Source organism: Pseudomonas sp. GLN_2, assembly GCF_043106005.1.
In the GTDB taxonomy this organism is placed as follows: domain Bacteria; phylum Pseudomonadota; class Gammaproteobacteria; order Pseudomonadales; family Pseudomonadaceae; genus Aquipseudomonas; species Aquipseudomonas alloputida.
The window spans coordinates 1-56,881 of sequence record NZ_JBICMC010000002.1 but is presented as its reverse complement, the minus strand read 5'-3'; the positions used below and the strand labels follow the sequence as shown (position 1 = coordinate 56,881).

General features: G+C 62.1%; 49 protein-coding genes, 2 pseudogenes and 1 riboswitch (1 of these 52 cut by a window edge). Of the genes and pseudogenes, 20 read left to right on the top strand and 31 right to left on the bottom strand.

The features are described from left to right. Window positions 1-967, top strand: partial view of a TerC family protein gene (locus tag ACF8Q6_RS00350; protein WP_392494469.1) — the 3' portion only. It extends 605 nt beyond the left edge of the window; the window shows 967 of its 1,572 coding nt (coding positions 606-1,572); its start codon lies beyond the left edge, outside the window; the stop codon is at window positions 965-967. Here the strand turns inward: ACF8Q6_RS00350 and rarD are convergent. Together rarD and ACF8Q6_RS00340 are read right to left on the bottom strand one after the other, a co-directional pair. After that, window positions 930-1,817 (bottom strand): EamA family transporter RarD, encoded by an 888-nt coding sequence (rarD, locus tag ACF8Q6_RS00345; RefSeq protein ID WP_392494468.1) that lies wholly within the window; start codon window positions 1,815-1,817, stop codon window positions 930-932. The genes ACF8Q6_RS00350 and rarD overlap by 38 nt on opposite strands. 33 nt (window positions 1,818-1,850) lie before the next feature. Further along, window positions 1,851-3,437 carry an EAL domain-containing protein gene (locus ACF8Q6_RS00340; protein ID WP_392494466.1) on the bottom strand — a complete coding sequence of 529 codons (1,587 nt, stop codon included), beginning with the start codon at window positions 3,435-3,437 and terminating at the stop codon, window positions 1,851-1,853. Window positions 3,438-3,735: 298 nt separating this feature from the next. Between ACF8Q6_RS00340 and hppD the strand changes: the two genes are divergently transcribed. After that, window positions 3,736-4,812 (top strand): 4-hydroxyphenylpyruvate dioxygenase, encoded by a 1,077-nt coding sequence (hppD, locus tag ACF8Q6_RS00335; protein WP_003253865.1) that lies wholly within the window; start codon window positions 3,736-3,738, stop codon window positions 4,810-4,812. Between the two features lie 20 nt (window positions 4,813-4,832). On the opposite strand, the gene ACF8Q6_RS00330 is transcribed toward hppD, so the two are convergent. Together ACF8Q6_RS00330 and ACF8Q6_RS00325 are read right to left on the bottom strand one after the other, a co-directional pair. Then, window positions 4,833-5,639 (bottom strand): CSS-motif domain-containing protein, encoded by an 807-nt coding sequence (locus tag ACF8Q6_RS00330; RefSeq protein WP_392494464.1) that lies wholly within the window; start codon window positions 5,637-5,639, stop codon window positions 4,833-4,835. Between the two features lie 129 nt (window positions 5,640-5,768). Then, window positions 5,769-6,455: a type 1 glutamine amidotransferase domain-containing protein gene (locus ACF8Q6_RS00325; protein ID WP_392494462.1), complete on the bottom strand. Its 687-nt coding sequence runs from the start codon at window positions 6,453-6,455 to the stop codon at window positions 5,769-5,771. 193 nt (window positions 6,456-6,648) lie between these two features. On the opposite strand from ACF8Q6_RS00325, the gene ACF8Q6_RS00320 reads away from it, so the two are divergent. Continuing rightward, a complete protein-coding gene (locus ACF8Q6_RS00320) occupies window positions 6,649-8,712 on the top strand; it encodes an ATP-binding protein (protein ID WP_392494460.1) in 2,064 nt (687 codons plus the stop codon). A gap of 6 nt (window positions 8,713-8,718) precedes the next feature. Here the strand turns inward: ACF8Q6_RS00320 and ACF8Q6_RS00315 are convergent, their stop codons facing one another. From ACF8Q6_RS00315 to gspG, 7 genes are all read right to left on the bottom strand, one after another. After that, window positions 8,719-10,335 carry an ATP-binding protein gene (locus tag ACF8Q6_RS00315; RefSeq protein WP_392494459.1) on the bottom strand — a complete coding sequence of 539 codons (1,617 nt, stop codon included), beginning with the start codon at window positions 10,333-10,335 and terminating at the stop codon, window positions 8,719-8,721. A 78-nt stretch (window positions 10,336-10,413) separates the two neighbouring features. Continuing rightward, window positions 10,414-11,469 (bottom strand): tetratricopeptide repeat protein, encoded by a 1,056-nt coding sequence (locus ACF8Q6_RS00310; protein ID WP_392494458.1) that lies wholly within the window; start codon window positions 11,467-11,469, stop codon window positions 10,414-10,416. Between the two features lie 224 nt (window positions 11,470-11,693). Next, window positions 11,694-13,109 (bottom strand): efflux transporter outer membrane subunit, encoded by a 1,416-nt coding sequence (locus ACF8Q6_RS00305; protein ID WP_003253851.1) that lies wholly within the window; start codon window positions 13,107-13,109, stop codon window positions 11,694-11,696. Next, window positions 13,106-16,285: an efflux RND transporter permease subunit gene (locus tag ACF8Q6_RS00300; protein WP_003253849.1), complete on the bottom strand. Its 3,180-nt coding sequence runs from the start codon at window positions 16,283-16,285 to the stop codon at window positions 13,106-13,108. The genes ACF8Q6_RS00305 and ACF8Q6_RS00300 overlap by 4 nt, the downstream gene beginning before the upstream one ends. A gap of 12 nt (window positions 16,286-16,297) precedes the next feature. Then, window positions 16,298-17,539, bottom strand: coding sequence for a multidrug efflux RND transporter periplasmic adaptor subunit MexE (gene mexE, locus ACF8Q6_RS00295; RefSeq protein ID WP_003253847.1), 1,242 nt, complete (start codon window positions 17,537-17,539; stop codon window positions 16,298-16,300). 191 nt (window positions 17,540-17,730) lie between these two features. Continuing rightward, complete coding sequence (locus ACF8Q6_RS00290; RefSeq protein ID WP_392494456.1) at window positions 17,731-18,921, bottom strand: type II secretion system F family protein; 1,191 nt, start codon at window positions 18,919-18,921, stop codon at window positions 17,731-17,733. Window positions 18,922-18,932: 11 nt separating this feature from the next. Further along, complete coding sequence (gene gspG / locus ACF8Q6_RS00285) at window positions 18,933-19,358, bottom strand: type II secretion system major pseudopilin GspG (RefSeq protein ID WP_392494454.1); 426 nt, start codon at window positions 19,356-19,358, stop codon at window positions 18,933-18,935. Window positions 19,359-19,543: 185 nt separating this feature from the next. Here gspG and ACF8Q6_RS00280 point away from each other — a divergent pair, with 185 nt between their 5' ends. The 4 genes from ACF8Q6_RS00280 to ACF8Q6_RS00265 all read left to right on the top strand — a co-directional run bounded on the left by ACF8Q6_RS00280 (window position 19,544) and on the right by ACF8Q6_RS00265 (window position 24,954). Further along, window positions 19,544-20,137, top strand: a complete 594-nt coding sequence (locus tag ACF8Q6_RS00280) for a lytic transglycosylase domain-containing protein (RefSeq protein WP_161774063.1) — start codon at window positions 19,544-19,546, stop codon at window positions 20,135-20,137. A 169-nt stretch (window positions 20,138-20,306) separates the two neighbouring features. Further along, entirely contained in the window at window positions 20,307-21,758 is a 1,452-nt protein-coding gene (locus ACF8Q6_RS00275) for a sensor histidine kinase (protein WP_392498076.1), read from the top strand. A 306-nt stretch (window positions 21,759-22,064) separates the two neighbouring features. Next, window positions 22,065-23,558: a sensor histidine kinase gene (locus ACF8Q6_RS00270; RefSeq protein WP_392491994.1), complete on the top strand. Its 1,494-nt coding sequence runs from the start codon at window positions 22,065-22,067 to the stop codon at window positions 23,556-23,558. Next, window positions 23,527-24,954 (top strand): sigma-54-dependent transcriptional regulator, encoded by a 1,428-nt coding sequence (locus ACF8Q6_RS00265; protein WP_392491993.1) that lies wholly within the window; start codon window positions 23,527-23,529, stop codon window positions 24,952-24,954. Before ACF8Q6_RS00270 ends, ACF8Q6_RS00265 begins: the two co-directional genes overlap by 32 nt. A gap of 14 nt (window positions 24,955-24,968) precedes the next feature. Here ACF8Q6_RS00265 and ACF8Q6_RS00260 read toward each other — a convergent pair whose 3' ends face one another. The 3 genes from ACF8Q6_RS00260 to ACF8Q6_RS00250 form a co-directional block, all read right to left on the bottom strand. Further along, a complete protein-coding gene (locus ACF8Q6_RS00260; RefSeq protein WP_392491992.1) occupies window positions 24,969-25,271 on the bottom strand; it encodes a hypothetical protein in 303 nt (100 codons plus the stop codon). An 86-nt stretch (window positions 25,272-25,357) separates the two neighbouring features. Beyond that, entirely contained in the window at window positions 25,358-26,710 is a 1,353-nt protein-coding gene (locus ACF8Q6_RS00255) for a GntP family permease (RefSeq protein ID WP_003253832.1), read from the bottom strand. 111 nt (window positions 26,711-26,821) lie between these two features. Beyond that, complete coding sequence (locus tag ACF8Q6_RS00250; protein WP_003253831.1) at window positions 26,822-27,361, bottom strand: gluconokinase; 540 nt, start codon at window positions 27,359-27,361, stop codon at window positions 26,822-26,824. 206 nt (window positions 27,362-27,567) lie between these two features. Here ACF8Q6_RS00250 and ACF8Q6_RS00245 point away from each other — a divergent pair, with 206 nt between their 5' ends. The 3 genes and pseudogenes from ACF8Q6_RS00245 to ACF8Q6_RS00235 all read left to right on the top strand — a co-directional run bounded on the left by ACF8Q6_RS00245 (window position 27,568) and on the right by ACF8Q6_RS00235 (window position 30,120). Further along, on the top strand, window positions 27,568-28,587 hold the full coding sequence (locus tag ACF8Q6_RS00245) for a LacI family DNA-binding transcriptional regulator (RefSeq protein WP_012052191.1): 1,020 nt from the start codon (window positions 27,568-27,570) through the stop codon (window positions 28,585-28,587). A gap of 213 nt (window positions 28,588-28,800) precedes the next feature. Continuing rightward, window positions 28,801-29,583 (top strand): annotated as a pseudogene (locus ACF8Q6_RS00240) (PAS domain-containing protein); the annotation flags it as partial. Between the two features lie 42 nt (window positions 29,584-29,625). Further along, on the top strand, window positions 29,626-30,120 hold the full coding sequence (locus ACF8Q6_RS00235) for a methyl-accepting chemotaxis protein (RefSeq protein WP_371923980.1): 495 nt from the start codon (window positions 29,626-29,628) through the stop codon (window positions 30,118-30,120). On the opposite strand, the gene ACF8Q6_RS00230 is transcribed toward ACF8Q6_RS00235, so the two are convergent. From ACF8Q6_RS00230 to ACF8Q6_RS00195, 8 genes are all read right to left on the bottom strand, one after another. Further along, the gene (locus tag ACF8Q6_RS00230; RefSeq protein WP_392492549.1) at window positions 30,086-33,367 is read right to left on the bottom strand and encodes a transporter substrate-binding domain-containing protein; all 3,282 of its coding nucleotides are present in this window, start codon (window positions 33,365-33,367) and stop codon (window positions 30,086-30,088) included. The genes ACF8Q6_RS00235 and ACF8Q6_RS00230 overlap by 35 nt on opposite strands. 13 nt (window positions 33,368-33,380) lie before the next feature. Further along, window positions 33,381-33,995, bottom strand: a complete 615-nt coding sequence (locus tag ACF8Q6_RS00225) for a response regulator transcription factor (protein WP_003253824.1) — start codon at window positions 33,993-33,995, stop codon at window positions 33,381-33,383. Window positions 33,996-34,216: 221 nt separating this feature from the next. Next, entirely contained in the window at window positions 34,217-34,459 is a 243-nt protein-coding gene (locus ACF8Q6_RS00220) for a DUF1272 domain-containing protein (RefSeq protein WP_003253822.1), read from the bottom strand. A 66-nt stretch (window positions 34,460-34,525) separates the two neighbouring features. Continuing rightward, window positions 34,526-35,278 carry a precorrin-4 C(11)-methyltransferase gene (gene cobM, locus ACF8Q6_RS00215; protein WP_392492551.1) on the bottom strand — a complete coding sequence of 251 codons (753 nt, stop codon included), beginning with the start codon at window positions 35,276-35,278 and terminating at the stop codon, window positions 34,526-34,528. 34 nt (window positions 35,279-35,312) lie between these two features. Beyond that, window positions 35,313-35,699, bottom strand: a complete 387-nt coding sequence (locus tag ACF8Q6_RS00210; RefSeq protein WP_392492552.1) for a cobalamin biosynthesis protein — start codon at window positions 35,697-35,699, stop codon at window positions 35,313-35,315. Then, window positions 35,699-36,385: a CbtA family protein gene (locus ACF8Q6_RS00205; RefSeq protein WP_392492554.1), complete on the bottom strand. Its 687-nt coding sequence runs from the start codon at window positions 36,383-36,385 to the stop codon at window positions 35,699-35,701. Before ACF8Q6_RS00205 ends, ACF8Q6_RS00210 begins: the two co-directional genes overlap by 1 nt. A 9-nt stretch (window positions 36,386-36,394) precedes the next feature. After that, on the bottom strand, window positions 36,395-36,583 hold the full coding sequence (locus tag ACF8Q6_RS00200) for a CbtB domain-containing protein (protein ID WP_003253813.1): 189 nt from the start codon (window positions 36,581-36,583) through the stop codon (window positions 36,395-36,397). A gap of 92 nt (window positions 36,584-36,675) precedes the next feature. Beyond that, window positions 36,676-36,899: riboswitch (cobalamin riboswitch) on the bottom strand. Between the two features lie 119 nt (window positions 36,900-37,018). Then, entirely contained in the window at window positions 37,019-37,498 is a 480-nt protein-coding gene (locus ACF8Q6_RS00195) for a GNAT family N-acetyltransferase (protein ID WP_012052197.1), read from the bottom strand. 123 nt (window positions 37,499-37,621) lie between these two features. On the opposite strand from ACF8Q6_RS00195, the gene ACF8Q6_RS00190 reads away from it, so the two are divergent. From ACF8Q6_RS00190 to ACF8Q6_RS00175, 4 genes are all read left to right on the top strand, one after another. Further along, window positions 37,622-38,251, top strand: coding sequence for a LysE family translocator (locus tag ACF8Q6_RS00190; RefSeq protein ID WP_012052198.1), 630 nt, complete (start codon window positions 37,622-37,624; stop codon window positions 38,249-38,251). Between the two features lie 21 nt (window positions 38,252-38,272). After that, complete coding sequence (locus ACF8Q6_RS00185) at window positions 38,273-39,145, top strand: alpha/beta fold hydrolase (RefSeq protein WP_392492555.1); 873 nt, start codon at window positions 38,273-38,275, stop codon at window positions 39,143-39,145. A gap of 96 nt (window positions 39,146-39,241) precedes the next feature. Next, a complete protein-coding gene (locus tag ACF8Q6_RS00180; protein ID WP_392492556.1) occupies window positions 39,242-40,129 on the top strand; it encodes a pirin family protein in 888 nt (295 codons plus the stop codon). A gap of 297 nt (window positions 40,130-40,426) precedes the next feature. Next, on the top strand, window positions 40,427-40,687 hold the full coding sequence (locus ACF8Q6_RS00175; RefSeq protein WP_012052201.1) for a DUF1652 domain-containing protein: 261 nt from the start codon (window positions 40,427-40,429) through the stop codon (window positions 40,685-40,687). A gap of 20 nt (window positions 40,688-40,707) precedes the next feature. On the opposite strand, the gene ACF8Q6_RS00170 is transcribed toward ACF8Q6_RS00175, so the two are convergent. The 7 genes from ACF8Q6_RS00170 to ACF8Q6_RS00140 form a co-directional block, all read right to left on the bottom strand. Beyond that, the gene (locus ACF8Q6_RS00170) at window positions 40,708-41,322 is read right to left on the bottom strand and encodes a Yip1 family protein (RefSeq protein ID WP_012052202.1); all 615 of its coding nucleotides are present in this window, start codon (window positions 41,320-41,322) and stop codon (window positions 40,708-40,710) included. A gap of 86 nt (window positions 41,323-41,408) precedes the next feature. Then, window positions 41,409-41,696: a hypothetical protein gene (locus tag ACF8Q6_RS00165; RefSeq protein ID WP_003253801.1), complete on the bottom strand. Its 288-nt coding sequence runs from the start codon at window positions 41,694-41,696 to the stop codon at window positions 41,409-41,411. 169 nt (window positions 41,697-41,865) lie between these two features. Next, entirely contained in the window at window positions 41,866-42,513 is a 648-nt protein-coding gene (gene alkB, locus ACF8Q6_RS00160) for a DNA oxidative demethylase AlkB (protein ID WP_104961582.1), read from the bottom strand. Between the two features lie 159 nt (window positions 42,514-42,672). Continuing rightward, window positions 42,673-44,118, bottom strand: a complete 1,446-nt coding sequence (locus ACF8Q6_RS00155; protein ID WP_392492558.1) for a curlin — start codon at window positions 44,116-44,118, stop codon at window positions 42,673-42,675. 16 nt (window positions 44,119-44,134) lie between these two features. Further along, complete coding sequence (locus tag ACF8Q6_RS00150; protein ID WP_014861749.1) at window positions 44,135-44,608, bottom strand: curlin; 474 nt, start codon at window positions 44,606-44,608, stop codon at window positions 44,135-44,137. A 15-nt stretch (window positions 44,609-44,623) separates the two neighbouring features. Further along, window positions 44,624-46,855 carry an Ig-like domain-containing protein gene (locus ACF8Q6_RS00145; RefSeq protein WP_392492559.1) on the bottom strand — a complete coding sequence of 744 codons (2,232 nt, stop codon included), beginning with the start codon at window positions 46,853-46,855 and terminating at the stop codon, window positions 44,624-44,626. Window positions 46,856-46,887: 32 nt separating this feature from the next. Beyond that, window positions 46,888-48,216, bottom strand: a complete 1,329-nt coding sequence (locus tag ACF8Q6_RS00140; protein ID WP_017148320.1) for a hypothetical protein — start codon at window positions 48,214-48,216, stop codon at window positions 46,888-46,890. A 268-nt stretch (window positions 48,217-48,484) separates the two neighbouring features. Between ACF8Q6_RS00140 and ACF8Q6_RS00135 the strand changes: the two genes are divergently transcribed. The 6 genes from ACF8Q6_RS00135 (at window position 48,485) to ACF8Q6_RS00110 (ending at window position 54,891) form a co-directional block, all read left to right on the top strand. Then, the gene (locus ACF8Q6_RS00135; protein WP_392492560.1) at window positions 48,485-49,396 is read left to right on the top strand and encodes a LysR family transcriptional regulator; all 912 of its coding nucleotides are present in this window, start codon (window positions 48,485-48,487) and stop codon (window positions 49,394-49,396) included. 98 nt (window positions 49,397-49,494) lie between these two features. Further along, the gene (locus ACF8Q6_RS00130) at window positions 49,495-50,424 is read left to right on the top strand and encodes a hydroxymethylglutaryl-CoA lyase (protein WP_392492561.1); all 930 of its coding nucleotides are present in this window, start codon (window positions 49,495-49,497) and stop codon (window positions 50,422-50,424) included. Between the two features lie 24 nt (window positions 50,425-50,448). Further along, a complete protein-coding gene (locus tag ACF8Q6_RS00125) occupies window positions 50,449-51,639 on the top strand; it encodes a CaiB/BaiF CoA transferase family protein (RefSeq protein ID WP_392492562.1) in 1,191 nt (396 codons plus the stop codon). A 12-nt stretch (window positions 51,640-51,651) separates the two neighbouring features. Further along, window positions 51,652-52,176, top strand: a complete 525-nt coding sequence (locus ACF8Q6_RS00120) for a gamma carbonic anhydrase family protein (protein ID WP_076403117.1) — start codon at window positions 51,652-51,654, stop codon at window positions 52,174-52,176. 68 nt (window positions 52,177-52,244) lie between these two features. Beyond that, entirely contained in the window at window positions 52,245-53,561 is a 1,317-nt protein-coding gene (locus tag ACF8Q6_RS00115) for an MFS transporter (protein ID WP_392492563.1), read from the top strand. 49 nt (window positions 53,562-53,610) lie between these two features. Beyond that, window positions 53,611-54,891 (top strand): OprD family porin, encoded by a 1,281-nt coding sequence (locus tag ACF8Q6_RS00110; RefSeq protein WP_392492565.1) that lies wholly within the window; start codon window positions 53,611-53,613, stop codon window positions 54,889-54,891. A gap of 2 nt (window positions 54,892-54,893) precedes the next feature. Here the strand turns inward: ACF8Q6_RS00110 and ACF8Q6_RS00105 are convergent, their stop codons facing one another. Then, complete coding sequence (locus tag ACF8Q6_RS00105) at window positions 54,894-56,051, bottom strand: DUF6708 domain-containing protein (protein WP_392498066.1); 1,158 nt, start codon at window positions 56,049-56,051, stop codon at window positions 54,894-54,896. After that, window positions 56,051-56,881: pseudogene (locus tag ACF8Q6_RS00100) on the bottom strand (hypothetical protein); the annotation flags it as partial. The pseudogene ACF8Q6_RS00100 and the gene ACF8Q6_RS00105, both read right to left, overlap by 1 nt.

The window sequence follows — 56,881 nt, the reverse complement described above, 5'->3', positions numbered from 1 at the left end:
CGAAGGCCTGGGCTTCCATATCCCGAAAGGCTACCTGTACGCGGCCATCGGCTTCTCGATCCTGATCGAGCTGTTCAACCAACTCGCCCGTGCCCGCCGCAAGCGCAGCTTGCAACAGCACAAGCCGTTGCGTGAACGCACTGCTCATGCCGTGCTGCGCCTGCTGGGCGGCCGCCGGGTCGAGGCTGACGAGGTCGGCGAGGAGATTGCCGACCTGGTCGAGGGCGGCGGGGAGCAGGTGCTGTTCGACCGCCGTGAGCGGGTCATGATCAGCGGCGTGCTGAACCTGGCCGAGCGGCCGATTCGTACGGTGATGACAGCCCGTGCCGAGGTTGATGTGATCGACCTGGCGCAACCGGCCGACGCCATTGCCCAGGCCCTGGCCAATTCGCCGTACTCGCGCCTGCCGCTGATCCGCGATGGTCGTGTGGACGAGCCCCTGGGCTTTGTGCACAAGAAGGAACTGCTGAAGGAACTGCTCTCGGGCAGCCAGCCCGACCTGGAAAACATGGCCCGGGCGCCGTTGAACCTGCTGGAGAGCTTCAGCATCCTCAATGCCCTGGAGCAAATGCGTGGTCAGTCGACCCACATTGCCTTCGTGGTCAACGAGTTCGGTGACTTCACCGGGCTGTTGACCATGACCGACATCCTTGAGTCGATTGCCGGTGAGCTGCCGGATGCCAGTGAAGTTGAAGGCCCGGGCATCGTTCAGGAGGGGGAAGGCTTTGTGGTCAGCGGTGCGCTGAACCTCAGCCAGGTGCAGGCGCGTACTGGCTTCAGTGCCCGTGCTACCGAGGATTACCAGACCCTTGCGGGCCTGGTGATGAGCTTGCTCGACCGCCTGCCGATGGTCGGTGACCGGCTAGCCTGGAATGGCTGGATGCTGACCGTGGAGGCGGTTGAAGAGCGACGGGTGCGTCAGGTTCGGCTTACACCGAACGGCGACGCTGACGTAGCAGGTGCTTGAAGCCCTCAAGCACCAGCACCAGTACTGCGGCCCAGATTGGCAGGTAGGTCAGCCACTGATCCGGGCCGATGGTTTCGCCCAGCATCAACGCCACGCCCACCAGCAGCACGGGTTCGACGTAGCTGAGCAGGCCGAACAGGCTGAATGGCAGCATGCGGCTGGCCAGCACGTAGGCGATAAGCGCCGAAGCGCTGATCGCGCCAAGGATCGGCACCAACACATACAGGCCGGGGTGTGCTTGCAGGTCAGCGCTGGAAAGTGGGCTCTGGATCACGAAGTACAGCGCCCATGGCAGCAGCAGGCACATGTCGCACCACAGGCCGCCCAGGTGGTCGGTGCGGCAGCGTCGGCGCAGCACGAAGTAGACCGGGTAGCCGATCGTTACCAGCAGGGTTTCCCAGGCAAAACTGCCATTTTGGTACAGCTCGTGGCCCACGCCCAGTGCGGCGCAGGCCACGGCTACCGTCTGCAGGCGTGACAGCCGCTCGCCATAGACCAGCCGCCCGGTCAGGACCATGGCCAGTGGCAGCAGGAAGTAACCCATCGACACTTCCAGGCTGCGCCCATGCAGGGGCGCCCAGAGAAACAGCCACAGTTGCACACCCATCAGCCAGGACGTGCCGACCATGCCGAGCAACAGCACCGGCGTGCGTTTTACCCGGCCCATCAGTTCGCCCACCCGCTTCCAGTCTTTCGAGACAAGCATGAACAAGGTGAGGCAGGGCAGTGTCAGCAGGGTGCGCCAGCCAAAGATTTCTTCGCCATCGAGTGGCTTGAGCAGGGAGGTATAGAAGTACATCACAGCGAACAGGCAGGACGCCATGACCGATGAAACAATGCCTTTTGACACGAATGCCTCGAATACGGGAATTGAGCGGGTTGATCAGCCGCGCATGATCTCAGGGGGCGCATCTTGCGGCAACTGCGTTACGCCCGGGCGAGTGGCCAAGGCTTCGAGGAACTGGGCGGCCGGCATGGGCCTGGCGAACAGGTAACCCTGCTGGAAGTCCACCCCATGCTTGGCCAGGTAGTCGCGCTGCAGGTCGGTTTCCACACCCTCGGCAACGATGCCCAGGTCCAGCTTTCCTGAAAGTTCGATGATGCTCTCGAGTATGTGCACTGACAGCGCATCGGCGCCGATCATGGCAACGAAGCTCTGGTCGATCTTCAGGTAGTCGACCTTGAATTGCCGCAGGTAGTTGAGGCTCGACTGGCCGGTGCCGAAGTCATCGAGGGCGATCATCACGCCCATGGCATGCAGCTTTTCGAACAACTCAAGGGTAACCGGCGTAGGCTCGATCAGCTTGCGCTCTGTCAGTTCCAGGGTCAGCACCACCCGGCCGGGCGGAAAGTGCTGCAGGAACGTGCGGCAGTCATCCAGCAGGCTGAGGTCGCGGCAGTGGTCAGCGGTGATGTTGACACCAATATGGAAGCCGTCTTCCAGCAGCCCGGCATAGGGCGCCAGACTTTGCGCGGTATGTGTCAGCAGGGCGCGGGTCATGGCGACAATCTGCCCGCTGTGTTCGGCATAGGGGATGAACAGGTCGGGACGAACCAGGCCTTCTCGTGGGTGGTGCCAGCGCATCAGCACTTCCGCACCGGCCCAGCGGTAATCGCCCTTGCGCACCACTGGCTGAAAATACGGCAGGAATTCATCGGCCTGCAGGGCACGGTCCAGTTCGGCACGCGGTGAGGTGGCGCGGCGAATCTGCCAGCGGCACACCAGTGCCGCCAGGGCACCCAGTACCAGCAACAGACTGAGCAGGCCAGGGTAGTGGCTGCGCAACAGTTGGCCTTGCTTGTCGGCACTGTAGCCGCCCTGCACGCTGAAAGGGTAACGCGTCGAGCCTATCAGCACGTTGGCACTGGGGGCGGCAGGGGAGACGCCTTTGTGGACCACGCCGTCCTTGCCCATCCAGGCGTCGCCCACGCGGATTTGCAGTTCTTCATCGGGCCCGATCAGGCGCAGTGCTGTCAGCAGGTGGTCGCCGTCCACCGTGGTGATTGCGCCGTGGTCGCCGTCGCTGGCACGGTAGACCAGCAGCGCGTGGCCCGGCGTAACCGAGTTGCCGTCCATCAGCCATAACTTGCCGTCGACGTAATCGCCAGGATTGACCGGTTCTTCGAACTCGCCGAACAGCGAGGTGCAATAAAGGGTGTTGTGCCTGAACAGGTTGGTCGAGCGCACGAAGGCATTGCGGGTAACCTGGGCCCGTAGCATGAGCTGGGCCTGCTCGCATGAACTGTCAGTCAGCGGAAGTAGCGAATTGGCGGCACGGGACAGGTTGTCGAGGATGTGTTCGACGTGTTCCAACGCCTGGCGGGTGGTGGCGTGGCTGCTGGCCTGCATTTCACGCTCGACCTGCCAGTTCATCACGGCCAGGCCGCACATGACCGGCAGCAGGCCGACGACCCAAGGCAAGAGCGTGCGCCAGCTGAGTGCGGCGCGGCGTTTGGCGGTAAGGGGCATGCTGACCTGGCTATCATGGCGTAAAACGAGAGGATAGCCGTTTGTCGCCGCGTACGAGCAACTAAAACGCGACAAACCATTTTACGCAATGTAGAATCGATTTACGAATACAACAATAAGGTCCTTCACGTCCGAAGGATCAAGCCCGCCGAGAATGGGTCCATATGACATACCATGGGTTCAAGCTGATCATAGGTGACTTCCTCGCCCGCAGCGTGCGCGGTATCCCGTGCTCACCGCCGTTTCTGTTCCACATCCTACGCAATCTATAATTTTCGCAGCAGATGAGGACACGAACATGGCTGATATCTTCGACAATCCAATGGGCCTGATGGGCTTCGAGTTCATCGAACTGGCTTCGCCGACCCCTGGCGTACTTGAGCCTGTATTCCAGATACTGGGTTTCACCAAAGTGGCCACCCACCGCTCCAAGGATGTGCACCTGTATCGCCAGGGTGGCATCAACCTGATCCTGAACAATGAACCCAAAAGCATCGCTTCGTACTTCGCCGCTGAACACGGCCCGTCGGTATGTGGCATGGCTTTTCGCGTGCGCAATGCCCATGAGGCTTATGCCCGCGCCCTGGAACTGGGCGCCCAGCCGGTAGAAATCGAAACCGGCCCGATGGAATTGCGCCTGCCGGCGATCAAGGGTATCGGGGGGGCACCGCTCTACCTGATCGACCGCTTCGAGGAAGGCAGTTCGATCTACGATATCGACTTCAACTTCATCGAAGGCGTGGATCGCAACCCGGTAGGTGCTGGCCTGAAAATCATCGACCACCTCACCCATAACGTCTACCGCGGGCGCATGGCCTACTGGGCCGGGTTCTACGAGAAACTGTTCAACTTCCGTGAAATCCGCTATTTCGACATCAAGGGCGAATACACCGGCCTCACGTCCAAGGCCATGACTGCGCCTGATGGCATGATCCGCATCCCGCTCAACGAAGAGTCGTCCAAGGGCGCGGGGCAGATCGAAGAATTCCTGATGCAGTTCAACGGTGAAGGTATCCAGCACGTGGCCTTCCTGACCGATGACCTGCTCAAGACCTGGGATGCCCTGAAGGGGCTGGGCATGCGCTTCATGACCGCGCCACCGCAAACCTACTACGAAATGCTGGAAGAGCGCCTGCCTGGCCATGGTGAGCCGGTCGACCAACTGCAAGCGCGTGGCATCCTACTCGATGGCGCCTCGCAGCCCGAAGACAAGCGCCTGCTGCTGCAGATTTTCTCGGAAACCCTGCTTGGCCCGGTCTTCTTCGAGTTCATCCAACGCAAAGGTGACGATGGCTTCGGTGAAGGCAACTTCAAGGCGCTGTTCGAATCCATCGAGCGTGACCAGGTACGCCGCGGCGTGCTGAGCACAGACTGACCGCCCCTGGAGTACCGTCGTCAGTTTCGTTCGACGGCGGTACCCCCCCTGTTGGCACGTGCCCTGAACAGGGCCAGGTAGACGATCGAGCCGGTCACGATCCCCACCAGCATCAGCGAGGGGGCGATCTGCAGCACTGACTGGCGGATTTCCTGAGCGGTGAAACCCTCCGGGTAGCCACCTTTGACCGTATATCCATATTTGGCCGACATTGCGCTTGTAAAGAATTCGGACTGTGAGGGGCGCTCAAGGTCACGGCTGTCACCATTGCTCCATATGTAGCGGTCGCCAAATTCGACCAACAGAATCAGCCCATCCAGAAAACCATCCAGCTCGTTGCGAATCTGCATGGCATAGGCTGTCACGATTACGCTATTGCTTTTGCCCTTCTGGTGAAAGTCGACCAGCAGCTTCTGACGCGTATCAGGAGGGCCGTAGGACAGTGCGACTCGCTGGCCGGACGACGCGAAGGATGAATAATGCTCCAGCGAACCTGAAGCCGTGCTGCAGTAAGGTTGATTGTCTTTGAGCAAGGTCAGTGACCTGACCATGGAGCGAATGGCAACCTGGTCCTGCAAGGCACTTTTGACGCTATCGCAAGATTCCCCTGCAAATGGCAGGGTGCGCAGGGCCGTCTCGTGCATTCTGTCCAGTGCATTGTCGACGCTGAAAACCGCCTCCTGAACGGAAATGTTGGCGTTTTCTGCAAGTTTTGCTTCCAGCTGAACAGCCATCACCAGCAAACCGGAAACCACAGGCACCAGCGCCACCGCAATGAGTAGCAGCAGCTCTACCATGCTGCGCCCCGCGTGCATGATTTTCGACATAGGCTAATAGTTCTCCGCTCTGAAACTGTTCGTGGTGAACAGCTGAGCCCTGAGCCTATGTATTTGCTGTCCGGGCTGCTGTAGTCCGGCTGCAGTTGAAGCGGTAGGAAATCGAGCGCCTTGATGTAGCTAAGTGCCCTTGAGCTTTTTCAACACTGTCTCGGCCAGCAAGGCAGTGGAAGCGGGGTTCTGCCCGGTGATCAGCCTATCATCGTCGACCACGTACGGCTTCCACGGCTCATCATGTTTGCTGTACTCACCGCCGCGAGCCCCAAGTTCGTTCTCCGTCAAGAACGGTACTACGCCGTCCAGTTCGGCCAGTTTTTCCTCTATGTTGGAAAAGCCGGTCACCTTGCGGTCTTTGAGGAGCAGGCAGTTGTTACTCAGCTTGATGCTCAGCAGGCCGACAACGCCGTGACAGACTGCTGCGACAATGCCACCTTTTTCGTAGATTTTGCGTGCCAGTTCCTGCAGAGCCTGGTTTTCTGCGAAGTCATACATTACCCCATGCCCACCGGTGTAATAGATGACGCTGTATTCGTCAGCCTTCACCTGCCCTGGGGCCAGGGTACTGCCAAGGCGCGTCATGAAACGCTTGTCGTCGTACCACTGCCAGTCGAGGTCAGGGGCCATCTGCAGGCTGTGCGGGTCGACGGGAACGTAACCGCCCTGTGGACTGACATAGTCGACCGTGTAGCCGGCCTTTTCGACTTTCTCGACAAAGTGAACGGCTTCACCCAGCCACAACCCGGTCGCCCGTTTGAGGGTTGGATACTTCGCTGTATTGGTCAGTACCACCAGAATTTTCTTGCTCATGACCCTGCTCCCGTCGCCAACCTGAATGGGCCGGTGCTCCCTGGCCCGAGGGAAAACCTAATTAGCATAGCTGTCACCTGCAAGTGCGCCATGGTGTGCGGGACATGCTGTGCTAATTTGAACAAATCCACGGGCGAGCCTGCCAGGCTTGGCGGCGCTGTGGTCAACCCTTAGCATTGCTGGAGTCACGGTATTGGTCGCAAACGGTACGCCACGCGAGCCTGCGTCGCAGGTCATCCTGCAGTCGCCTGTTTTGCCATTGATCGCGCCGATGGGGGAACGTATTGCCCAGTTCGACTGGTGGCGTACCTCGCTTGGGCCATTGTCGCGCTGGCCGGCTTCGTTGCGCATTGCCGTGGACATGATGCATTTGTCACCCTTCCCGTGTGCGGTGGTCTGGGGGCCCGACCTGTGTGTAGTGCATAACGATGGCTACCGGGCGTTGCGGGCATTACCGGATGCGCTGGGCATGGCGTTCGATACCCTGTGGAGTGATATCTGGCCTGCAGTGGGACCCTGGGTGTTCAAGGCACTGGAAGGCCAGTCGAGTTTTGTCGAGGACCTACCCTTGCGTATCGTCCGCAGTGAAGGCGCCGAACCGCTATGGTGCGCATTCGGTTATGCCCCCCTGCACGATGAACTCGGTAACGTGGCGGGGTTTCTGCATACGGTGATCGAGACCACGGCCAGCGTCGAAGCCCACCGCCATTGGCGTGAGCAGGTGCAGAGCTTTGAACGCCAGGTTGAGCAGCATGTGGCCGAGCGAGAGCAGTTCTGGTTGCTGTCGCGCGAAGCGATGATGACGCTCACCCCTGAATTGAAACTGCATGCTGCCAACCCGGCCTGGTACCGCATTCTGGGCTGGACAGAAGAACACGTGCAGGCGATGTCGGTGATGCAGCTGGTGCACCCGACAGAGCGTGCCGAAGTGCAATTGGCAGTGTCCGAGCTGCTGCAATGCAGCCACGCGGAGCAGTTGGAGATCCGCCTGCGACACCGCGATGGTCACTACCATTGGTTTCGCTGGAGTGCGCGGTTTGACGGCAGCCTGCTGACAGCGGTTGGCCGCGACATCACCGCAGACCGTGAAGAGGCTGCGCGTCAGGCAGAGATGCTGATGCACAACAGCGAGCGTATGGAGGTGGTTGGCCAGTTGGCGGGCGGCATGGGCCATGAAATGAACAACTTGCTGTCCGGTATTGGTGGCAGCCTCGAACTGCTGCAGCGGCGCCTGCAGGAGGGGCGGCTAGAGCGTGTGGAGGCCTACGTGGACGTAGCGCGCGACGCGGTGCAGCGGGCCATGGACCTGACCCATCGGTTGATCGCATTTTCCCGCCATCAGCCATTGGCCCCTCGGCCACTGGACTTCAAGCGGCAGTTACGTTTGAGCGAACCCCTGTTGCTGCGGGCGTTGGGGGCAGAGATGCGTTTGCACTGGCGACTGGACATTGCACCTTGGGCAGTGAGCCTGGACGTGCCCCAGCTCGAGAATGCCTTGATCAACTTGTGTGCCAATGCGCGTGAAGCGTGCCTGGAACAAGGGAATGTCACCATCAGCAGCGTGAACGAACGGCTGACTGCGTTTTTCCCGGATGAAAGTGGCTTGCCGCCAGGCGACTATGTGGCGTTGCATGTCGAAGATGATGGCCATGGCATGGCAGTGGTGGATATCGCCAGGGCTTTTGAGCCGTTTTACACAACCAAACCTCTCGGGCGTGGGGCCGGGCTTGGTCTGTCGATGGTATATGGCTTCGTCCGTCAGTCGGGCGGGTATGCCTGGATCGAGTCGGCGCCAGAGCAGGGCACCAAGGTGTCCATGCTTTTCCCCAGGTGCCATGAGCCGGTTCCGGATGAACCCGTGCCGGTACCGCTTTCGCAGCACATGGCACTGGGCAAGCGCCTGCTGCTGGTGGATGACGCGCTTGATCTGCGCGCGGTCATGCGCGAGTACCTGACTGAGCGTGGATTTGACGTCACGGATGTGGGCGATGCCAGTAGCGCACTGGAGCGCTTCCGCCATGGCGGCCCTTTCGACCTGGTCATCACCGATATCGGTTTGCCAGGTGGGTTCAGTGGCCGGCAAGTGGCGAAGGCCATGCGCATGCAGCTTGCACAGCAGAAAATACTGTTCATCACCGGTTATGCGGATCAGTCCATTGAAGCGCAATTGCTCGATCAGCCGGGCACGGCATTGTTGAACAAGCCGTTTTCGCTGGCGCTGCTTGCCGATGAGGCGCTACGCCTGCTTGACGTGTAAGGCGCTTCAAGGCTTGCCTAGAATCTGTGTCACTCGCGCCTGCAACTGCTGCAACTCGAAGGGCTTGCAGATCAGGTGCATGCCTGCGCCCAGGAAGCCTTCGCGGGCCATGGCCGTTTCCGCGTAACCGGTGATGAACAGCACCGGTAATCGAGGCCGCAGGTTGCGGGCAATTTCTGCCAGTTGCCGGCCGTTCATGCCGGGCAAGCCCACATCGGTGATCAGCAAATCCACCGGTTGTGCCGAGCTCAGCACCTTCAGTCCCTCGCTTGCGTCGCCTGCGCTTTGGCAGGGGAAGCCGTTTTCGCACAGCGCCTGGCACAGCAGTTGGCGCACATGAGGATCGTCCTCGACAATCAGCACCTGTCGGCTGCAGCCATCTTGTCTGGGCGGCACAGGCTCGCTGGATGGCAGGGCCTGGTCGACATGGCGTGGCAAATACAGTTCCACCTGGGTTCCCTGGCCAATCTCGCTGCTGAGGGTGATATGCCCATGGGACTGCTTGCTGAAGCCGTACACCATCGACAACCCCAGGCCAATGCCCTGGCCGGTCGCCTTGGTGCTGAAGAACGGTTCGAAGGCGTGCTCCAGCGTGCTTTGCGCCATCCCTTGGCCGTTGTCGGTGATTCGCAGTCGCACATAGTCGCCAGTGCGCAAAGCGCCGTCCGCAGTCTGCTCGGTGGCGATGTGATGATTGTTCGCCTCGATGCGTAGCAGGCCACCGTTGGGCATGGCCTCGCTGGCATTGAGCAGCAGGTTGCCGAGGGCTTCTTGCAACTGCTGGTCATCCGCCTCCACAGGCCACAGGTCTTTGGCCGCGTGCACTTGCAGGGTTATCGACGGGCTCAGGCAAGCTTCGAGGCGCTCTGTATTGAGCAAGGTAGGCAGGTCTATACGTTGGCTGTGCAGCGATTGGCGGGAAGAGAAGGCAAGCAGGCGATGGGTCAGACGGGCGGCGCGTGAAACGGCCTCGCGGCCCATGCACAGAACGCTATCCAGTCCCTCGCCGCGGCCTTTGCTCAGGCGCCGCTGGATAAGTTCAAAGCTGCCGCTGATGCTGGTGAGCAGGTTGTTGAAGTCATGCGCCACGCCGCCGGCCAGTTGGCCGATGGCCTCCATCTTGCGTGCCTGGCAGCGGGCGAACTCACCGCGGTCCTGCTCTTCTTCCGGCGTTGAAGGCTGGCTGTCCAGGCGCTGCTGCATGCCATGGAGTTGATCACGTGTAACGTACTGTCGCCGGCGGTTGCGCAGCGCGGATCGGGTGATGTGCAGTAACTGGGCATTTTCGTAGGGCGCGCCCAGCCATAGAAGATTGCCCACCGGATGATGACTCACGCCAGCGGCCGACCAGGCGCTCTGGCTCAGCAGCACGATGGGCAAATCCGACCAGCTCGGTTGCTGGTCGATGAATGCCTGCAGCAAGGCGCTTGGGCCTTGGCTGAACACCTGCTCGGCAATGATCGCCAAGCCTGCGCCTTCGGCCAGACGCGCCTGCAGGTTGGCCAAGTCGACCGCGCAGAGGCTGTTGATGCCGGCAGAAGTCAGCAGACGTGAGGTATCCGCCGCCAGTTGTGGCGGTGCGAGGATCAAGGCACGTTCATCCAGCGCCAACGAACTGGCCAAAACGACTCTCCTTTAGGGTGGCCTGATACCCACTGGACCCTGGCACAGGCTCAGGGTTCAACTGAATCCAGGCACTGCCTACAGGCCCTGTTGCAGCGCAGGGTCGTCCGGGTTCTGGCGCTCCAGCTCGGCGAGCGATACTTGCACGTTCTGCAGTTGACCGGACTCTTTCCAGTACTGGATCAGCAGCACCCGCGCCCGGCGATTGGCTGGCTGGCGATTGAGCACGGTTTCCAGTTGCTTCTGGGCGGCGTCGAGCTGGTCCAGCTCATGCAGGGTGACCGCCAGGGTATAACGGTAATCGGCGTTGTCCGGGTCCAGTTCGACGGCGCGGGACAGGGCCAGCAAGGCGTACTCGCGCTGTTCGTGGCGCTTCAGCCAAAGCCCAAGCTCATACTGCAGAAAGGCCGAGTCGGGGCTCAGCGCCAGGGCTTTGCCCAGCACCTGGCGGGAGGCGTCGTGGTGGCCCTGGCGCTCGAGCAGGCGTACCTGAGTCGCCAGGGCATCGAGGTTGTCGGGGGCAACCGCGAGCGCACGTTGCAAGGCCACAGCAGCGTGCGTGTAGTCGTTTTCGTGCAGGTACAGGCGCGCCAGGTGCACTTGGGCGTCGGCATCTTCAGGCTGTTGCTCGAGGGCTTGCTGGTATTGCTCCAGGGCTGACTGCAGGGGGCCGAAATAGAGGCCGATGGCGTCGGGATCGAGGCCCAGCAGCGCATCCACGGCGGCAAAACGCACGCTTTGCTCACGGTCGTCCAGCAGCGGGCCGAGTACCAGGCTGCGCTGTGCTGGCGGTAACAGGCGACGGATACTGGCAATGGCCGCTCGACGCACCAGCGGCTCGGCATTTTCCAGGTCCTGGCGGGCCAGTTTCAATGCCTGCGGCGAGGGGTAGTTGGGCAACTCGGCGTACAGCGCCGCACGGCGGATCGCAGGCAGGTCGGTTCGTTGCAATTGCTGGTACAGCACCCGTGCGGCACCGGGCTGGCCGTCGTGGGCCTGGCGCAGCGCCTTGGCGTAGCTGTGTGCTGGCAAGGTCGGCGGGGTTGGCGGGGCGTCGCGCCACAGGTAGCCGAACAGGGCCGATACCAGAATCGACAACAGCAGGGCGATCAGGTAGCGGTTGCGTCTGGGCATCGGACGATCCGTGGCGGCGGGAAGGGCAGAGCTTGGGCCAGCCGGGGGGTAAATGCAACCGAACCGGGCACGCCGCTCGCCAGGCGCCAGGCCTGAGGTGGCATTCCATGCACTGCGTATTGGGGTGAATACGATGGCAAACATAAAAAAGCCCCGCGGGCCAAGGCCTGCGGGGCAAACGGTTGGGGGAGGAGCCAACCAAAGGAGTCGTTGAGGCAGTGGAATCAGTGTGCGCTGGCCACCGTCTCCGGTTGCCAGCCGCCACCCAGGGCCTTGTAGATCGAGACGATGCCGCGATAAAGGTCGACTTCACCCTGAGCTTGTGCATCTTCAGCACTTAGCCGCTCACGTTCGGCATCGAGCAGTACCAGATAGTCCACGGTACCCTCGCGATAGCGAATCGAGGCCAGTTCTGCCGCCTTGCGGCTGGCGTCGCTCTGGCGCATCAGCGACAGCAGACGCTGCTGGGTCTTGTCGTAATCGCTGAAGGCGTTGGCCGACTCTTCCAGTGCCAGCAGCACCTGCTGTTCGTAGTTGGCCAGTGCCCCTTCGGCATCGGCCTTGGCGCCGCGCAGGCGGGCCCGCACGCTGCCCAGGTCGAAGGCCGCCCAGGTAATGCTCGGGCCCAGTGCCCAGGCGTTGGCCGCCGACGAGCCGATCTGCGAGCCGCGGGCGGCGGTAAAGCCGAGGAAGCCACTGAGGCTGACGCGCGGGAACAGGTCGGCGGTGGCCACGCCCACGTTGGCGGTGGCGGCCGCCAGCTGGCGCTCGGCGCTGCGGATGTCCGGGCGGCGGCGCAACAGCTCACCCGGGTCACCGACCGGCAGCGCCTTGGCGATGGCCGGCAGGGCCTTGGGCGACAGGTCTACACTGAGCGCGTCAGGGCGCTGGCCGAGCAGGGTGGCGATGCGATGCCGCGCCCGTGCCTGTTCGGCTTGCAGTTGCGGCACGGTGGCTTCGACCCCGGCCAGGCGCGCATCGGCGCGCACCACGTCGAGGTCATTGCCCACGCCCGCATCGCGCAGGGTTTCGGTGATGGTGCGCGATTCCTGCTGGGTCTTGAGGTTGGCCAGGGCGATCTTCTCGCGCAACTGGGCACCGCGCAGCTGCCCGTAGGCATCGACCAGCTCGGCGATCAGGCTGACCTGCAACTGTTGCAGGTCGGCGGCGGCCACCGCTTCCTGGGCTTCGCTGGCTTCGATCTGGCGCTGGATGCGCCCGAACAGGTCAAGTTCCCAGGCCATGTCCAGGCCCAGGTCGTAGCGCTCGCTATTGACCCGTTCGGTGGTCTGGCCGGGAATCTGACCTTTGCCGAGATCGCTGCTGGCACGGCTGGTGACCACCGGGAACGGGTCGTTCTCGGCATCTTCACGTATCGAGCGAGCGGACTTCAGGCGGGCGAACGCTACGCGCAAGTCACGGTTGCCGTCCAGCGAAGCCTGCACCAGCTGGTTCAGCACCGGGTCGTCGAACTGCTTCCACCATAGGCTCTCGAAGCGGCTACGGTCGTAGGCCTTGGCCTGCACATCGCTGCCCAGTTGTGCAGGTTCAGTGGCTGGCGCCTGGTAGTCCGGGCCTACCGCACAGGCCGCCAGGGCCAGTGCCAGCAAGCTTGGGGTCAAGGGTTTGAGCAGGTTCATGCATGGTTCTCCAGCACTTGCGCGTGTTCAGCCTTGCGGGCCTGGCGACGCTCGACGAAACGGCGGATCAGGAAGAAGAACACCGGGGTCAGGAACAGGCCGAACACGGTCACGCCGATCATCCCCGAGAACACCGCCACCCCCATGGCATGGCGCATTTCCGAACCTGCACCGGAGCTGAACACCAGGGGCACCACACCCATGATGAAGGCGATCGAGGTCATCAGGATCGGCCGCAGACGCAGGCGGCAGGCTTCCAGCACCGCAGCCAGCGGATCGAGGCCCTTGGCCTGTTCGTCCTTGGCGAACTCGACGATCAGGATCGCGTTCTTGCACGCCAGGCCCACCAGTACGATCAGGCCGATCTGGGTGAAGATGTTGTTGTCGCCACCCGATACGATCACACCGGTGATGGCCGACAGCAGGGTCATCGGCACGATCAGGATCACCGCCAGCGGCAGGCTCCAGCTTTCGTACTGGGCGGCCAGCACCAGGAACGCCAGCAGTACGCACAGCGGGAACACTAGCAATGCGGTATTGCCCGAGAGGATCTGCTGGTAGGTCAGGTCGGTCCACTCGAAGGTCATGCCGTTGGGCAGTTCCTCTTTCAGCAGCTTCTCGATCGCAGCTTCCGCCTGACCAGAGCTGTAGCCCGGGGCGGCAGCGCCGTTGATCTCGGCAGTGATGAAGCCGTTATAGTGCATGACCCGGTCCGGCCCGGAGGTGTCGCTGACCTTGAGGAAGGTCGCCAGCGGGATCATCTCGCCAAGGTTGTTGCGCACCTTCAGTTGGCCGATCTGCTCGGCATCAAGGCGGAACTGCTGCTCGGCCTGGACGTTGACCTGATAAGTGCGGCCAAAGCGGTTGAAGTCGTTGGTGTACAGCGAGCCCAGGTAAACCTGCAGGGTGTCGAAGATGTCGGTAATCGCCACACCGTGGGTCTTGGCCTTTTCCCGGTCGATGGCGGCATCGACTTGCGGCACGTTGACCTGGTAGCTGGTGAACAGGCCTGCCAGCTCTGGGACATTGTGGCTCTTGGCGATGATGTTCTGGGTTTCCTTGTACAGCGCTTCGTAACCTAGGTTGCCACGGTCTTCGATTTGCAGACGGAAGCCGCCAATCGTCCCCAGGCCCTGTACCGGCGGCGGTGGGAAGATGGCGATGTAGGCGTCCTGGATGTCGGCGAACTGGGCATTCAGCGCGGCTGCGATGGCTGCCGCCGACTGGCTCGGGTCCTTGCGCTCATCGAATGGCTTGAGCGGGGTGAACACGATGCCGCTGTTAGGGCTGTTGGTGAAACCGTTGATCGACAGGCCCGGGAAGGCTACCGAGTCGGCCACGCCAGGCTGCTTGAGGGCGATTTCGCTCATGCGCTTGATCACCGCTTCGGTACGGTCGAGGCTGGCCGCGTCCGGCAGTTGGGCGAAGGCCACCAGGTACTGCTTGTCCTGGGCCGGCACGAAACCGGTCGGCGTGGACGAGAAACCGAGGTAGGTCAGGCCCATCAGGCCGGCATACACGAACAGGGCGATGCCGCTGGAGCGGATGACGCGGCGCACGCCACCGACGTAGCTGTGGCTGGCCCGGTCGAAGAACCGGTTGAAAGGGGAGAACAGCCAGCTGCCCAGCAGCTTGTCGAGGAACCGCGAGAAACGGTCCTTGGGTGCGTGATGGTCCTTGAGCAGCACCGCGGCCAAGGCTGGCGACAGGGTCAGCGAGTTGAACGCCGAAATGACAGTCGAGATGGCGATGGTCAGGGCGAACTGCTTGTAGAACTGCCCGGTCAGGCCGGAAATGAACGCTGCAGGTACGAACACCGCGCACAGCACCAGGGCGGTGGCGATGATCGGCCCGGTCACTTCGCTCATGGCTTTTTGCGTGGCTTCCAGCGGCTTCAGGCCCAGCCCGATGTTACGTTCGACGTTCTCCACCACGACGATGGCATCGTCCACCACGATACCGATGGCGAGCACCAGCCCGAATAACGACAGTGCGTTGAGTGAGAAACCGAACAGGTGCATGACCGCGAAGGTACCGATCAGCGAGACTGGCACAGCCAGCAGTGGGATGATCGAGGCGCGCCAGGTCTGCAGGAACAGGATCACCACCAGTACCACCAGCACCAAGGCTTCGAACAGGGTGTGCACCACTGCTTCGATCGAGCCGCGCACGAAGATGGTCGGGTCATAGACGATGCTGTAGTCCATCCCTTCCGGGAAGTCCTTTTTAAGCTCGGCCATTTTCGCCCGCACTTCGTCGGAGATCTCGATGGCGTTGGAGCCTGGGCGCTGGAAAATCGGGATGGCCACCGCCGGCTGGTTGTTCAGCAGCGAGCGCAGGGCGTACTGGCTGGAGCCGAGTTCGACCCGGGCGATGTCTTTCAGGCGGGTGATCTCGCCATCGGCACCGGCGCGGATGATGATGTTCTCGAACTCTTCCTCGTTGACCAGACGGCCCTGGGTATTGATCGACAGCTGGAAGCTGGTCGAACCTGGGGCAGGTGGCGCGCCCAGCTGGCCGGCGGCCACCTGGCGGTTCTGCTCACGGATTGCCGCGACCACATCACTGGCTGTCAGGTTGCGCGAAGCGGTCTTGTTCGGGTCCAGCCAGACGCGCAGCGAGTAGTCGCCCATGCCAAACAGCTGCACGTCGCCTACGCCGCCCAGGCGCGCCAGCTCGTCCTTGATGTTGAGGATGGCGTAGTTGGACAGATAGAGCATGTCGTAGCGGTTGTCCGGCGAGGTCAGGTGCACGACCATGGTCAGGTCAGGCGAGGCCTTGTCGACGGTGATACCGATACGGGTCACTTCCTCGGGCAGCTTGGGCTGGGTACGGGTGACGCGGTTCTGCACCTGCACCTGGGCGTTGTCCAGGTCGGTACCCAGGGCGAAGGTGATGGTCAGCGTCAGCTTGCCGTCCGCAGTGGACTGGGAGGACATGTACAGCATGTTCTCCACACCGGTAATGGCCTGCTCCAGTGGCGCGGCAACGGTTTCGCCGATGACCTTGGGGTTGGCGCCGGGGAAGTTGGCGCGCACCACCACGGTGGGCGGCACCACTTCGGGGTATTCGCTGATCGGCAGCTGGAACAGCGAGATGGAACCCGCGATCAGCAGCACCAGCGACAGCACCGCGGCGAAGATCGGCCGGGTAATGAAGAATTTCGAGAAGTTCATCGGTAGGGTCCCTTAACCGCGTGGCGCCTGGGCGCTGGCGACTTTCACGTTGTTGCCCGCCACCTTCGGCGCCGGGTTGCTGGCCTCCAGGGCCTGACGCTGCTGGGCGAGGGCGGCGAGGGTTTGTTCGCTGGCCATCTGTGTTTCTTCCGGGGTTACCGGCGAACCAGGGCGCACGCGCTGCAGGCCCTTGACCACGATGCGGTCGTCCTTGCCCAGGCCGCTGCGCACGATGCGCAAGCCTTCCAGCTTTGGCCCCAGTTCCACGGCGCGATAGGTGGCTTTGTTGTCCTTGTCCATGACCAGCACAAACTTCTTGCCAAGGTCGGTGCCCACGGCTTCGTCGTTGATCAGCATGGCGTCGTACTGGGCGCTGCCGACCAGCTTCAGGCGCGCATACAGGCCCGGGGTGAACTGGCCGTTGCTGTTGTCGAATACCGCGCGCCCGCGGATGGTGCCGGTGCGCGGGTTGACCTGGTTGTCGACGAAGTTCATCTGGCCCAGGTGCGGGTTGCCGCTTTCGTTGGTCAGGCCCAGGTATACCGGGGTGCTCTGGCTACGCTGGCCTTCACGGGCCAGCTGGGTGTACTTGAGGTACACGCGCTCGTCGGCGTCGAAGTAGGCGTAGACCTTGTCGGTGGACACCACACTGGTCAGCGGGGTGACATCGGCGGTGACGATGTTGCCGGCGGTGAACTCGGCGCGGCTGACACGGCCGCTGATGGGCGCGGTGACGCGGGTGAAGCTGAGGTTCAGGCGTGCCAGGTCGAGCTGGGCCTGGATCGCATCGACGCCGGCACGGGCTTCGGCGGCGGCACTGCTGCGCGATTCGGCCAGTTCGGCGGAGATGGCGTTGCTGTCACGCAGGCGTTCACCACGGCGGGCTTCGTTGGCGCTGCGGATGGCGGTGGCCTTGGCCTGTTGCAGTTGGGCTTCGAGACGGCGGACTTCAGCCTGGAACGGGCGCGGGTCGATCTGGAACAGCAGGTCGCCTTTCTTGACCTGGGCGCCTTCGGTGAAGGCGACCTGGTCGATCTGGCCGGAGACCCGCGGGCGCACTTCGACGGTTTCCGGGGCTTCGAGGCGGCCGGTGAACTCGTCCCATTCGGTGATCGGTTGTTCGATCACCTTGGCCACACTTACCTTCGGCGCGGCGGGAGCCTGCACGGCGTCGGGGGTTCGACCGCAAGCGCTGATCACCACCACTGCCAGGGCAGCGAGGGGGAAGCGCAAAGGTTTGAGTGATTGTTCCATGGAGAACTCCGCCAAAGTATTAGTAGTGGGCGGAGTGTGAGTGTGTTGCGCGCGAGGCACGAATCGAACGGGACGAAGGTTAATATCACGCTGAATGATAAGTGGGGATCAACTATCGATGGCTGCCAGGGTTGCACGCAGGGCACCGCCTGCGCGGGCACTACGTTACGCGAAAGCCTGGGCCTGGCCATTCAATGAATACTTGAGGCCAGCTCGAAGATTGGCATGTACATGAGGATCACGATCAGGCCGATCAGCAGGCCGATGAAGGTCATCAACAGCGGCTCGAACAGTTTGACGAACCATTCCACCCAGCGGCCGATTTCCTGATCATGGAAGTCGGCGCAGCGCTCCAGCATCTCGCCCAGGTTGCCAGACTGCTCGCCAGCGCGCAGCAGGCGCAGGGATACCGGCGTCACCAGGTGCCCGGCCGCGAGTGCATCGGAGAGCGGCAGCCCTTCGCCCACCCGCTGGCTGGCCTGCTCCAGGCCCTGTGCTGCTGCGTTGCCGAGCAGGCCGCGGGCCATGCCCATGGCGGTGAGGATGGGAATCCCGCCTTGCAGCAGGATGCCCAGCGAGCGATAGAAACGCGCCAGCTCGTACATCATCAGGCGCTGGTGCAGTGCGGGCAGGCGCCGCAGTTGGCAGGAGGCCCAGTACCGTACACGCGGGTGCCGGCGTAGCAGCCAAAGCGCCGCGACCCCACCGAGGGTACCCAGCGCCAGTGGCGCTTGCTGGGCATGCAGAAACAGGCCGACCTGCATCAGCACCCGGGATAGCCAGGGTAGTTCGGTGCCCATGCCCTCGAACACCAGGCTGAAACGCGGCACCACATAGCCGAGCAGGAACAGCACCACACCGCCTCCCACCAGCAACAGCAGTAACGGGTAGACCGAGGCACCCACCAGTTTCTGCCGGACCAGGTCCAGGCGCTGGCGATAGCTGATGTAGCGGGTGAGGGCGTCGCCCAGAGCACCGGTGCGTTCGCTGGACTGCACCAGCGCCACATACAGCGGCGGGAATACCCGCGGTTGCTGGCCCAGCGCCTGGGACAGCGAGCGGCCCTCGTACAGCTGGCGCACCAGCTCGGCGAGCACCTTGCGCGCTGTCGCTGCCGGGCTCTTCTCCGCCAGGCTCTCCAGTGCGTCGATCAGCGGCAGGCCGGCATTGAGCAAGGTTGACAGTTCCTGGCTGAACAGCACCAGGTCGAACGCCGCTTCACGGCGCCAGGCCATGCCGCGCAGAGCGCCGCCGCTGCTGCGCAGGCTGAGCACACGCAGGCCTTGGTCTTCGGCCTGGCGGCGGGCCTGGTCGGCGTCCTCGGCGTCGATCTGCAACTGCACCACGCCCTGCCTACCCAGGGCCTTGAGGCTGTAGCGCATGGCTGCTCTCCTTACTGCCAGTTGGTAACTTCGGCATTTTCGCCATCGCCACCCGGCTGGCCGTCCTTGCCCATCGACAGCAGGTCGTACTCACCGCCGTTCTCGCCAGGTTGCCGGTAGATATAAGGGCGGCCCCACGGGTCTTGCGGCACGGCCTTCTGCAGGTACGGGCCGGTCCAGCGAGCCTCGCCACTGGGCGCGACCACCAGCGCCTGCAAGCCTTGTTCGCTGTTGGGGTAGTGGCCGACCTCCAGACGGTACAAGTCCAGGGCCTTGCTCAGCCCCTCGATCTGCGCCCGCGCTACCTTGGCCTCGGAGCGGCCTAGCTGACTGAAGTATTTGGGGGCGACGATGCCGGCCAGCAGGCCGAGTACTACCAGTACCACCAGGAGTTCAAGCAGAGTGAAGCCACGTTGCGGGTTGGTTCTGCGCTGCATGGTGAAACCCTCCACTGCATGGGGACAAGCGTTGACATGCACCATGCAACAGCCGTGCACGTCTGCCTTGGAGCCTTGCGCCATGCGGCACAGGAAGCGGCACAGTGCTTGCGTCGTGGTGAATGTCCTCGGGTTTTCCGGGGCATTTCCCCCACATCGGGGGCCACGACGAAGAGGCGACCGGCATGCGTGGACTCATCCTCGGTTTGATCTGGCTGGCGGCAGGTGCTGCCCAGGCCGATGTGTACATCTCAATCGATGCCAAGGGTGGCTACGTACTGACCAATGTCCATCGACCAGGGCGACACTATGAGAAGGTGATCAGCGAGCCGCTGGCCCAGGGCGGGCCGGTCAACGCGCAGATGATCACCGGCCGCCCTTACGCCGAGGTAGTCGCCACGGCTGCGCGCCTCCACAACCTGCCGCCGGCGCTGCTGCACGCGGTGATCAAGGCCGAGTCCGGCTACAACCCCAAAGCCCGTTCGCGGGCGGGTGCAGTGGGGTTGATGCAACTGATGCCGGACACCGCCCGCGAGATGGGGGTGCAAGACCGCCTGGACCCGGAAGACAATGTGCAGGGCGGGGCACGCTACCTCAAGCAGATGCTCACCCTGTTCGACAACGACATCACCTTGGCTGTGGCGGCCTACAACGCCGGCCCGGATGCTGTGCTGCGGCGTGGTGCCGTGCCGCCGTTTGCCGAGACACGGCGCTATGTGCCCACGGTGCTGCGGGAGTATCGAAAGTTGCAAGGGTTGGCTGATGATTCGTCGTTGTAACAACGGGCGTGCAGCTCACGCATCCCCGCAGGGGCCGCGCCACCCTCAGGCTGTTTCGGGTAGGTGAGGAGGGAATAAATACCCTTCGGCGGATGCCATCAATTTAATACTATGGTTTCCCCAAGTCTGGGCTATAACCATCTGAAGGTGCCCAGCTGAGGAGTCCGTTATGGACGTCGCCCCTCGTTCCGTCACTCTTGAAGTGCCTGCCGGTAGCGAGCTGGCCGCCCCGCGCAAGCCATTCAACCTGCTGCGCTGGTATGCCTGGGTCAGTCTGGCCATCATTCTCTCGGTGGCTGCCGGGCTGGGGCTGATTTCCAGCCGCTTCATCATCGACGAGAGCGTCGAGCGTGATGCGTTACTCACCGCACAGTTCATCACCTCCATTGCCGATGCCGAAGTGCGCCATGTGTCGATCCCCAATGTGCGGACCATGGGCGAACTGCTCGATCCGCGCACCGACCGCGATAACTTGCCCGACGTCGACCCGCAAGCCCGGCGCAAGGCCCGTGGCGAGTTCCTTGACCATATCGCTCACCTGCCCGATATGCTGCTGGCCAATATTTACGCCTTGGACCGCACAGTGATCTGGTCCAGCAACCCGGCGCTGATCGGCAAGCTGATCGAAGGCGACGAAGACCTGGATCAGGCTTTCGAGTACAAGATGCGGGTCTCGGCCAGCTACCACAATTTCGAACAGGCGCGCGCCGAGCAGAAGTTCATCACCCCGCCCAAGCAGTTGTTCATCGAGAACTACATTCCGCTGTTCGATGCCGATGGCGATCGGGTCACAGCGATGGTCGAGATTTACAAGGAGCCCCACGACCTGATCGTACGCATCGAACGTGGCCTGATCCTGATCTGGTTGGCTATCACGGTCGGCGCTGCACTGGTCTATGTCGGCCTTTACGGCATCATGCACCGCGCCGCACGGCTGCTGGCGGTGCAGCAGAAACGACTGATCAGCAGCGAAACCTACGTGGCACTGGGTGAGGTGTCTTCGGCGGTGGCCCATAGCTTGCGCAACCCACTGGCCAGTATCCGCTCAAGTGCCGAACTGGCTCAGGCGTTCGACGAAGGCCCGGCGCAACGCCAGGTCAACGATATCATCAGCCAGGTCGATCGCATGTCGCAGTGGATCCGCCAGATGCTGCAGTCACTGCGCCCGTTGAACGACGAGGCAATGGCAGTGGACTTGCCGCAGGCGTTGCAGGAAAGCCTGCAGACCTACGCTGTGCCGCTGGCGCGCAGCGGGGTAAGCCTGGACCTGCAACCCTTACCGGCCGTGCAGGTGTTGGGGCACCCGGTACTGCTGCGCCAGGTATTCAGTAGCCTGATTGCCAATGCCTTGGAGTCGATGGAACAGGGCGGGCGGTTGCGTATCGAGGTGGTACGTCACAACCGGCGCAGCCTGATTTTGCGCCTGTCCGACAACGGCAAGGGAATGAACGAAGAGCAGCAGCGTATGGCTTTTCGACCGTTCTTTACCACCAAACAGGGTGGGCTGGGGGTGGGGCTGGTGCTGGTGAAACGCATCATGGAACGTTTCGGTGGTACGGTCCGGCTCAGCAGCAGCGAAGGCCATGGCACGCGGGTTTCGTTAAGCTTCCGGCTGGCCTGAATATGTCAAATGACATCAATATGATTTAGTAAGGTATTGATAGAAAAAGGATTTATGTTTTTGGGTGATAATCACCCAGATGTGGGGAATGATCCTCTAATCATTCTCAATAAGTTATCTCAACCTACTGAAAAATAAAGTTTTTAATTTGGTATGGTCCTGCTGGCCGAATTTTTGCAGCGAAGTTTGTGAAGCGCGACACGCGACAAATGGCAGCTGCGACTGCCCAGGTGGATTGCTACCCAGTGGCTGTTGCCAGTGGCCTTGATGCAGTTCTGAACGTACGCCCTGCGCGGGAACCACGCGATGCAGATGCTGGAAGACGAAGCGCCCGACAAGGCCAATGCGACCGCCAGCGGACGGGCCGTACCCTTGCGTGAATTCAACCTGCTGCGCTGGTTTTCGGTGATCAGCCTGTTGATCATTACCGCGGTGGCAGGTGGGCTGGGTTACGTTTCGACGCGCTTCGTGGTGCGCGACAGCGTGCAGCGCGATGCCATGCTCACCGCGCAGTTCATTCAGTCAATGGCCCAGGCTGAAGTGCGTCATTCGCAATTGCCGCCTGGCACCACCATGGGCGAATTGCTGGACCCGCGGCTGGACCTGCAGCACTTGCAGTTCACCCCGGCCTTGGCCGAATCGACCCGCGTCGAGTTCCTCGATCATGTCGAGCACCTGCCGGACACTTTGCTGGCCAACGTCTATGCCCGCGACCGCACCATTGTCTGGTCCACCAACGTAGAGCTGATTGGCAAGCAGATAGAAGTTGATGGCGATCTTGAGCGCGCCTTCCGCTCGCGCAAGGCGGTGTCGGCCAGTTATCACAAGGCCGCCGAGGATCGCGAAGAGCAGAAGTTCCAGCGCGCACCGCGTTACCTGTTCATCGAGAACTACATCCCGCTGTTCGACAGCCAGGGTGAGCAGGTACTGGCCATGGTGGAAATCTACAAGGAGCCGCAGGACCTCATTCGGCGCATCCAGCGTGGCTATGTGCTGATCTGGGCCTCGACACTGGTGGGTGGGGCGTTGATCTACTTCGGCCTGTTCTGGATCGTGCGCCGTGCGGCGCACATGCTGCACCTGCAGCAGGAGCGGCTGGTGGCAAGCGAAACCTACGTGGCGCTGGGAGAAATGTCGTCGGCCGTGGCTCACAGCATGCGTAACCCGCTGGCCAACATTCGCTCCAGCGCCGAACTTGCCCAGGAAACCGCCAACCCTGCTGCGCAGAAGAACATCACTGACATCATCAGCCAGGTCGACCGCATGTCGCGCTGGGTGCGCGACCTGCTGGTGTCGCTACGCCCGGCCAGTGACGAACCCGAGGCCGTGGACTTGGTGGCGGCCATCGAGGACACCCACCTGGCCTTCGCCCAGCAGATCGAACGCAACGGCGTGCGCTTTCATTTCGAAGGGCCTGACGTGCAGTGGGTGGTCAGCCAGCCGCTGCAGCTTACGCAGATTCTCAACAGCCTGTTTTCCAACGCCCTGGAGGCCATGCCCGCGGGCGGGATGCTCAATGCCCAGGTCAATGTGCAAGAAGGCCAGCGTGCCGAGTTCGTGCTGACCGACACGGGCAAAGGCATGAGCCAACAGCAGGAACGGATGGTGTTCAAACCGTTCTTCACGACCAAACAGGGTGGCCTCGGTGTAGGCCTGGCCCTGGTCAAACGCATCATGGAACGTTTTGGCGGCTCGGTCAGCCTGAGCAGCCGCGAAGAGGAAGGAACCCGCGTCAGCCTTACATTCAATATTGCAGCGGGAGGGGAACATGGAGCACAGCATCCTGGTCGTCGAGGATGATGAAATCCTTGCCGACAACATTCGCACCTACCTCAGCCTCAAGGGCTACGAAGTCATCGTGTGTCACAGCGCGGAGCTGGCGCTGGAGCAGATCAAGCGGGCGCAACCTGACGCGGTGCTGACCGACAACTCGTTGCCAGGCATGAGCGGGCACGACCTGCTGCGGACGCTGGTGGCCCACGCGCCGGACCTTAAAGTGATCATGATGACCGGCTACGGCAATGTCGAAGATGCCGTGCAGGCGATGAAGGAGGGCGCCTTTCATTACCTGACCAAGCCGGTGGTACTGGCCGAGCTCAAACTGACCCTGGACAAGGCCCTGGCTACCGAGCGTATGGAGCGCACACTGTCGTTCTACCAGGAGCGCGAGGCGCAGAAGTCCGGATTGCAGGCATTGATCGGCGAGTCACCGGTGATGCTCACCCTCAAGCACACCCTGCGCCAGGTGCTCGATGCCGAGCGGCGCATGGCCAGTGACGACCTGCCACCGGTGCTGATCGAAGGCGAGACCGGTACGGGCAAGGAACTGGTGGCCCGCGCCCTGCATTTTGATGGTTCGCGCAGTAAAGGGCCGTTCATCGAGTTCAATTGCGCTTCGATCCCTGCCAACCTGCTTGAGGCTGAACTGTTTGGCCATGAGAAGGGCGCGTTCACCGATGCCAAGGAGCGCCGGGTGGGGCTGGTGGAGGCTGCCGATGGCGGCACCCTGTTCCTTGACGAGATCGGCGAAATGGACCTGGTGCTGCAGGCCAAGCTGCTCAAGTTGCTGGAAGACCGCAGCATCCGCCGGATTGGTGCGGTGAAGGAACGCAAGGTGGATCTGCGGGTGATCAGCGCCACCAACTGTAACCTGGAGCAAATGGTGCAGCAGGGCAAATTCAGGCGTGACCTGTTCTTCCGGCTTCGCATTATCGCCCTGAAGGTGCCGCGCCTGTATTCACGCGGGCAGGACATTCTGCTACTGGCGCGGCATTTCCTTGCCCACCATAGCCGGCGTTACGGCAAGCCGAACCTGCGCTTTTCCGCCGAGGCCGAAAGCCTGATGCTCGGTTATAGCTGGCCTGGCAATGTGCGTGAATTGCGCAACATGCTGGAGCAGACCGTGTTGCTGGCGCCGAACGAGGTGGTCCAGGCGCATCAGTTGAACCTGTGCATGACCTTGGTTGACGAGCCGTTGGCGCAACAGCCGATGGCGGCCATGTTCGAAATGCCGCGGCACGAGCCAGAGCCGGGTACAAGCCTGCCTGACATGGAGCGTGACCTTGTCTGCAAGACCCTGGACCGCACCGACTGGAACGTGACCAAGTCGGCGCGGATGCTTGGGTTGTCGCGGGATATGCTGCGTTACCGGATCGAGAAGTTGGGGCTGACCCGGCCTGACAAGCGTCAGTGGTAGTACAGGCCGTGTCGTCAAGGGTTACCTGTGCCCGAACTACCTTCTCCTTGCCGGCCGGTACCTTCCGACCCACTGCCATCCATTCCCGGCAGATCGCGGTTGTCATTCTGCTGCGCCGGCGGGCTTTGCGGTTCGTTGCCCTGTATGCGCGGGTCGGTGTCCCGCGGCAAAGGCTTCTCGATCGGGTTGAGGGTGCTGTCCACGCCGGGCTGTGGCGCCGCATTGTGCGGGTCGTCGGGGTAGGTCGGACCGGTGCCGACAGCAAAGGCCAGCGGCGAGGCGAGCAGGGCAATCGACAGGATGATTGAGCGGGGCATGGCAGGCTCCTTTGCTGTACGGGTAAGGCTCATACTTCTCTTTGGCCTTACCCGGAACGTCAAGGTGCCATTACCCCGATCAACGGTCACACCACCAGCGACAGCAACATGATGAAAATGATGCCGACGATGGACAGGATCGTCTCCATCATGCTCCAGGTCTTGAAGGTTTCTGCCACGGTCATGTTGAAGTACTGCTTCACCAGCCAGAAGCCGGCGTCGTTCACATGCGACAGGATCAGCGAGCCGGCACCGGTGGCCAGTACCAACAGCTCACGGTTCACCCCCGGCACCAGGTCGATCACCGGCGCCACGATACCCGCGCCGGTGATGGTGGCGACCGTGGCGGAGCCGGTCGCGATGCGAATCACCGCCGCCACCAGCCATGCCAGCATGATCGGCGAAATTTCTGCCTGCACAGCCATCTGCCCGATCACGTTGCCTACGCCGGTGTCCACCAGCATTTGCTTGAAGCCACCGCCAGCGCCGACGATCAGCACGATGGCGGCAGTCGGTGCCAGGCTCTGGTCGAGCATCTTCATGATCTGCTGGCGGTTGAAGCCGCGGGCCGAACCGAAGGTGTAGAAGGCCAGTAGCAGGGCGGCGAGCAGGGCGGTGATCGGGTGGCCGATCAGGTCCATCCACTGGCGCACGATGTGCTCGGCAGGCAGCACCACGTCGGCGAACGTTTTCAGCAGCATCAACGCGACCGGCAGCAGTACGGTGATCAGGGTGATGCTGAAACTTGGCAGGTTGCCCTGATCGGACTCCTTGGCGATCTGGTCCATCAGTTCCTGGGACGGGTTGCCCGGGATGTAGCGGGAAATGAAGTTGCCGAACAGAGGGCCGGCGATGATCGCGGTGGGCAGTGCGACGATCAGACCGTAGAAGATGGTCTTGCCAATGTCAGCATGGAAAATGCCGATCGCCAGCAAGGGGCCCGGGTGCGGTGGCACCAGCCCGTGCACCACCGACAGGCCGGCCAGCAGCGGAATGCCGATTTTCACCAACGATACGCCTGAGCGCCGGGCGACGATGAACACCAGTGGAATCAGCAGGACAAAGCCGATTTCGAAGAACAGCGGGATGCCCACCAGGAAGGCGGCGAACATCATCGCCCAATGCACGTTCTTCTTGCCGAAGGCGCGGATGAGGGTTTGCGCAATCTGGTCGGCGCCCCCGGAGTCGGCCATCAGCTTGCCGAGCATGGTGCCCAGGGCGAGCACGATGCCGACGAAGCCGAGTACGCCGCCAAAACCGTCCTGGAACGATTTCATGACCTTGGCCACCGGCATGCCGGAAGTCAGGCCCAGGAAGCCGGCCGCGAGGGTGAGGGCGACGAAGGGGTGAACCTTGAAGTGGGTGATCAGCAGGATCAGCCCGACGATGGTAACCAGCGCGTCGAGCAGCAGGAAGGTATCAGTAGCCAGTCCGAACATGGTTTGAAGGCCTCGGTCTTATCGTTGTTTTGGGCGTAGCTTTTTGGAGTCTTTGCCGCGTTTACGGGTTGGGGTAGCGCTGTCTTTGGTGAGACGGAAAAGCCGCCGAGGTCAGGCGGTTTGCGCCAGGCCCGGCTCACCGCAGCGCTTTAGCCAGTGATCCACCGCTTCGGCCAGTGCTTCGATCGGTTGGGTGGCGTCCAGTGCCAGCGTCAGTGGCTCGCCGCGTGGCGATTCCAAGGCAGCGAACTGGCTGTCGATGAGGCTGGCCGGCATGAAGTGCCCTGGGCGAGCCAGCACGCGTTTTTCGGCCTCGGCAGGCGACAGTTCGAGGAACACGAACACCAGCCCGGGCATGGCATCGCGCAGGGTGTCGCGGTAGCGGCGCTTGAGTGCCGAGCAGGTCAGGATCGGGCGTTCACCGGCCTGGGTGGTGGCTTGCAACTCTTCACCAAGGCGGACCAGCCAGCCGGCACGGTCGCTGTCGTCCAGCGGGATGCCAGCGCTCATCTTGCGGATGTTTTCGGCAGGGTGGAAAGCGTCGCCTTCGATCAGGCGGCCGCCGCTTCTGGCAGCGATGGCGGCGCCGATGCAGCTTTTGCCACAACCGGCCACGCCCATCACCACAATGGCGGACAGGGGAGAATTCATCAGTACCTCCTGCGGGTGAGGTAGCGCTGTCTCGCCTTGGACGAACAGCCATCTCCCCGGTGTTATTGGTCTTGTCCTTACGCAGTATGGACGCCTGGTGGCAAGCGCGTAGTGGCTGCTACCAAAGATTACATTGCCTGCATCCTGAGACAGCGCTACCTTAGTGGCCGTTCCCTCTCCTTGCAAGTAGTAAAATTACAACATTCATGTCCCGCACCGGCTCCCGAACTACAGGTCGTCCCACCCTGGCTGAAGTTGCCAGGCTTTCCGGGGTCTCCCCGATTACCGCTTCGCGCGCCTTGCGCGGGGTCAGCACGGTTGCGCCTGACCTGGTGGAAAAGGTCATCGCCGCAGCGGCGAACCTCGGCTATGTGGCCAACCCGGCCGCCCGGGCGCTGGCCTCGGCACGCAGCCAGTCGGTGGTGGTGTTGATCCCGTCGTTGTCCAACCAACTGTTCATCGACACCCTGGAGGCCATTCACGAGGTCATGCGCCCTCGTGGGCTAGAGGTGCTGATCGGCAACTATCACTACGACCTTGCCGAAGAAGAGAACCTGATCCGCAATTACCTGGCCTATCAGCCCTGCGGCATTTTGCTGACCGGCTTCGAGCGTAGCGATGCTGCGCGGCAGATGCTGGCTGCCAGCGGCGTGCCGTGTGTGCACATGATGGAACTCAATGGTGAGCCAGGGGCTTTGTCAGTCGGCTTCTCGCAGCATCAGGCCGGGCGTGCTGCTGCACGGCACCTGATCGAGCGCGGGCGCAAGCGCCTTGCATTCATTGCCGCACAGCTGGACCCGAGGGTGATGCAGCGTGCCGAGGGTTTCCGTCAGGCTTTGGCAGAGGCTGGTTTGCAGGCTGCGGAGCTGGAGGTATTGGCCCCGGAGCCATCGTCGATTGCCCTGGGCAGTGTGCTGTTCAGCCAGCTGATGCAGCAGGCGCCGGACGTCGACGGTATCTTCTTCTGTAACGACGACCTGGCTCAGGGCGCGGTGCTGCAGGCCTTGCGTCAAGGGGTGGAGGTGCCACGCCAGGTGGCGATGGTCGGTTTCAACGATTTGCCTGCGTCGGCGCATATGGTGCCGCGGCTGACCTCCATTCGCACTCCACGGGCTGCGGTGGGGCGGGGCGCAGCGCAGGCGTTGCTGGCGTTGCTGGATGGCAAGCGGGTGACGAATGCGCAACAGGATCTGGGCTTTGAGCTGATGGTGCGCGAGAGCTCCTGAGAGCGCCCGCCAAGGCCTTCTCGCGCGAATCCCATAGGAATGATGGGGCCGATACACATGTGGATTGGGTTTACCCGCGAAGCAGGCGACGCGGGGCATGGCACCGGCTGCGCCGGTGTTCGCGGGTGAACCCGCTCCTACAGGCGCTGTAGATGCCACGACTTGCCAACGGCGATCTATGCTCAGAAAACCGCGCATAGGGAGCCCCGCGTCATGTTCGATTTCCACCGCAAGTCTGATTTGGCAGAAATCCAGCGCAGCCGCCAGGCGTTGGCCAATGCGCAAGCCAAACTGGCCGCTATCGGCCGTTCCATGGCAATGATCGAGTTCGCCCCTGACGGCACTATCCTCGACGCCAACGAGCGCTTCTGCCAGGCCATGGGCTACAGCGCCGACGAACTGCGAGGCAAGCACCACAGGCTGTTCTGTGAGCCGGACTATGCAAAAAGCGCCGAATACCAGCAACTGTGGCGCGAGTTGGGGCAGGGCAAGGCAATCAGCGGTACGTTCGAGCGCATCGACAAGGCGGGGCGCGAGGTCTGGCTGGAAGCCAGCTACATGCCCGTGCTGGACGAGCACCGGCAAGTCACCAGCGTAATCAAGGTGGCGTCGGACATCACCCAGCGGGTGGTGCTGGAGCACGAGAGCGAAAGCCTGCTCAAGGCCATCAGCCGCTCCATGGCGGTGATCGAATTCACCCCGCAAGGCCGGGTGATCAAGGCCAATCAGAATTTTCTCGACACCATGGGCTACCGCCTTGATGAAGTGGTTGGCCGCCATCACGGGCTGTTCTGCCTGGCGCATGAACGCGAATCGGCCCAGTACCGGGAGTTCTGGGCTTCGCTGAACCGTGGCGAATACCACTCGCACCGCTTCGAACGCGTCAACAAGCAAGGACAGACTGTTTTCCTGGAGGCCTCCTACAACCCGATCTTCGACAGCAAGGGCCGCCTATGCAAAGTGGTCAAGTTTGCCAGCGACATCACCCATCAGGTCTGCACCCAGCAAAGCGCCGCCCATGCCGCCCATGCCAGTTCGGTGCAGACCGATGCCTGCGCGCGCAAGGGTACCGAAGTGGTGCAGCAGGCCGTGCAGGTAATCGAGCAGATTTCCCAGGAGCTTAACGACGCAGCGCGCAGCATCGATGCGGTAAACAAGCAGTCGGATGTGATCGGGCAGATTGTGCTGACCATTCGGGGCATCGCCGACCAGACCAACCTGTTGGCCCTTAATGCAGCCATCGAGGCCGCGCGTGCCGGCGAGCACGGGCGAGGCTTTGCCGTGGTGGCCGATGAGGTGCGCAACCTGGCCGCGCGAACCAGCAAGGCCACCCTCGAAATCGTCGATGTGGTGCGGCAGAACCACGACCTGTCGCTATTGGCAGTGGCCAGCATGCAATCGAGCCTCAACCGCACCGGTCACGGCGTGGCGCTGGCCAATGAGGCGGGGACGGTGATCATGGAAATCCAGCAAGGCTCACGGCACGTCGTGGATGCCATCAGCCAGATAACCTCGACGCTGCAATTGCATTGAGCGCCTCGCGCATCTCGTCAAGCAGTGCCTGTAGGCTGAGTTGCAGTTGCGCACGCTGTTCGACGGTCGACAGCCCTTTTGCGTGGGCGCGTTCGATAGCCTCACAGTCTTTGACCACAGTGCGCACCCTGATCATTTTGGCGCCACCCTTGATGCGGTGGGCGAGGGCGCGCACGGTTTCATCAGGGGCGTCTGTTGCCAAGGCACGCAGGGCGGCCAGGTCTTCACCGACGCTTATCGACAATTGCTCCAGCAAATGCCGCGTCAACTGTTCGTCGTCCTGGGTCAGGTGACGCAGTTCGGCCAGGTCGAACCCACTATGGAAAGGCTCCGGCGACGGCTGCTGAGGGCGCACCTGGGGCAGATGGGTCTTGAGCGTGCGCAGACCAATCGGCTTGAACAGGCATTCGTCCATGCCGCTGGCCAGGCAGCGGGTACGCTCCTCGGCCTGGGCGTTGGCGGTCACGCCAAGAATACGCCCTGCTGGCAGGCCGCGTTCGCCCTCCAGGCTACGAATGCGCCGGGTGAGTTCATGCCCGTCCATGACCGGCATGCTGCAATCGGTGATCACCAGGTCGAAGCGCGCTTCCTGCCAGCGTGCAAGGGCGATCTCGCCATTCTCCGCCAGTGTCACATGATGACCCAGGGTTTGCAGTTGCCGTTCCAGCAAAAGCAGGTTGGCCGGGTAGTCGTCGACCACCAAGATATTGAGGGGGCCGCTGTTACTTTCATGTGTGGTGAGTTGCGGGTCCGCTTGTGCCGGTGCTTCGCAGACGGGTAACCGCAGGCTGACTTGTACCCGGGTGCCAACGCCCTCGACGCTCTGAAGGCTCAGGGCGCCGCCCATCAGTTCGGCCAGGGTACGGCTGATCACCAACCCCAGGCCTGCCCCTTGACGGGCCCTTGGGCCATCGACCTGAACGAAGGCACTGAACAGCCTGGCCTGGTCGGCGGGGCTGATGCCGATGCCGGTGTCGCGCACATTCAGCTCGATAGCCAGAATGCCGTGGCCGGCAACTTTGGGCAGCAGCAGACATGCCTGCACTTCACCACGGTCGGTGAACTTGATGGCGTTGCTGATCAGGTTGGACAGAATTTGCTTGAGGCGCAGTGGGTCAGCCAGCACCCATACCGGCTCTGCAGGCAGCTCGCCCTGCAGATGCAACCCTTTGGCCCGGGCATTGCCTTCGAACACACGCAGCGTGGCGCGCACCAGTTCGACCAGATTGGTAGGCACCGGTTGCAGGCTGATATGCCCGGATTCGATGCGGGAAATGTCGAGAATATCGCCAATCAGCTCAAGCAGGCCAATGGCCGAATCATGGGCGGTCTGCAAGGTCTGGGCGTCGCTGCGGCCGCTGCGGCTATCTTCCAGGGCCAGTTCCAGCAGACCGATCACCGCATTCATTGGGGTACGTATCTCATGGCTCATGGTGGCCAGGAAGGTGCTTTTGGTCTGGCTGGCCTGTTCGGCATCGTCCTTGGCCTGGCGTAGCTGTTCCAGCAGCCCCCGGCTTAGCGCGAGCTGTGCCTGCAGTGCGTGCTGTGCCTCGGTTCGCTGGTTGATCAGCTTGCGCAGGTAGCTGTTCCAGAACACCACCCCGGCCAGCAGCAGGGCCGACAGCACCAGCACCTGCAAAGCCAGGGTGCGGTAGTCGCGCCAGGGGCTGTCGCTCACCAGTGTGCTGGTGCGCCAGCGGTTGATCAACTGGTCCAGTTCTTCAGGTGGAATGCTTAGCAGCGCCTTGTCGAGAATGGCCTGCAATTGGGGCTGGTCGGCGGCTACGGCAAAGGCGGCAATGGCCGGGGCGTCGTCGAGCATGTTGGCGATGCGTAAACGGTCCTTGAACACATGGCTGATGTAATAGGCAGCATTGATATGGCTGCTCAGGGCAGCGTCGGCAACACCGTTGGCCACGGCCTCCATCTGGCCAAGTGGGTTGTCAACTTCGACTATCTCGGCCTGCGGGTACCGCTGTTGCAAAACGGCCTGCTGCGGTGAGCCGCGCACCAAGGCGATGCGCTTGCCATCCAGGGCCTTGGCCTGTGCAGGTGATTCACCGTCGTTGCGGGTAACAAGCACGCGCGGGCTGACCAGGTAGGGGCGGGTGTAGCGCAGTTGCTTCAAGCGGTCGGCACCATAGCCCAGCGCCCCGATCATCTGTGCCTCGCCCCGCACCAGGCGGTCGATCATGGCCTGCGATGAAGCACTCTCGACGGGTGTGAACTGCAGCCCCGTGCGCAGCGAGATCTGCTTGAGCAGGTCCAGGGTGATACCGCTAGGGCGGTGCTGAGCATCGTTGAACGTCAACGGTGCCAGCGAGGTATTGACCAGTACGCTGATAGTGGGGTGGGCGGTTATCCAGGATTCTTCTTCTTCGCTCAAGGCCGTGAGGTGGCGCTGCAGCAGCAGGCTGGTGTTACCACTGCTCCAGCGGCGCAGAATGTTCAGGCGTTCACTTTCGCTTATGCGTGACAGCGCCTTGTCCACCAGCCGATGCAGGCGCGGGTTGTCGCTGGCGATGGCGAAGGCAAAAGCCTCTGGGGCCAACTGAGAGAAATGGTCGATTTTCAACGTGCCCTGAAAGCTTTTGCCGATCATGTAGTCAGTGCTGATGGCATCGCCCAGATAGGCGTCTGCCTCGCCCAGCGCCACGGCAGCGAGCCCGGCCAGGGTCGAGCGGTACAGGCTCAGTTGCGCCTTGGGGTACAGTGTGCGAACGCTGGCGGCCGGCAGGTAGTGATCGACCATCGCCAGGCGCAGGCCCGCCAGCTCGGGCGTACTTTTCAAGCTGCGCCCTTCACGGGTGACGATCACTGGCAGGTCGTCGGCATAGGGGGTGCTCAGGCTAAGCTGGGCGTCTGCCGCTTCGAAGGCGTTGGAGCTACCTAGCAAGTCGATATGGCCATCACGCAGGGCAGTGATGGCCTCGTGACGGCTGTCAAAACGGCGTACTTCAATGGGTATGTCAAGCTGCTCGCCGATGATGCCGGCGTAGTCTGCGCTTAACCCCTCATAGTCATGCTGACTGACATTGATTTCGAACGGGGGGTAGTCGGGGCGCGCGCTACCCAGTATCAGGCGTTGGCGATTTTTCAGCCAGTGGCGATCATCGCCGGATAACGTCAGTGGGGCAGCGGCACTGATTGAGCGCGCCAGCAGATGGCGTGGTTCGCTGCTGGCCTGCAGCACCGTGGAGTTGGCCAGACTGATAGCCAGAAGGACGCTCGCCAGCAACAGTTTCATGGTAGCCGAGCGCTCAATAGACGCTGTTGCGCTTGGCCAGGTCGACCATTTCCACGAGAGACTCAGTCTTGAGCTTTTCCATGATACGGCCCCGGTAGGTGCTGATGGTCTTGGCGCTGAGGTTCATGCACGTGCCGATGTTCTTGTTGTTCTCGCCGCGCGCGAGGCGCCGCAGCACTTCCATTTCTCGGTTGGAGAGACTGGCCAGGCGCACTGGCTCGCTCTCCAGCGAGTTGCTGTTGACCGACATTTGCGGAAAGGTCGAATAACCTTTGGTCAGGGCCTTGAGGGCGAACAGCAGGGCCTCGTGGTCCTCTTCCTTGGTGACGAAGGCACCTATCCCGGCATCCAGGCAGCGGCGTACATACAGGTCAGTGGCCTGGCCGGTCAGCACCATGATCTTCGGTACCGGCTCCAGGCTCTGCAATCGCTTGATGACTTCCATGCCGTCAAGGCCAGGCAGGCCGATGTCGAGAATGACTACGTCAGGGCGCAGTTCACGGGCTACCTGAGCCACTTCACTGCCGTTGCCGACCTCGCCGATGACATGGAAGCGCTCGCGTTCGAGCAGTAGGCGCAGGGACAGCCGGACAATAGGGTGGTCGTCGACGATCAGCACGGTTGTCATGAGGAAAACTCCTGTAGGGATGTGGTCCGCTTCCTGGAACACTCAGGAATACGTCTGCAAGTGGGGTTATCGGAAGCGCTGCACGATACGACCATTCCCGAAGTTTGGTAATGCCGAGTATAGAAGTGTTGAAAACCCCAGTGCTTTTTGTTGAAAAGTCCTACAAGAAACAGGAAAGACATCACCCTGAGAAAGCGGTGATGCCGCTTCTTTGCAGTTGTTCAGGCGCAGGCAGCGTGCGGTTTGTGTATACGCAGTGTGGAGGCAGGGTTGTTGGCCAATGCCTGGCCGACTCGCGTGGGGCGGGCTACCAACTGCCCGGTACAATTTGGGCAGCGGCCTTGGAAGCGGGTTTCGGCACAGGCACGGCAGAACGTGCATTCGAAGGAGCAGATCATAACGTCGGGGCTGTCACCCGGCAGATCGGCATCACAGCACTCGCAGTTGGGGCGTAATTCCAGCATGGGCATGGCTCCTGTTCGCAGGCGGGAACCCGGAGTCTGCTACGCCCGAGGCAAGGCTGGCAATGTTCAGTCGCCAGGGCGGTACAGGTGGGCATGCCCGGCACGGTACAAGGCCGATTCGGCGAACGGTTTATCCCCCAGTACGTGGCCTACCAGGATCAGCGCCGTGCGCCGGAAATCCTTGGCCGCTACGCGTTCGACGATATCACCGAGGTTGCCGCGCACCCAATCCTGGTCTGGCCAGGTGGCCCGATGCACCACCGCAACCGGGCAGTGCGCGCCGTAGTGCGGCATCAACTCAGCGACAATGCGCGACAGGTGCTTGACCCCCAGATGAATTGCCAGGGTGCTGCCATGGCGCGCCAGGTCGCCTAACTGCTCACCCGGCGGCATGGGCGAGCTGTCGCCATAGCGGGTGAGGATCACGGTCTGCGCCACTTGAGGCAAGGTCAGCTCGCAGCCGAGCAGGGCGGCGCTCGCTGCCGTGGCGGTAACGCCGGGGATGATCTGGTAATCGATGCCCAGCGCCTGCAGGTGGCGAATCTGTTCACCGATGGCGCCGTACAGGCTGGGGTCGCCGCTGTGCACCCGGGCCACATCCTGACCTTTTTCGTGTGCGCTGCGCATGGCAGCGATGATCTGTTCCAGATGCAGTTCGGCGCTGTTGATCACGGTTTCGGCCTGGTGGCCTTCGAGCACGGCGGCGGGTACCAGTGAACCGGCATAAATGATCACCGGGCACTGACGAATCAGCCGTTGGCCCTTGACCGTGATCAGCTCCGGGTCGCCGGGGCCGGCACCGATAAAGTAGATGGTCATGCAAAGTCCTGGCAAAAAAGAGGGTACGAAACGCTCAGCAGGCCAGGGCGAGCGTCGCCGGGCCCAGTACCTGGCGCGTCAGCAGCAGCCTGGCCGTACCCTGCCGCTGGCTGGCCAAGGCCAGTGCCGCGCTCTCGGCTACGCCCCAACAGCCACTGTGCTGGTGGGCAGCGGCGGAACGGTGGCTGAGCAGTGGTTCATAGGGTTGCAGTTGCGCGCCATGGTACAGCACCAAGGGCAAACCGAGGCGCTCTGCCAATTGCTGCAAGCCGGGCTCGTCGGCCTTCAGGCTGATGCTTGCGATGCCGCGCAGGTCGGCCAGCGCCAGCCCCTGGTTGTCCAGGGCCTGGAGCAGCAAGCGTTGCAAGGCATCTGCTGGGCAACCCCGGCGGCAGCCAAAACCGGCATAGAAGGCAGGCATCAAGCCTGGCTGGAACGGCGGAACAGCCAGGCGCTGAGCAGGCCCAAGGCCAGCCAGAAGGCGGCGTTGGTCAGCCAGGAGGCGACCTTGAACTGGGTTTCCAATGCTTCAGGGGCCAGGCTTTCGTGCACCTCGGGTTGCGGTGCACCGATTACATGGGGAATGACCAGCAGCACGGCGCCCAGCGCCTTCAGCAGCCAGTGGCGGGCGAACACCAGCAAGGCCAGGCCCAGTGCTGTGGCACTGGCTGTACCGACCCACCAGGTTTGGCGTTGCCCCAGGTCGGCGGCCGCAGTCCCCGGCAGTTCTGGTGGCAAGCCCAGGGTGGGAGCCAGGCAGAAGACGGCGAAGCCAGCCAACCCCCACAATGCGCCAGTGACAGCGCGTTTGGGCTCGCGAAGGCTGTACAGGGCGGTGAGGATCAGGGCGAAGCCGACTGCGACCACCAGGTTGCCGCCTGTGGTGGACAGCACGCGCTGCCAGCCGTCTTCCGGCGACCAGGCTTCGGCGCTGTGTTCATGAGCGGCCACTTCGCTACCGTGTTCGTGGTGTGCGGCCGGGGCTGAGGACTCGTAGGTTTCCGCCTCCAGAATCAGCGGAGCCACCCAGAAGCTTTGCAGCAAGGTCAGCAACAGGGCTGCAAGGAGCCCGCTGAAGCCCGCAGTACGGGCAATGCGCGTGATCATCAGGCGTACTCAGTGGCAGGGGAAGGCGGCGCTGTGGCGGGTGTCGTGGGCGGCGTTGTGCACAGCCTCAATGTGCGAGAACCCGGCAAAGTACACCAGGCACAAACCCAGCAAGCTGGCGCCGACGGCGATGATTACACGCTGGCTGAGGGTAACGGGGGTAGCAAGGCTGTGTTGTTTGGCGCTGGTGACGGGCATGACGCGATCCTCTGCTTTTTGTGGGCAATGGGCGAGCGCGGCAGCCCCGGACGTGGTCGCCCAAGGGAATGCAACAGCGCCCGCCCACCGCGGGGTGTTCATGAACGCCAGGCCGGTCTCCGGGCTTGCGAGGAAGAGCTGGGCTCCTGGAACGCGTCACCTTCCCATGCCGTACTACGAGGCACAGTGGTACAGACGCTTCACTCGCTTACCGTTGCGGGGGCAGCACCGGCATTGTCCGGCCCTGCTGAAGGGCCTGGGACGCACCGGTTTCCCGTTTCACCCCCTGAGGGGCACCTGAACGCGAGGCATAAGGAGAGCATGGGGCGGGCTTGGCGTCAATGTCATACAGCGCGCGAGCCTTCCGAGCAGCAGGTATGACAGGCTCAGGCCTGCCGTGTTCTTCCAGCAGGCAGAAGTGCAAAAACCGGGCGATCACCCGCGGGCGAATGCCGCCAGCTTGTCGCCATCCAGGCGGTAGCGTACCCACTCATCCTGCGCCTGGGCCCCCAGCTTCTGGTAGAAGCCGATCGCTGGCTCGTTCCAGTCCAGCACGCTCCATTCCAGGCGCCCGCAGTTATTCGCCAGCGCTTCGCGGGCAATGTGCTGCAACAACTGCCGGCCGGCGCCATCGCCGCGTTGCTCGGGGGTTACGTACAGGTCTTCCAGATAGATGCCATTGCGCCCGAGCCAGGTCGAGTAGCTGTAGAAGTACACGGCAAAGCCAATTGCACGGCCATCACGCTCGCACATCAGGGTGTGCACAGTGCTGCCTTCGTCGAACAGGCTGTGCTCGATGTCGGCAAGGGTGGCGACCACCTCGTGGCGCGCGCGTTCGTACTCGGCCAGTTCGGTGATGAAGGTGAGGATCTGCTCGGCATCGGTACGAACGGCAGGGCGAATGGTGAGGCTCATGGTGACGGCTTCCTTGATCCGGATTGTCGGTACAGTGATGTGTATCTGCGTAATTTAATCAAACTGTACCGGTTGCTGGGAGTGGCGCTCCGTTAGTGTGACAGCACCCATAAAGAAAGTGGAATGCCCGCCATGCTTGCCTCTGCCGACCTGCTGACCGCCTTTGTGCTGTTTGCCTTCGTGTCTTCCATCACCCCGGGCCCCAACAACACCATGTTGCTGGCCTCGGGGGTGAACTTCGGCGTGCGCCGCTCGGTCCCTCATGCCTTGGGTATCAGTTTTGGTTTCATGATGATGGTGCTGGCCGTCGGCCTGGGGCTGGGTGAGGTATTCAAGGCCTGGCCACCCCTGTACACGGTGCTGCGCTACGCGGGCGCCGCCTATCTGCTGTACCTGGCCTGGAAGATTGCCACTTCCGGGCCGGTCGGCACGGCCGCGTCCAGTGCCCGCAAACCGCTGGGCTTCTGGGGGGCGGCGGCGTTCCAGTGGGTCAACCCCAAGGCTTGGGTGATGGCGGTAGGGGCGATTACCACCTACACGCCAGCGCAAGGCTATGTAACCAACGTGATCGTCATTGCGGCCTTGTTCGCGTTGGTCAATTTGCCCAGCGTGGGGGTATGGGTGATGTTCGGCAGCGCCCTGCGCAACCTGCTGCAAAATTCGCGCTGGCTGATGCTGTTCAATGTCGTGATGGCCCTGCTGCTGGTGATTTCCCTGTACCCGCTGCTGTTTGTAGAATCAGCGTTTTCCTGACCCCGAGAGTACAGTAAGCCGATGCAGTTGATTCCCTGGTCCCACGAATGCGCCGAAGGTTTCACCCTGCGTGGCTGGCGAACCCCGGCCAGTGGCAAACCGCTGCTGCACTTCCTGCATGGCAACGGCTTCTGTTGCCTGGCCTACCAACCGTTGCTGATGCGCCTGGGCGAGCATTTCGACCTGTGGCTTTGCGACGTTCAGGGCCATGGGGACAGTGACCATGGTGGGGTGTTTCGCGGCTGGAACCGCACCGCTGCCTTGGCGGTGGAGGCCTTTCAGGTCGGACGTGGCGAGTATGGCGACGTACAGCGGTTTGCCGTAGGGCACAGCTTTGGTGGCGTGCTTACGGGGCTGATCCTGGGCAGTGAGCCGCAACTGTTCGCCCGTGCCGTGCTGCTCGACCCGGTACTGTTCAGCCGACGCATGATCGGCGTGATGGGGGCGGCCGCCCTGGTTGGCCTGCATCAGCGCCACGCCTTGGCCCGCAAGGCTGCCAGCCGCCGCAGCCACTGGCCCGATCGCGAGTCGGCGTTGGCCTCGCTGCAAGGGCGCGGCATCTTCAAAGGCTGGACCCATGCGGCGCTGCAGGCCTATGTCGAGCATGCCATCGGTGAGTGTGGCGAGGCCGTGGTGCTCAAGTGCCGGCCCAGCCGTGAGGTGGAGATCTTCAGCTCGTTCCCTAAACGCATGTGGGCCAGCCTGACTGCAATCAGGACGCCGACACGGGTGTTGTATGGCGAAGACACCTATCCCTTTGTGCCACGTTCAGTAAACCGCCTGGCGCTGCTAAACCGCAATGTGACCGCACGGCAAGTTCCTGGTGGGCACTGTTTCATGCAGGAAGACCCGGCCATGGCGGCCGAGCAAGTGCTCGATTTTTTGCAGGGTTGACTGTTCTGCAGATGGGACGATGCATGCCATTTCAGCCGTCTACCGCTTGATTGGCATCATTGATAAGGTTACCTCAACCAAGAGAGGAGCCTTCTCATGAAAACGATTCTGGGTATTCACCGCAGCCCTCACGCCCATTGGGTGGGGGATGGTTTCCCGGTGCGCAGCCTGTTCACCTACGACAACCTGGCCAGCCGGATCAGCCCGTTCCTGCTGCTGGATTACGCCGGCCCGCACGATTTCGCCCCGACCCAAGCACGACGCGGCGTAGGCCAGCATCCGCATCGCGGCTTCGAGACCGTGACCATCGTCTACCAAGGTGAACTGGAGCACCGTGATTCAACCGGTGCTGGCGGCTTGATCGGCCCAGGTGACGTGCAGTGGATGACGGCGGCCAACGGCATCATTCATGAAGAGTTTCATTCCCCGGACTTTGCACGCAGTGGCGGCACCCTGGAAATGGTCCAGCTGTGGGTGAACTTGCCGGCGCGGAACAAGCGTGCAGCGGCTGGCTACCAGACGCTGCTGGCCGGCGACATTCCGGTGGTAGCGCTTGACGGTGATGCCGGGCGCTTGCGCGTGATTGCCGGTGACTACCATGGCCACCACGGGCCGGCCAGAACCTTCACCACGATGGACGTGTGGGACTTGCGGCTCAACGCCGGCGCGGCCTTGCAGTTGCCGGTTGCTGCCGGTCGCAATGCGGCGCTGGTGGTGTTGCGTGGTAACGTTCGAATCAATAGCGAGCGCGAAGCAGGCCCGTCGAGCCTGGTGCTGCTCGACCGGGAGGGTGTAGACGTAGCTGTCGAGGCGCTGGACAACGCAAGTGTGCTGCTGCTCAGCGGTGAGCCAATCGATGAGCCGATCGTCGGCTACGGCCCGTTCGTGATGAACAGCCAGGCGGAGATTGCCGAGTCGTTCGATGATTTCCATGCCGGGCGGTTTGGGCAGATGCAGGATGAGAGGGGAGGTGCCGCGCACTGATCCAGCTGATCGGGTGGCCTGTCCCGGCCCTGTCGCTGGCAGGCCATCTTCCCACGGCCACCCGGCTGCACATTGGTCAACGCGTTGCTGACCAGGACCACTCGTCGTCAAGTCTGCTAATGCAGTCGAACACTCGGCCCATGCGGAGAATCTTCCACTAAGGTGCTAAAGGATCCCCCGCAAGCTCATTGCCCGGGCGCATAAACAGCTGGCCGAGCATGCGCAATATCAATTGGCGCCCCGCCCGACAAAGGCGTACTCCCAAACAACAGGCCATCCCACAGAGAGGGTCGTACCATGTCGTTGATAGGCGTTTCGATACTAGAGATGCGGCAACTGATCGAGCAGGCCTGCTTGCCAGACCGCTGTGAAGTCAGCTGCCCGGACGGCGCCCACCTGACCATCCGCCTGGGTCAGGGCCAGGATCTCGATCAGGGCGTGACCCTCAGCGGGGTCGCGCTGCAAAACCTCAACAGTTGCCGTGACCTGGTCAACCTGGTGGACCAGCTGCATGCGCTGCGTGACAACCACCCGGCGCCACTCAAGGCGATCGCCTGAACGCGCCTGTCGTGCCCCGGTCAGTCCAGGCTGGCCGGGCGTACGTATTCCGGCATCAGGCCGTTGAACCAGAACAGGATCATTGCCACCAGGATGGTCACCAGCAGCAGCAATCCTACCCCCCAAACGCACGTTGCAAACAATAACGCCTGCTCTTTCTTCAGCCGCATGAAAGTCTGCAACCCGCCATATAGCAACACGCTGGCATACACAGAGGCAGCCATTAGCGCGGCAAAGGCGAGCCAACGAATTGGCATCAGACCAACCACTCCGGCAAAGAACCACGGCGTGGCGCAATAGGCGGCAAAACCGATACACTGGTTCAGGCTGGGCTGTGTATTGAACCCTCGTGACATCCAGCGGATCATCACGCCCATCAGCATCACACCTATCACAGTGGTGGTATACAGCAGGCCTGCCAATTGCGCGGCGCTGCCGATGCTAAGGCGTACCCGCTCCTCGGCCGCCAAGCTCCAGCCGAAGGTGGTAGTGCCGACGAAGAGGCACACGGCGGGTATCAGCGCCAGGGCTAGCAGGCGTGGCAGGTATTGCTGTGGGTTGTCTTCCTCGGCCCGGCGGATGTCCAGCCAGGCGTCGGCGGGGTGGGTGAAGAGCTTGAATAACGGACTGTTCATAGCGTTCTCCGGTAGGCAAGAGCCCTTTTGCTATGGAGACACGCGGCTCTTAGCCAGTTCAGCCTGGATGGCCGCCGTTGATCGGCTTATTGCAGTTCCAGCAGCAGGTTCAGGCCACCGTCGCCGCACTTTCCCTTCTCGCGAACCACGCCGTGGTAACTCCGCCCATCCCAGACGAAGGCCACACTGTGAGCTCGGTCGATCTTGTCAGGCAGTGGGGGGCAAACGTGCAGGCGCAGCCCTGGGCGACCCTGCAGGTTGAGGGCGGCGAGCTGGCATTGGCATTCCACGCGTTGCGCCACCGGGCCGAACAGGGTGTCGCGTACGTAATCGAGCTGCAGCGAAGCATTGGGTGCGCGGCCAGGCATCTTCATCGGTACATGGCTCCGTTGCAACGGCTCGAAGAACCAGGCGGGTTGGGCATGGCAGGCTCCAGACAAAAGAAAGGCGGCTTATCATTCGAAGCTTGCCTGGCCAAGATGTTCAATGTGTTTCATGTGCGTTCATCTTGTTTTGCGCGGGGTGGCAGATGACGGCCCCTGTTCAGGCACCCGCCTTGCGCAAGGTCAGGTTGATCCGCCGTTCGCCCAGGCGCGGATGCACACCGGGCTTGATCGGTAGCACGCCGTGAAAGCGCAAGCGGTCTTCGCCACCCCACACCAGCACATCGCCGTGGCTCAGCGCGATGCGCTGAGCCTTGTCGGCACGCTGCAGGCCGCCGAACAGGAACACTGCCGGTAAGCCCAGCGACACCGACACGATCGGCTGGCCGAAATCCTGCTCGTCGCGGTCCTGGTGCAGACTCAGGCGTGTGCCCGGCAGGTAATGGTTGACCAGGCAGGCATCCGGCACGAAACCGTCAAACCCGGCCATGGCTGCGGCGCGGGAGGCCAAGGCGAGCAGAACCGGGGGCAGGGCGGGCCAGGGCTGGCCACTGAGTGGGTCGCTGGGGCTGTATCGGTAGCCATGTTGATCACTCACCCACCCCAGCGTACCGCAGTTGGTCAGGGCCACTGCCATGCGCAGGCCTCCTGGGGTGTACATGTGCCGGAACGGCGCAGCACGCAGCACCGGACGCAGGGCATCGAGCAGCGCCTCGGTTTCGGCCAGGGCGAAGCCGGGCAGCAGCACAGTGTGGCTGGCCAGGCGTTGCGGCTGGGGGCCGAACAGGTCGAGGTCGGACTGGATCATGCGGCTGCACATCTTCGAGCGGTTTGCCATTGTACCCGACAGATACACGTCAAGGGATTGCACACGCTGGCCGGATCGAACGATTGCAGAGGGCGGGATTACAGAAAAAGGAACCGCGGCACCAGGGAGAGGAGCACCGCGGTTCAAGGGGGGAGCGGTTTACTGCTGGGTCACAGTGGCCAGGTTCGCGCTGCCCAGCTGGGTGATGGTGGCGGATTGGGCGACACCACTTTGGTCGACGAACGCCTTGTTGCTTTGGCCCCCCTGGGTCACGTAGGCGACGTTGATGCTGTCGGTCTGTTTGATGGTGGCTTCGTTTCCGCTTCCGTAGAGTTGGTTGGTGTAGCTCTGGTTGCTATAGCCGGACTGGTCGAGCGTGATGGTGTTGCCGGTGCCCTGGCTGCTGCCGTAGGCATAGTTGTCGGTACCACGCTGGTCGGCGATCAGAATGTTGTCAGTGCCGTTCTGTTCGAAGTACAGCTCGTTGCTGACGTCATCCTGCTTGGTCGACATCTGGTTGCCTGTACCCGTCTGGCTCAGCGTGGCCTGCTGGTCAGCGCCCTTCTGGGTCAGATTGACGCCGTTGCCATTGCCCGTCTGGTTGATGGTAGCGTTCTGGTTGGTGCCGAACTGGCCACCCATCTTGGCGCCTTTCCAGTTACTGGCGGTGATGCTGTTGCCATTGCCTTGGGTGTTGATGGTCAGGTTGAGGTTCTCACCATTCTGATAGGTGAAATGCAGGTTGTTGTTGCCGGTTTGGGTAATGGTGGTGGTCGAGTTGTTGGTCTCGAACTGGTCCGACCAACTGGCGTTGGCATTGCCTTGCTGCGACAGGCTGACCTTGTTGCTGACGCCGAAGCTCTGGTCGATATAGCCTTCGTTCGACTGGCCGGTCTGGACCACGGAGGCCTGGCTACCGATCTGTGTGTCCTGCCACACTTCCACGGAGTTGCCGCCCCCGTACTGGCCAATGGCAATGGTGCCACCCGTGCCTTCACGCTGGTCGCCATAGGCCCAGTTGTCGTGGCCATCCTGATAGACCTGGATATCGCCATCGATATGGTTCAGGTGCTCGGCGGTGGCGTAGTTGTCCTGGCCGGTCTGGTTGACGGTGCTGCGGTTGTTGCTGCCACCGAAGGTCTGCTCGATGAACGCCTCGTTGCGCTGGCCGGATTGCCAACTGGTGGCTTTGCTGCCTTCCTGGCTGTCCTGCCAGACGGTGGATTTATTGCCGGCGCCTTGTTGGGTTTGCAGCGATTCGTTGTTCGACCCTATCGACTGGCTGGCGAAGGCATCGTTGTAGCTGCCTCCGGCGTGCTGGGTGATCTGGCTGCCGTTCTCGAACAGTTGCTCAGCGTAGCCGGCGTTGTACTGGCCGGTGGCGCTCTGCTGAATATCGCTGGTGCTTTCGGCCTGCACGGCGAGGTGGTTGTGGCCCTTGCCAGTCTGGTTCTGGGTGGCCGAGGCGAAGGGTGCCTGGGTCTGAGAGACTTCGGCGATGTTTTCCTTGCCGTCCTGGGTCTGGGACGAGGTGCTGTCAGCAGCCATGGCCTGACCTGCGAGGGCCAGGACGATAGCGGCACTTAACGGAGCGAGCTTGTACATGGTGGTGCCTCCAGGTCTATCGGTATTGGGTGATCTGAACATGCTGGCCATTGCCAGCCTGGGTCACGGAGCTGTTGAGCCCTGAGCCGGACTGCACGATGCTGGCGCTGTTGTCGTTGCCGATCTGCTCGATGGCGGCGTTGTTGCTGCTGCCGCTCTGGCGAATCGACGCGCTGTTGCCATTTCCCTGTTGGCGGATGATGGCCATCAGGTCACTGCCTTCCTGCAAGATGTACGCTTCCTGGGCACCGCCGGACTGGACGATACGGCCCAGCAGGGCCTGACCGTTCTGGTCGAGGGCGGCGCGGTTGCCTGACCCTTGCTGCTCGATCACCGCAGCCTGGCCGGCACCGGCCGGCAGCAGGCGGATGATCACGGGTTCACCGAGGTCGTTGCCGGGTGCGAGGTCGGCATTGTCCATCAGGTCCTCTGCCCAGCAGGCCTGGCCCGCCAGGGCCAGGCAGAGCAACAGGGAGTACAGCCGTTTCATCGAAGCCTCCGGCTTTTACTGCACGACTACGTTGACGGTGCGCGTGGTGCCTTGGCTGGTGGTGATCGTCGCCGTCGGTGCCGCAGTCGGGATGATCGTGGTGCTATTGCTCACCGCCAGGCGCCAGCGGCCGGTCAGCGCTACCGTGGCCGTACCCAAGGTCTGGACGCCGGTAGTCGTGGTTACCCGCACGGTTACGGTATTGCCGGTGGTCACCGACGAGGTGCCACTGATGTCCCAGTTATAACGGTTGTTGGAGCGTGCCGTGACCGTGGCTGCCGTGACGGCGAAGGTTTCAGCGGCAGGCCGAGGCGACACGTTGACGGTGACCGTACCTGGGGTGGACAGCCCCCCCAGCGCGTCACGTGCCTGGTAGGTGAAGGTGGTGGTGAAGGCTGTGGTTACAGTGGCCGGTGGGGTATAGGTGACGGTTGTGCCGTCGGTGCTGACCGTGCCACGGCCGGTGGCCGGCTGGGTGATGTTGGTCACGCTCAGCGGTACGTTGCCTTCTGGGTCGGTGTCGTTGGCCAGTACGTTGATGGTCAATGGCACGCCCAAGGTGGCGACGGTTTCCGGGTTGGCAGTCGGTGCCTGGTTAGGTGCGACGTTGATCGTGACCGTAGCCGGTTCCGATTTCAGCCCTTTGGCATCCTCCGCCCGGTAGCTGAAGTTGGCTACCAGCGGTTGTGTGGCGCCGGTCGGCGGCGTGTAGGTAACCGAGGTGGTGCCATTCATCACGACGCCGCCAAGGCCGGTCCCGGGTTGGGTCAGGTCGCTGATGGTCAGCGGCACGTTGCCATCCGGGTCGCTGTCGTTCAGCAGCAAATTAAGTGTGATCGGTACACCGACACTGGTGCTGCCGACATCGGCCTGGGCGAGCGGTGGCTGGTTGGCGGCCTCGACCGGGGCGTTGCCGACCACGATCACTGGCTCTACATCACTACCGCCGCGGGCAGACTTGACCGTAACGGTGGCGGGCGGTTGCGCCAGGTCGTTGACCGTGATGCTTTGCAGTGTGCCCGATTTCGACAGGCGGCCGTAGCCCTGGGCGAGCAGGTCGGGGACCGCTACTTCGTCGCTGGAACTGGCCTCGATCAACAGACGTTTGTTGGCCCAGTCGTAGCGTGCGGTGCTGACTTTGACCACGTCGCTGAGCTTGCTCGAGAGCGCAGTCGGCTGGGTGCCGCCGACTGCGTTGCTGGCGGTGACAACCACCACCTCTGGCGGCACCGACTGGTTGAACTGCTGGCTGAAGAACAAACCGTTGTTGTCCGAAGTCAGGGTGAACTGACAAGGCGAAGGCGGCGTGCCGATCAGTGCCAGGCCATTGCGCATGCACAGGCTGGCCTCACTCGGGGCCTTGGCGAACACTTCCACGCGGGTACCGCTGCCGTTGCGCGAGTAGGTGGCGCGCTCCAGCGTGACCGGGGTTTGTGCTCGCGGGTCCAGCACCTTGCCAGACACTGTGAACGTGTTGGTCTGAATGGCGCCCGCGGGCCCTTCGATGCGCACGAAGTTGGTATTGAAGGGGCTACCGGTTACCGCTTCGGTGATATTGGGGTCGCCGATGTAGGTTTCGGTGGTGCCCGTGTCCGGGTTGACCTCTGTATACGGCCCGCCAACCCCCTTCAGCCAAGGGCCGATCGCCCCCCCCAGCGCCCCCTGGAAGTTGCCCGGAGCGCCGATACCGATGTCCCGAGTGATATTGATCGCGCGACGACCTGCCGTGGTGACGTTGACCGTCTCCACCCCGTAAGGGTGCGTGATGGTGTAGGTACCGGTGCGTGGGACCGAAGCGCGGATACGGATGCGGGCGAAGCTTTGCTGATCACCGTTCACCGGGTTTTCAGCCGCGAAGGCTGCCTCTATACCGGCAACGTAGACCTCCAGTTCATAACCGCTGTTACCTACTTGGGGTATCGAGGTTTCGGCCAGGAACCAGAACATCTCGGGTGGCCAGTTATCTGGAAATACCAGCGGCAGGGCATCGTCATAGATCCCGGGCTCGGGCAACAAGGTGCACATGTAGGCGGGCGCCCCTGGTGCGCCTGGCGCACGGGTGCTGGTGGCACGCGACTGGCACAGCTCCAGGGATTGGTCGAGGCTGTCCTTGTACCACATCGGATAGCCACCAGTGGCGAAGGTGTAGGGCCCCGGGTCGACATCAGACAGCGCGGCAAACGCGGCGCTGGTAACGGTAAGAGAGAAACCGGCGGCCAACAGCGCACGGCGCGACCAAGTGTTCATGCTGCCTCCTTGAAGGCTGAGCCTTTGTCTGTTCATGGCACCAGCACCACGTCTTCGGTGTCGCTACCACCGTTGGCGCTGGTGACCTGCACCTTGGCCGGCGGAATGGGCGAGAGGGTCATGCTCAATGTCTTGACGGCGCCGGTACCGCCAAGGTTGCCGATCAACGTGCCGTTGCCGGTATGCGCGGTAAGGACGGGTGGTGTGGTCTCGTCACTGGTGTTGGCCACCAGAGTCAGCTCGCCGGTAGACAAGCGGTACTGGGCCTGTGTGATGGTGACCAGGTCGGTCAGGGGGACGTTGCTGGTGGTCAGGCTGCTGGTCGGGATTGCCACGCTGTTGTCAGCGGACAGTGTCACGAGGGTTCCGGCCGCCGGGTTGAGGACTGACTGGGCGTACCAGGCGCCGGTGCCGTTGGCCTCGGTGAGGCTCAGGTTGGGTGTCTGGCTGGTCAGGGTGACGCTTGCCGGTGGCGGCGGGGCCAACACGAAGATGTCTTGTTGGGCGATCAGGTCGCCGTTTTCGGTATGGCGTGAGTACGTGCTGCGTTGTGGCATCAGCGGGGTTGGCAGGGCCACTTCGGAAAGCTTGCCCGAGACAGCGAACAGCTCGGTGCGCAGGTCGATGCCACCAGGGCCTTCAATGCGTACGTAGTTGGTGTTGAATGGGCTGCCGGTGACCCGTTCTTCCAGGTTCGGGTCGCCGATGAAGCGCTCGTTGCCTTCGGTGTAGGGGCCGTTGACACTGCGCAGGAACGGCCCGACATCACCCTTGAGTGCGCCGCTGAAGTCGCCTGCCCCCGCTATGCCGATGTCACGGGTCATGTTGATCGCCCGGCGCCCTGCAACGGGCACATCGAACACTTCAACGCCATAGGGGTGGGTGACCACGTAGGTGCCCGCGGTGGGTACATCGACCCGGATACGGACCCGGGCGAAGCTGACCTGGTCACCCTCGACAGGTTCTTCGGCAGCGAATGCCGCTTCGATCGCCGTGCCATAGCTGAGGTCGATGCCACGGGCGGCGTCGACGATTGCAGCGTCGGCAGTGAACCAGAACGCTTCGTCAGGGAAGTTGGTGGGGAAGACGATGGGTTGGGTATCGTCGAACACACCAGGCGTGGGCAGCAGCGTGCACATGTATGAGGGTGCACCAGGTGCGCCGGCGACCCGGGAGCTGACGGCCTTGGTCAGGCACAGGTCGAGGGTACGACCGTGGCTGTCCTGGTACCAGGCGGGGAAGCCGCCATTGGCAGGGACGTAAGCGCCTGGATCGACAGCGTTCAAGGCGGCCTGCGCGGGAAGCTGGAGCATGCCGGCGAAAATCGCCACTGCCAGCGGGTGGGGTATCGGTCGGTGCATGAGTCAATTCCTCCTGCAAACGGGCCCATGGACTTGGGGCGTCTGGGAGGAGATCGGCAAGAGCTGTGCCAATATCTTAAAGTTGCGCTGCAGGCCTTGGGGGGCAAGGGGCGAGCCTATCCGCGAGGGATTTTGCAAGCGGCTGGCGGTGGGCAGCGTTCCCCCAAGGTTGGGGATTGGGGGCCGGTAATTCAAACCCAGTTTTAGAAGCCAATGCGGTTTTTGCTACAGTGCTACCGCGGTCCCTTTCCCCGAGCCGAGCCAAGCGATGCAACCCCTCGACCACCTTTCCCTGAACCTGTTCATCGTCGTCTGCGAAGAAGGCACCATCGCCCGCGCTGGCGAGCGCGCGTTCATGGCGCCGTCCGCCGTCAGCAAACGTATTTCAGACATCGAGGCGCGCTTTGGCACCGCCTTGCTCAAACGTAGCAAGCGCGGCGTGGAGCCCACCCCGGCGGGGCTTGCACTGCTGCGCCATGCCAGGGAAATGACCCGCGCCATGGAACGCCTGGACAGCGAGCTGAGCGAATACGCCCACGGCGCGCGTGGTCATGTGCGGGTGTTGGCCAATGTATCGTCGATCATGGAGTTTCTGCCTGAAGAACTGTCAGCGTTCATGCTGGAATACCCACTCATCCAGGCCGATATCGAAGAGCGCTTCAGCGCCGATGTTGTTCGTGGTGTGGCCGAGGGCACTGCAGACCTCGGCATCTGCCGCAAATCCATGGCGGTGGGTGACCTGGATTTCGTACCGTATCGGCAAGATCACCTGGCCGTGGTCGTTGCTGCTGACCACCCGTTGGCCGACCGCAGCCAGATTGCCTTCGAGGAAACCCTGGGTTACGACCACCTGGGGCTCTCGGCCTTTGCCACATTGAACGCTTTCATGCGTAAAAGCGCCGAACAGTCAGGCAAGGCGCTGCATTTTCGTTCGTACGTGTCGTCGTTCGATGCGGCATACCGTCTGGTGCAGTTCGGCCTTGGCCTGGCGGTGTTTCCGCAAGAGGCCGTGTCCCGCTATGCGGCGTTGTTCGACCTGCGGGTCATTGCGCTGACTGACGACTGGGCGCTTGGCGAATTCGTCATCTGCATGCGCGATCGGCACACGCTGTCACTGTCGGCTCGGCGCCTGCTTGACCACCTGTTGCTGCGTGCACCGGCCTGGCAGGTCGCGGGCTGATCCATCGTGGCTGACGATGGATCAGCCCGCGAAACACGTCTTTTCTGCCCGTCATCCAGCTCTTAGTCTGGCGCAACGCTTCAGACAGAGAGACCGTGATGACAACAATAACAATCAATGAAGTCGGCCTGCGCGATGGCTTGCAGAGCCTGCAAGTGATCATGCCGACAGCAGCCAAACGCCGTTGGATCGATGCCGCTTACGGCGCCGGCGTGCGTCATATGGAAGTCGCGTCGTTCGTGCCGGCACGCTTGCTACCGCAGATGGCCGATGCCCGCGAAGTGGTGGCCCACGCCCTCACGTACCCGGACCTGCAAGTAACCGTGCTGGCTCCGAACCTTCGTGGCGCAAGGGACGCACTTGAATCGGGTGCACACCGCATCGTCGCCCCGGTATCGGTGAGCACGGCGCACAGCCTGGCCAACGTGCGCCGCACGCCAGTGGAGATGGTCGAGGAACTGGGACGCATGTGCCAGCTGCGTACTGAAATGGGCCTGCATGGGGTGCAAGTCGTGGCCGGCATGTCGGTGGCCTTTGGCTGCACCCGACAGGGCGAGGTGCCGCTGGTTGACCTGTGTGCGTTGACCCGCCAGGTGATCGAAGCCGGTTGCGACCTGGTCTCCCTGGGAGACACCACTGGCTATGCCAATCCGGGCCAGGTGGCAACGGTGCTTCAGGCCGTACGGGAGATTGCAGGCGACCGTCTCAAGGCCGCGCACTTCCATGACACCCGGGGCCTGGCCTTGGCCAACAGCCTGGTGGCGGTGCAGCAGGGCATTGGAGAACTGGATGCCTCCCTGGCGGGCCTGGGAGGGTGCCCGTTCGCCCCTGGCGCGTCTGGTAATACCGTGACCGAAGACCTGGTGTTCATGCTGCAAAGCATGGGCTACGACACCGGCATCGACTTACCTGCACTGATCGAAACCCGGCAGGTACTAAGCGAAGCGCTACCGGGCGAGCCACTTTACGGCTTCATCGCCCGGGCCGGATTGCCGCTCAACTTCGCCAACACACACCGCCACGCCTGAACTGCCCGTAAGAGGAGCACCACGATGTCCAGACTTCCCTTGGACGGCATCCGTGTCGTAGAGATTTCGCATATGGTCATGGGCCCGACGTGCGGCATGATCCTCGGCGACCTTGGCGCCGAAGTCATCAAGATCGAGCCGATACGCGGCGACGGCACGCGCCGGTTGCTGGGCGCAGGGGCGGGTTTTTTCCGCACCTTCAACCGCAACAAACAATGCATCGCTGTCGATGTTGAAACGCCCGAGGGCCGTGAGGCGGTGCTGCAACTGATCGACACCGCCGACGTCTTCATCGAGAACTTCAAGCCCGGGCGTATGCAAAAGCTGGGGCTGGGCTACGACGCACTGTGCCAGCGCAATCCAGGGCTGATCTATGCCTCGCACAAGGGGTTCCTCAGCGGGCCATACGATAACCGCCTGGCGCTGGATGAAGTGGTACAGATGATGGCCGGTCTGGCCTACATGACAGGGCCGGTGGGGCGCCCGCTGCGCGCAGGCAGCTCGGTGAACGACATCATGGGTGGCATGTTCGGCGCCATTGGCGTGCTGGCCGCACTCAACGAGCGCCACAGCACCGGCAGGGGCCGGGAGGTGCAAAGTGCCCTGTACGAGAATTGCGTGCTGCTGGCTGCCCAGCATATGCAGCAGTACGTGGTCACCGGTGAAGCCGCAGCGCCGATGCCGAACCGCATCAGTGCCTGGGCCATCTATGACGTGTTCACTTTTGCCGGTGGCGAGCAGATGTTTGTCGCCGCCACAGGGGAAGGCCAGTGGCACGCGTTATGCCGGGTACTGGGGCAAACCGCTTTGCTTGATGACCCGACCCTTGGTAGCAATAACGACCGCGTGTTGCAGCGGCCACGGCTGCTGGCGCACCTGGCCGAGGTGTTTGCGCCGCTGGACGCCGGGCAGTTGGCGGTGCAGCTGGAAGCCAACGGCATTCCTTTCGCGCCGATCCGCCGCCCTGAAGAGCTGTTCGAGGACCCCCACCTGCTACAGAGCGGTGGCATGGCCGAGCTGCAACTGGAAGACGGCAGCCACACACCGATGCCGTTATTGCCGCTGTCACTGGACGGCCAGCGCCTGCAGCCACGGCGGGCGATCGCGAGGATTGGTGAGCACACCCGCCAAGTGATGCGTGAACTGGGTTACAGCGACGCGCACATTGCCCAGCTGTGTGCGGCGGGCGTGCTGAAAACAGACGACGCGGCTTGAGGAGGCCTTCAGATGGCGATCTACCAATATGACAACCTTGCACCCAACCTGCACCCGGAAACGTTCATCGCCGAGGATGCCAGCGTCATCGGCGACGTTACCCTGGAACAAGGCGTCAGTGTATGGCCGCAGGCCGTGCTACGGGGCGACAACGAAGCGATCCATATCGGCCAGCACAGCAACGTGCAGGAGGGTGCTGTCTTGCATGCCGACCCCGGCTTTGCGTTGACAGTGGGGCAAGGTGTCACCATCGGCCACCAGGCCATGCTGCACGGCTGCACCATCGGCGATGGCGCGCTGATCGGCATTCAGGCGGTGGTGCTCAATGGCGCGGTCATCGGCAACAACTGCCTGGTGGGTGCCGGCGCCATCGTCACCGAAGGCAAGGTGTTTCCCGACAACTCGTTGATCCTGGGCGCACCTGCCAAGGTAGTGCGTGAGCTCACTGCCGAAGCTATCGCCGGTATGCAGCGCAATGCGACCGAGTACGTCGCAAAAGGCCAGAGCTTCAAGGAAAAGCTGATCCGTATTCGCTAAAAAAACCTGCTGGTGGCGCCCTTCGAGGCGTCGCTGCTCTCCAATAATTACAAGAATGGAGATTCACCATGGTTGCTTTGACCGGCGAACTGGCGCGTGAGCGCAACGACAGTCACATCAATGAGCTGCTGCTATACCGCCGTGTGGCTTGGCGCATCATGCCGCTGGCTATCATCTGCTTCCTGTTCTCCTACTTCGACCGCATCAACATCAGTTTTGCGAAGACACAAATGCAGCAGGAACTGGGCCTCAGCGATGCTGCCTACGGCCTGGCCGCGAGCATGTTCTTCGTCGGCTATGTGCTGTTCGAAGTGCCCAGCAGTCTCGGCCTGAAACGCTACGGGGCTCCGGCCTGGATCTGCCGGATCATGGTGTCCTGGGGCCTGGCGACGGCTGCGCTGGTATTTGCCTATACCCAGTACACGCTGTACTTCCTGCGCTTTCTGATCGGCGTCATGGAGGCCGGCTTCGGCCCGGCGATCCTGTTCTACCTGGCATGCTGGTTTCCGCGCAAGCACCTGGCGAAGATGAATGGCCTGTGGTTCCTGGCGGTGCCGCTGGCTGGAGCGGTGGGTGGCCCGGCTGCGGGCTTTTTGCTGGGGACAATGGACGGCGTGTTGGGCCTCGCTGGCTGGCACTGGTTGTTCCTGATGTCCGGGCTGCCGTGTGTGCTGCTGGGCCTGCTGGTGCTGTGGAAGCTGGACCGCGATATCGAGGCGGCGAAATGGTTGAGCCGCGAGGAGAAGGACCTGCTGGCGGAGAACCTTGCCCAGGACAAACGCGCTGCAAAACCGATACTCGGCTCGATCTGGCGGGTGTTGCTGACCCGTGAAGTGGCGATCATGGCGTTCATCTACTACGTGGTCAAAACCGCGTCCTACGGGCTGAATTTCTGGATGCCGCACCTGATCAAGTCCTCGGGGGTGCAAGACATGCTGTGGGTTGGCGTACTGTCGGCATTGCCTTATGCGGTAGCGTGCATCGGCATGGTGTTGCTGACTCGCCACTCCGACCGCACCGGCGAGCGCAAGCGCTATCTGGTGTACTGCCTGCTGGCGGCCGCCGCCGGTTACCTGCTGGCGTGCCTGTTCTCCGGCTCTCCCTTCGCGATGATGACCGCGCTGGTGCTGGCCACTGCGGGCACCTTTATCGCTATCCCGATCTTCTGGACCATTCCACAGTCGACGTTCTCGGGGCTGGCCATTGCCACCGGCACCGCCGCGATCAACTCGGTGGGACAGCTGAGCGGCATCGTTGCACCAGTGATGGTGGGCAAGATCAATGACCTTACCGACAGCACCTACATGGGCATGCTGTCAATCGCGCCGCTGATCCTGGTCGCATGCCTGGTGGTGATGCGTTGCGTGCGCAACCCCAAAAGCTGATTGGCGCTGAGTCTTCGAACAACAACAAGAATAAGCACAAGGCATACCAATGATCGTGATCTTTCGGCGAGCATCGCTGGTGCTCTCGGCGCTTTACTGCGCCTGTCAAACCGCCCAGGCTGCCTTTATCCATGACGGCAGTGGCAGCCTGGAACTGCGCAATTTCTATTTCGACCGCGACTTTCACGGTGACAGCGCCACGCAATCGCGGCGCAGTGAATGGGCCCAAGGCTTCATGCTGCGCTTGCAGTCTGGCTATACCGACGGCGTGGTTGGCTTTGGCCTGGACGCAGCCGGCATGCTGGGGCTCAAGCTGGACTCATCGCCTGACCGTAGCGGTTCCGGCCTGTTGCCGCGAGGCAGCGACAAACGCGCCGCGGATGACTACGCCAAGGCCGTGGCTACCTTCAAGGCCAGGCTGGCACAGAGCGAATTGAAAGCGGGGGGCCTGAGCCCGCAACTGCCATTGCTGGCGTCCAACAGCAGCCGCTTGTTCCCCCAGTGGTTCAACGGTGTGCAACTGGTGAGCAAAGACTTGGACCGGTTTACGTTCACCCTGCTGCAGGTGAATGCCACCAAATTGCGTGACTCCACCGACTATGAGGACCTGACCGCCATGGCGCAGCAAGGGGCCTATTCGGCGACGGCCACCAGTGATCGCCTGCGCTACGCCGGTGTCGATTACCAGCCGTTGAACAACCTGACCCTCAGCCTTCACACCAGTGTGCTCGAAGACCTGTTCCGGCGTGATTTTGCCGGTTTCAAGTTCAAGACCCGCCTCGGGCCGGGGGATGTGTTCACCGAGTGGCGCTGGTTCAATGCAAGGAAGCAGGGCCGGGCGTTGCTGGGCGGAGTCGACAATCAGACCCTCAGTACCAACTTCGGGTACAGCGTTCAGGGCCACACGTTCAGTGGCGGCTATCAGAAAGTGCGCGGGGATACGGCATATGCCTACGTGGGGGGCACCGATACCTACCTGTTCAGCGAACAGCAGGTCAGCACATTTGCCCTGGCCAACGAACGGGCGTGGATGCTGCGCTACGACTTCAATTTTGCTGCTGTAGGCATCCCCGGGCTGACGTTCAACGTGCGTTATGTTAAGGGCAATCAGGTGGACCTGCAGCGCATTGCCAGCGCCAAGGGCAGGACATTGGCGGCTGCCGACGGAGAGGGGCGGGAATGGGAGCGGACTACGGATATTACCTATGTGGTGCAGTCGGGGGCGCTCAGGAATGTGTCGCTGCGTTGGCGCAATGCGAGCATGCGCTCGAATTTTGCCGATGCAGCGGATGAGAACCGGGTGATCGTGGGGTACACGTTCGAATTCTGAATTCAGACACAATCTTCGTTGGGCGCAGCCGGTTTCTCTTGCGCTTTGGATCTGCGCGGTTTGCGTGGCTTTTTCGCCGGGCGCTTGCCGGGCTTGAGCTGCCAGCGGTCGGCGTTGGCGAGCAGGCGTGCCTGGATTGCGGGTGGGTAGTCGTTCAGGGTTGTGACGGGGGGAATGGGCTTGCCAGGCAGGCCGGCCTCGCGGATGACCTTCGGCCAGCGCGGTCGCCAGCACAGCAGCAGGCTGAGCCAGTGGCCGGTGCCGATGATGACGAACGCGGGCCAGACAAACAGCAGCGCAACTGTGAACAGCCAGCTGCTTTTGCGGAAGAAACGCCCAAGGCCTTCGAACTGGGCGCTGAATGCCTGGATGGGGGAGGGTAGCTGGGTGCTCAGGCGGGGGCGGGGGACGGCGTGTGGGCCTTCTTCCATGTAACGGCGGATGAATTCCCACTCATCACGCAGTTCGCTGCCGCCTTGGCCTTGTTTGCCCAGCAGGGCCATTTCCATGTGGGGCAGGCCGGTGCGGCTGGGGTGCCAGACCAGGCCTAGTCGCACGCCCATGCTGAGTGAGTCATCTTCTGGATATAAGCCAGTGCTCCCGGTTGCATTCCACGGGAAAGTGACGATGCCGCCGCAGTATTTCGGTCGATGTAGGTGAACTTGTTGGGTTACTCGGTTGAAGCGAATGAGCAGATGCCGACTGGTCAGCATCTCCAATCGGGTCAAGTGTAATCCATACTTTGTGTAAAAAAATATCGTAGCACCTGATACGAGTGCCATCATGAATGTCAGTGCCACCATCAGAAGTGATCGAGCCTCACGGTCTGTTATGTCCTCCCAGAGAAAATATAATGTGGAAATTGTCGTAACACCTATAATGGGCATAATTCCACCTAGTGTTGCAATTGTTATGAGTCCGCGCTTTTCCTCTGAGCCACCACATCGCATTTCAATAAATGTTTCGTTGAAAGCGAATATCGGTCCGCGTGTGTGGGGTTTTTCGCTAACAGTTTGGAAGTGTATGTCCTCTTCCAAATCCCCTTCGTAAAATTCCTGGGTGACGCGCTTCTCAGCAGGTGTTAACTCTGCTTCGTACGCTTTTCGTTCGGTCTCTGACTCGGTGGCCATTTGCCAGAATCCCCATTCAATCAAATACATTACAGAACCTCGCTGAATGCGGCATGTAGCGCCATCAATTCTTCTTGCTCATCGTAAGGCTCCGAGTTTTCCCCCACGCGGAAGCTGCTGCGCTTGCACCACTTTTCCAAAGCGTCATCTTCAAAGATGTAAATGATCAGCGTCAAAACGAGCCCTATCCAGAACGCGCCGAGAACTAAACGAGCGAGCAGTAGCCTCGCTGCCTGCGTACCCAGTCTTTTTGCGAGTCTTGACATTGATTGACTAAGAAGTCTTACTATTTTGTTAGCGCTGGAGTTTGCAAGGTGATCGAATAAAGGCTTGGCGATGGCGATGGCGGTTCCAAGTTCACCCAATGATAACGTTATGGTAGCTACTCCTCGGAGCGCGTAAGCAGTAGCCAAAATTCTCGATTTTTTCTTGCCCTGCTTTGTGGTTGGATCGCTTCGGAGATGTTGAAGCCAATCAGTAAAATCCCACCATGCCAGCATTCCGCCCCCAATCCCCGCCAGGCTAGCGCCCCACAGCTTCAACCTCCCCAATGTTACGGCCGCCCCTTTCCCGGTCACGCTGTTAGCGCCGTATCGGGTTGCTATCTGGTCCACATAACTCGCTCCAATTTCAAAGCCCGCCGCAGCCGTGGTCATCGCGGCCGCCAGGAGTTCGGTCTTCACCCGCGCATCACTGTCAGGCAGTTCGCGCGCTTTGAAGGCCATCAGCATTCCCTCCAGCAGGCACACCAGCCCGGAGACACGCACTTTGTAGAAGTCACTGTTACGGGCCTGCATCAACCCTTCAGCCCAGGCCTGGTCGAGGTACCTTGATACCTGGCCTGCACTGCGTTGTGGGTT

Coding starts and splice junctions, on each gene's coding strand:
- ACF8Q6_RS00340 (WP_392494466.1), bottom strand. CDS start 3,437: ATGCCCCTTACCGCCAAACGCCGCGCCGCACTCAGCTGGCGCACGCTC.
- hppD (WP_003253865.1), top strand. CDS start 3,736: ATGGCTGATATCTTCGACAATCCAATGGGCCTGATGGGCTTCGAGTTC.
- ACF8Q6_RS00330 (WP_392494464.1), bottom strand. CDS start 5,639: ATGTCGAAAATCATGCACGCGGGGCGCAGCATGGTAGAGCTGCTGCTA.
- ACF8Q6_RS00325 (WP_392494462.1), bottom strand. CDS start 6,455: ATGAGCAAGAAAATTCTGGTGGTACTGACCAATACAGCGAAGTATCCA.
- ACF8Q6_RS00310 (WP_392494458.1), bottom strand. CDS start 11,469: ATGCCCAGACGCAACCGCTACCTGATCGCCCTGCTGTTGTCGATTCTG.
- ACF8Q6_RS00305 (WP_003253851.1), bottom strand. CDS start 13,109: ATGAACCTGCTCAAACCCTTGACCCCAAGCTTGCTGGCACTGGCCCTG.
- ACF8Q6_RS00300 (WP_003253849.1), bottom strand. CDS start 16,285: ATGAACTTCTCGAAATTCTTCATTACCCGGCCGATCTTCGCCGCGGTG.
- mexE (WP_003253847.1), bottom strand. CDS start 17,539: ATGGAACAATCACTCAAACCTTTGCGCTTCCCCCTCGCTGCCCTGGCA.
- ACF8Q6_RS00290 (WP_392494456.1), bottom strand. CDS start 18,921: ATGCGCTACAGCCTCAAGGCCCTGGGTAGGCAGGGCGTGGTGCAGTTG.
- gspG (WP_392494454.1), bottom strand. CDS start 19,358: ATGCAGCGCAGAACCAACCCGCAACGTGGCTTCACTCTGCTTGAACTC.
- ACF8Q6_RS00280 (WP_161774063.1), top strand. CDS start 19,544: ATGCGTGGACTCATCCTCGGTTTGATCTGGCTGGCGGCAGGTGCTGCC.
- ACF8Q6_RS00275 (WP_392498076.1), top strand. CDS start 20,307: ATGGACGTCGCCCCTCGTTCCGTCACTCTTGAAGTGCCTGCCGGTAGC.
- ACF8Q6_RS00270 (WP_392491994.1), top strand. CDS start 22,065: ATGCAGATGCTGGAAGACGAAGCGCCCGACAAGGCCAATGCGACCGCC.
- ACF8Q6_RS00265 (WP_392491993.1), top strand. CDS start 23,527: ATGGAGCACAGCATCCTGGTCGTCGAGGATGATGAAATCCTTGCCGAC.
- ACF8Q6_RS00260 (WP_392491992.1), bottom strand. CDS start 25,271: ATGCCCCGCTCAATCATCCTGTCGATTGCCCTGCTCGCCTCGCCGCTG.
- ACF8Q6_RS00255 (WP_003253832.1), bottom strand. CDS start 26,710: ATGTTCGGACTGGCTACTGATACCTTCCTGCTGCTCGACGCGCTGGTT.
- ACF8Q6_RS00250 (WP_003253831.1), bottom strand. CDS start 27,361: ATGAATTCTCCCCTGTCCGCCATTGTGGTGATGGGCGTGGCCGGTTGT.
- ACF8Q6_RS00245 (WP_012052191.1), top strand. CDS start 27,568: ATGTCCCGCACCGGCTCCCGAACTACAGGTCGTCCCACCCTGGCTGAA.
- ACF8Q6_RS00230 (WP_392492549.1), bottom strand. CDS start 33,367: ATGAAACTGTTGCTGGCGAGCGTCCTTCTGGCTATCAGTCTGGCCAAC.
- ACF8Q6_RS00225 (WP_003253824.1), bottom strand. CDS start 33,995: ATGACAACCGTGCTGATCGTCGACGACCACCCTATTGTCCGGCTGTCC.
- ACF8Q6_RS00220 (WP_003253822.1), bottom strand. CDS start 34,459: ATGCTGGAATTACGCCCCAACTGCGAGTGCTGTGATGCCGATCTGCCG.
- cobM (WP_392492551.1), bottom strand. CDS start 35,278: ATGACCATCTACTTTATCGGTGCCGGCCCCGGCGACCCGGAGCTGATC.
- ACF8Q6_RS00210 (WP_392492552.1), bottom strand. CDS start 35,699: ATGCCTGCCTTCTATGCCGGTTTTGGCTGCCGCCGGGGTTGCCCAGCA.
- ACF8Q6_RS00205 (WP_392492554.1), bottom strand. CDS start 36,385: ATGATCACGCGCATTGCCCGTACTGCGGGCTTCAGCGGGCTCCTTGCA.
- ACF8Q6_RS00200 (WP_003253813.1), bottom strand. CDS start 36,583: ATGCCCGTCACCAGCGCCAAACAACACAGCCTTGCTACCCCCGTTACC.
- ACF8Q6_RS00195 (WP_012052197.1), bottom strand. CDS start 37,498: ATGAGCCTCACCATTCGCCCTGCCGTTCGTACCGATGCCGAGCAGATC.
- ACF8Q6_RS00190 (WP_012052198.1), top strand. CDS start 37,622: ATGCCCGCCATGCTTGCCTCTGCCGACCTGCTGACCGCCTTTGTGCTG.
- ACF8Q6_RS00185 (WP_392492555.1), top strand. CDS start 38,273: ATGCAGTTGATTCCCTGGTCCCACGAATGCGCCGAAGGTTTCACCCTG.
- ACF8Q6_RS00180 (WP_392492556.1), top strand. CDS start 39,242: ATGAAAACGATTCTGGGTATTCACCGCAGCCCTCACGCCCATTGGGTG.
- ACF8Q6_RS00175 (WP_012052201.1), top strand. CDS start 40,427: ATGTCGTTGATAGGCGTTTCGATACTAGAGATGCGGCAACTGATCGAG.
- ACF8Q6_RS00170 (WP_012052202.1), bottom strand. CDS start 41,322: ATGAACAGTCCGTTATTCAAGCTCTTCACCCACCCCGCCGACGCCTGG.
- ACF8Q6_RS00165 (WP_003253801.1), bottom strand. CDS start 41,696: ATGAAGATGCCTGGCCGCGCACCCAATGCTTCGCTGCAGCTCGATTAC.
- alkB (WP_104961582.1), bottom strand. CDS start 42,513: ATGATCCAGTCCGACCTCGACCTGTTCGGCCCCCAGCCGCAACGCCTG.
- ACF8Q6_RS00155 (WP_392492558.1), bottom strand. CDS start 44,118: ATGTACAAGCTCGCTCCGTTAAGTGCCGCTATCGTCCTGGCCCTCGCA.
- ACF8Q6_RS00150 (WP_014861749.1), bottom strand. CDS start 44,608: ATGAAACGGCTGTACTCCCTGTTGCTCTGCCTGGCCCTGGCGGGCCAG.
- ACF8Q6_RS00145 (WP_392492559.1), bottom strand. CDS start 46,855: ATGAACACTTGGTCGCGCCGTGCGCTGTTGGCCGCCGGTTTCTCTCTT.
- ACF8Q6_RS00140 (WP_017148320.1), bottom strand. CDS start 48,216: ATGCACCGACCGATACCCCACCCGCTGGCAGTGGCGATTTTCGCCGGC.
- ACF8Q6_RS00135 (WP_392492560.1), top strand. CDS start 48,485: ATGCAACCCCTCGACCACCTTTCCCTGAACCTGTTCATCGTCGTCTGC.
- ACF8Q6_RS00130 (WP_392492561.1), top strand. CDS start 49,495: ATGACAACAATAACAATCAATGAAGTCGGCCTGCGCGATGGCTTGCAG.
- ACF8Q6_RS00125 (WP_392492562.1), top strand. CDS start 50,449: ATGTCCAGACTTCCCTTGGACGGCATCCGTGTCGTAGAGATTTCGCAT.
- ACF8Q6_RS00120 (WP_076403117.1), top strand. CDS start 51,652: ATGGCGATCTACCAATATGACAACCTTGCACCCAACCTGCACCCGGAA.
- ACF8Q6_RS00115 (WP_392492563.1), top strand. CDS start 52,245: ATGGTTGCTTTGACCGGCGAACTGGCGCGTGAGCGCAACGACAGTCAC.
- ACF8Q6_RS00110 (WP_392492565.1), top strand. CDS start 53,611: ATGATCGTGATCTTTCGGCGAGCATCGCTGGTGCTCTCGGCGCTTTAC.
- ACF8Q6_RS00105 (WP_392498066.1), bottom strand. CDS start 56,051: ATGTATTTGATTGAATGGGGATTCTGGCAAATGGCCACCGAGTCAGAG.